The organism is Polynucleobacter hirudinilacicola (assembly GCF_002192535.1).
Classification (GTDB): Bacteria; Pseudomonadota; Gammaproteobacteria; order Burkholderiales; family Burkholderiaceae; genus Polynucleobacter; species Polynucleobacter hirudinilacicola.
In genome coordinates this window covers 114,846-172,516 of sequence record NZ_NAIA01000001.1, presented here as the reverse complement: position 1 = coordinate 172,516, position 57,671 = coordinate 114,846, and the positions used below count along the sequence as shown (strand labels likewise).

The following is a 57,671-nucleotide window of genomic DNA, read 5'->3' as shown; positions in this document are numbered from 1 at the left end:
GTAGCAATTCGGCCACGTGAGGTTCTTTGTAGGTATCCCTGCTGAATCAAGTAAGGCTCAAGAACATCTTCAATCGTGTCGCGTTCTTCACCGATAGCTGCAGCTAAGTTGTCAATTCCAACAGGCCCCCCATCAAATTTATGCAAGATGGCTTCGAGTAGTTTTCGGTCCATCACATCAAAGCCGCTAGGATCGACATCCAGCATTTTCAGAGCTGCGTCAGCCATGGCTTTGGTGATAGTGCCAGTACCTTTAACTTCTGCGTAGTCACGAACTCTTCTGAGTAAGCGGTTGGCAATACGCGGAGTACCGCGCGCACGCTTTGCAATTTCTACTGAACCTTCTGGATCAATATCTGCCTTGAGTAAGCTGGCCGAGCGGTTAATGATTTTGGTGAGCTCTTCTGTGGTGTAGAACTCAAGTCTTGCCACGATACCAAAGCGATCGCGCAACGGGTTAGTGAGCATGCCAGCACGTGTCGTTGCGCCGATCAAAGTAAAGGGTTTGAGATCAATCTTGACGCTACGAGCTGCAGGCCCTTCACCAATCATGATGTCTAGACTGTAGTCTTCTAATGCGGGGTAAAGAATCTCTTCAACAACTGGAGAGAGGCGATGAATCTCATCAATGAAGAGCACATCATTTGCCTCTAAGTTGGTGAGTAAGGCAGCAAGGTCGCCGGGTCTATCGAGAACTGGTCCGCTAGTTTGACGTAGATTTACCCCAAGCTCTCTAGCAATGATATGCGCTAGAGTAGTTTTACCAAGCCCTGGAGGTCCAAAAAGTAGCACATGATCTAGCGCCTCTTGACGTGCTCGAGTCGCGCTAATAAAGATTTCTAATTGGGCACGAGCTTTAGTTTGACCAACGTACTCATCCAACTGTTTAGGGCGAAGCGCTCTCTCAAAGACTGCCTCAGAATTACCTACAGATCCGCTCACGATGCGATCATTACCCTCCGGTAGATCTTCAGGAATAGCGCTTAGGTCGTCAGTGTGAATTGCCATACTGCAAGTGTAGTGGTGTTTATCTCATTAGGGCTTAGATAGATACTTCAAGCCCATCCGAATGCCGTCAGAAACCGAGGTATCAGGAGGGATTTGTTTGAGGGCCAAGAGAGCCTCCTTTTCTGAGTAGCCTAAAGCTAAGAGTGCTTGCAATACTTCGCTGCTAGCTTCTATTGCTTGCGGTTGGCCGGCGGTAATTCCCAAGTCTGGAGCCAGCTTTCCTTTGAGCTCTAGACAAAGGCGCTCAGCAGTTTTCTTACCAATGCCAGGTACTTGGGTTAAGCGCCCGGCTTCTTGCAAGGCAATCGCCTGCGCTAATTCGTTGACACTCATACCAGATAAAACGGCTAATGCGGTTCTCGACCCAACACCGCTGATCTTAATGAGCTGTCTAAATGCCTCGCGCTCAGTTTCGGTGGCAAAACCAAAAAGCTGCTGCGCATCCTCGCGTACTTGGAAGTGTGTGAGAAGGGTAATCTTTTGACCGGCTTGAGGTAACTGATACAAAGTGCTCATTGGTACATCGACCTCATAGCCGATGCCTTGGCAATCTACCAAGAGCCGGGGAGGGTGAACTGAAACGAGGGTTCCTTGAATGCGACCAATCATATAAAGATCTTAACCTGTAATGTGCTTAGACATTTTTATTTACTACGTTTTTTAGGAGCCAGAGCGGCAGTAATTGCTTGCGGAATTTGTGCATGATGAGCGGCGCAGATAGCAACCCCTAAAGCATCTGAGGCATCTGGTCCTGGGGCGCGACTTAATCTGAGTAAACGCTTCACCATTTCTTGTACTTGAGGCTTAGCAGCACGACCCGTGCCCACAATAGCTTGTTTTACTCTGAGGGCGCTGTATTCAGCAACGGGAAGTTTTTCAGAGACTAATGCAGCGATGACTGCGCCCCTAGCCTGACCAAGCATGAGTGTCGAGCGTGGATTGACGTTTAGAAAGACTTCTTCAATCGCAGCAGACTCTGGACGGTATGTCTCCAGAACTTCTTTAACACCGGCATAGAGAGCGCCTAAACGTTCTGGCAGACCTTTGGCTGGATCGCCACTTTCGATTGTTCCCGAAGCAACGTAAGTGAGTTTTTGGCCATCAACATCGATAACACCGAAGCCGGTGGTACGTAAACCTGGGTCGATTCCAATCCAACGCATAGGTACTCGAATTATTTTTAGCTTAATGACGGAAGTGACGTGTGCCAGTAAAGATCATGGCGATACCATGCTCATTGGCTGCTGCAATAATCTCATCATCACGCATACTGCCTCCCGGCTGAATTGCGCAACTTGCACCACCGTTCACAACAACATCAAGTCCATCACGAAACGGGAAGAAAGCATCACTCGCTACTGCTGAGCCCTTCAGGCTCAAGCCTGCATTTTCAGCTTTAATACTTGCCATCCGCGCAGAGTCCACGCGACTCATTTGGCCCGCTCCAATTCCGAGAGTCATGCCATTGGCACAGTACACAATCGCATTGGATTTAACAAATTTGGCAACGCGCCAAGCAAACATCATGTCATTCATCTCGCTTGGAGTCGGCTGTCTTTGGCTTACAACGCGCATTTCGCTTTGCAGAACATTCTTAGAATCAGGTGATTGCACTAGCAATCCACCACCAACACGCTTGAAATCAAAATTATTAAATGCACTACCCAAAGGAATCTCTAGGAGACGCACATTTTGTTTGATGGAAAAAATCGCTTTTGCTTCGTCGCTAAAACTAGGGGCAATCAGCACTTCCACAAATTGCTTAGAGATAACTTGGGCTGCGGCACCATCGCATGGAACGTTGAAAGCAATAATTCCACCAAAGGCTGAGCTCGGATCAGTTTTGAAAGCTTTTTCGTAGGCCTCTAATGCCGTTGCGCCAACAGCTACACCACATGGGTTGGCATGCTTGATGATGACGCAGGCAGCAGCGCCACCAGCATTGCCTGTAAAGCTCTTAACGCATTCCCAAGCGGAGTCCGCATCAGCAATATTGTTATAAGACAGCTCTTTACCTTGCAATTGTTTGTAGTTGGCAAGTGCACCATCTACAGGGTAAATATCTTTATAAAAGGCAGCTGATTGATGTGGGTTCTCACCGTAGCGCATCTCTTGAACTTTTTCAAAAGCAAGGTGCAAAGTTTCTGGATAAGAGGATCTAGCTTTATGATCTAAGTCATCACCTAATGCAGAAAGATAGTTAGCAATTGCACCGTCATACTGTGCAGTATGTGCAAATACTTTCTTAGCGAGAGCTAAGTTGGTCTTATAAGAAACTACATTCTGATTGGCTTTCAATTCGGCTAGGACAGGTGCGTAATCTTCAGGAGAAATGAGTACGGTGACATCCTGATGATTTTTAGCTGCGGCACGCAACATAGCTGGCCCGCCAATATCAATATTCTCAACTGCATCTTCAAATGAACACGATTCTTTGGCAACAGTTTCATTGAAGGGGTAAAGGTTGATGACCAGCATATCGATGGTGTCGATACCATGCTCTTTAAGGGCTGCCATATGCTCAGGGAAGTCTCTGCGTGCCAATAGGCCGCCATGCACCATGGGGTGAAGAGTTTTGACGCGCCCATCCAGCATTTCTGGAAACTTCGTTAAAGAAGAAACCTCTACTACCGGTAGATTATTTTCAGCTAAAAGCTTGGCTGTTCCGCCAGTCGAAATCAGTTTGATGCCCTGCTCATGAAGAGCTTTAGCAAAAGGCACGATGCCATTTTTATCAGAGACGGAAAGGAGGGCTGTACGGATCATATTTTCGGAAGGGTCTTATTGGTAAATGGTGTATCGATGACTTACTTATTTCAGTATTTGATGCTCGACCAATTTTTTATGCAGAGTATTGCGATTGATCCCAAGATATTGGGCTGCAAGTGATTGGTTTTGTTTGGCATGCTGCATGACGAGCTCTAGCACTGGTTTCTCAACTACGGCCAATACCATTTGATAGATATCAGAGGGAGGTGTGCCTTTGAGATCATTTAAATAACTTTGTAACTGGGTTTCAATACACTCGGTAATAGGATGTTTATTGGTCATAATTTATATAAATGCTAAAAACGTAAAGAACTAAGGTACAACTAAGCTGCTTCTAAAAAAAGTAAACGGTCTGAATGGGATTTCATCTCATCAAAATAATCATTCACCATTTGTAATTGAGTTTTGCAATCATCGGCAGTATTCATGCGCTGACGAAATGCATGTGAATCACGTAAACCTTTGCAATACCAGCCAATATGTTTGCGGGCGGTACGTAGGCCAATATGCTCACCATAAAACTCGTAATGATCAAGGAGGTGGGCGTTCATAATCGCTTGAATCTCGATAATTTCTGGGGTTGGTAGCTTGCCACCAGTCTCAAGGTAATGATTGATTTCACGGAATATCCATGGACGACCTTGGGCGGCGCGTCCAATCATGATGGCATCAGCGCCTGTGATCTTCAAAACAGCTTCTGCCTTTTCTGGGCTACTGATATCACCATTAGCAACCACCGGAATGCGCACATGATTTTTTACGGCGGTAATTGTTTCGTATTCTGCTTCACCGTGATACAGATCTGCTCTAGTGCGCCCGTGAACGGTAAGCATCGAGATACCAGATCGTTCTGCAAGGCGTGCAATCTCAATGGCATTTTTATGTTCGCGATCCCAGCCCGTCCGAATTTTTAATGTCACTGGTACTGCATTGGGGCCAACACCAACTGCATTAACAACGGCTTCCAGAATTTGCTGTACTAGCGGTTCATCTCGCAATAGGGCTGAACCTGCGGCCACATTGCAAACCTTTTTGGCGGGGCAGCCCATATTGATGTCGATAATTTGTGCGCCGTGATCCACATTTATTTTTGCAGCAGCAGCCATCATTGCTGGATCTGCGCCGGCAATTTGTACGGCGATGGGTTTGAATTCTCCAACGTGATTAGCGCGACGTTGGGTCTTTTCGCTTTTCCAAAGCAAGGCATTGGAGGCCACCATTTCGGATACGGCATATCCTGCACCCAATTTCTTACAAAGCTGTCTGAATGGGCGGTCAGTCACCCCAGCCATAGGGGCCACAAATAGTCTATTTGCGAGGAGGTGGGGACCGATCTTCATCTATTGGGCTTAGTGTGGGAAGTGTCTTGCGGAAAGCATGACACTTTAGCACAAAGAGACCTAAATCTGCCTAATTTTTAGGCAGATTCTTTGAATCTAGTTAAACGAAGAATGCTTAGATTCTGAGAGCTTTTTAAGCCCTTTAGCGCCTGCCAAACATCATCTGGCGAGCTAGAGCTGTTTTGACTGGTGGAAGCCACTGCAGGGCGGATAAAGCTAATCCACGAGCTATCACGACTGGGGCAAGATTAGAAGTAAATACTCGAGCCATGAAGTCTGTCAGGCCAATAGTGGTTGTTCTGTCTACTTTGCGACTTTGCGCATAGCTTTCTAATGCATGTTGAATATCTCCCGGGGTTTGGTTTTCTGCTGCCCCTGAAAATACCCCGACTAATTTTTCAGCAAGTAAAAAGGCATCACGTAATCCTAAATTTAATCCTTGTCCTGCAACTGGGTGCAAAGTTTGTGCGGCGTTACCAATCCAAACTTCATTGTCTTTAGTAATTTCTTTGCGGTAGTTCAGTCCTAACTCATACAAGCGACGATCTTGAATTTTTAGAAAGCGGCCGATACGTGAACCAAATTCTTTTTGTAGTGACTCCAGAAAATCAGTGTCACTTAATTGCAGGCGTTGCTGCGATGACTCTGGCGATCCACACCAAACTAGATTCAAAATATGAGGACCATAATGACTTGGAAGCACTGCTAATGGACCTTCCGAGGTAAAGCGTTCCCAAGCCTGATAGGGTGCTGCGTTTTCTACTTCAACTAATCCCACCAGGGCTGACTGACCATAGTCTCGACCAGACTCAACCCAATCCTGCGTTTTAAATAAGCCACCTTCTGCGTGCACTATGCATTTGGCATTGGTGCTGACAGGGTTGTCTTCTTTACCAATGTGTAGCCATTTGAAATGAGTGCTCTTGTCTTGAATGCTTCTTAAAGTTTGGCGCAGTGTCATGTGAATATCGCGATAGCGAATGATGTGGCCTAAAGCTTCTTGATTGAGTTCTTCGCGTGTCATCAGGGCACGACCAAATCGACCCGCCTGTGAAACGTGCACGCGATGAATATCAGCGCATTCAGTGGGCCAGGCATGAATCGTGTCGAGTAGAAGCTTGCTGCCATGAGACAGGGCAATACCCCCTCTATGCACACTCAAACCGTTCCGTAGGTGATGATCTATCGATAAGGCCTTCATAACACCACGGTTGGCTAAGGCCTCTACAAATGGATAGGTGGCGTTGGTTAATGCAAAAGTGGAGGTTCTTGCAACTGCACCAGGCATATTGGCAACGCAATAGTGCAATACATCATCTACTAAGAAAGTGGGGTCAGCATGTGTAGTAGGTCTAGAAGTTTCAAAGCAACCTCCCTGATCAATTGCCACATCCACCACTACCGAGCCTGGCTTCATTTTTTTCACCATCTCATGCGTAACCAACTTTGGCGCTGCGCCACCGGGCAGCAGCACTGCACCAATCACAACATCTGCCTCACAAACTTCTTGCTCTATTAGTAAGTTATCGGAATAAAAGGTTCTTACGCGATTGCCGTAATGCATATCAATCTGACGTAAGCGATCTATGTCACGATCAAAGATGCAAATATCAGCGCCCATACCGACAGCCATTTGCAAAGCATTACGCCCCACTACCCCGCAACCCAAAATCACGATCTTCGCTGGAGATACACCCGGCACACCTGCCATCAGGACGCCCAGGCCGCCATGCGTTTTTTCTAAATGAGAGGCCGCAGCCTGAATCGACATGCGACCAGCGACTTCGCTCATCGGCGCCAATAGTGGTAGAGCCCCATTCACAGCGGTTACTGTTTCATAGGCAATACAAGTGGCGCCAGAATCTAGCAAAGCCTTGGTCTGCTTTGGATCTGGCGCTAAATGCAAATAAGTAAACAGAATCTGATCTTCGCGGAGCATTGCACACTCTTGTGCTTGAGGCTCCTTGACCTTCACAATCATCTCGGCCTTATGAAACACTTCTGCCGCACTATCAATCAGCGAAGCTCCAGCAATTCGATAAGACTCATCTGTGAGACCAATCTGCTCGCCCGCACCCCGCTGAACCAAAACGGTATGTCCTTGTTTACATAGCCCACTGACATTTCCCGGAGTTAATCCAACTCGGAACTCATTATTTTTAACTTCTTGCGGTACACCAATAATCATTGTTATCTCCCCTTATTTAAATTCACGATTACTTTTTGTTTTATGGTGTAAGCCAACGATATAAAACATCGCTAGATACACCGCTAATAGACACGGCCCTAATAACAAAGCAATCCGTGCATCCTCATGAAAACCCATCAGCGTCACTACCAAGAAAATGAATGCCAGAGCAAACCATGAGGAATACGGATACCAAGGAGTGCGATACGCAAGTTCAGCGATCTGGGCCTTAGTTAATGAGCGGCGGAATTGGAGTTGCGTAAATAAGATTGCAATCCAGACCATCAAACCAACAAAGGTCACTGCAGCCATGATGTATTGGAATGCCTTATCAGGCACAAAGTAGTTCAAGACAACGCCTGTCATACAGACCGCAACGGTGACGATCACTGCTCGATGAGGAACGCCGTACTTTGATAGCTTTGCAAACGGGGCAGGTGCGTAACCATTGCTCGATAGCGAGTACAAGAGTCGGCCACCACTGAAGATCCCGGCATTGCATGATGACAGCGCAGCAGTAATGACAACAAAGTTGATCAAGCCAGCAGCTTCCCGCAGACCAATACGCTCAAACATCACCACAAAGGGGCTGCCCTGCTGACCTACTTCGTTCCAAGGGAAAATCGCCAGAATGACCAAAATGGCTCCCATGTAGAAAATCAAGATGCGCCACGCCAGTGAGTCAATTGCCATGGGGATTGTTTTGCGTGGGTTCTCTGCCTCACCAGCAGATAAGCCAATCATCTCAATACCAACATAGGCGAATAGGACCATCTGTAGTGAGAGCAACATTCCGCTAATACCATTCGGGAAGAAGCCACCGTGTTGCCACAGATTACTCAAACCAATCGGCTGCCAATCATTGGTAAAACCAAATAAGATCACTGATCCACCGAGAGCAATCATGGCAATAATTGCTACTACCTTAATTAAGGCAAACCAGAATTCAAATTCGCCAAATACTTTGACAGCGATGAGATTGATTAAGCCCATCATCACAATCGAAGATAGTGCCCAAACCCACTGTGGCGTTTCTGGGAACCAAATGCCCATGTAAATACCCACCGCAGTGACCTCAGCAATGCCAACCACAACCCAATACGTCCAATAGCCCCAGCCGACCATATAGCCTGCCAATGGGCCCACATAGTTGTTGGCATAAGCTGCAAAGGATCCCGCGACAGGCTCATGCACCGCCATTTCACCAAGTGCGCGTAATACGATAAAGGCAACGATTCCTGCTAGTAAATAGCCCAAGAGAATCGATGGCCCAGCAATTTTGATTGCACTTGCTGATCCTAGAAATAAACCAACGCCAATCGTTGACCCTAATGCCATCAAGCGAATGTGTCTTACTTTGAGATGGCGTTTTAAGCCAGTGTGTTCAGTCTGCAAAAGAGACCTCCTTTCGATTTGTCATTGGCTGATTTACCAACGAAGCAAAGTCTAGGGAGTGCTTGGCAGATGTACTAGGGGATAAAAATACCTAAAGTGATTAAAGATATAAAAAGGAAACTGCTTAAATAAGAAATGTCTTTTAAATCAACACTAATGAAAGTCAGAAATAATTTCTGATTGCAAAAGAATCAGTAATTTCCTACAGGGAATCCCCCTAAGGAATTAGCACAAATAAAGTTGTAGTTAAGCTTGGGCGGCTATAAGATTCAAAATCTCAGCAGCAGCAGCCAAGCCGCAGGCTGCTGTCACCATCACGGTAGAACCATAGCCCGAGCACGCTAAGCCACCATTCGCAGCGCCAGCCCTAGGCTCATGCGAGTAAATCGCACGAATCCCAATTTTTTTCTTTAGGTTTCTGGAGAAGCCGTGATCTTGTCTGAGTCCTTGTCTTACTTTTGCTAATAAGGCATCTTGCTCGGTTCGAGAGAGATCATCACTACGCACCGAGGTTGGATCAGTCTTACCGCCGGCAGCTCCACACATGACTAATGCACGATTATTTTTATTTGCCCATACCGATAAAGCAATTTTGGTTTGCACTGAATCCGTAGCATCTAATACCAATGCATCATTTGGTATGAGTACATCTAAATTTTCTGGAGTTAAAAATTCATCGCAAGGAGATAATGTGATCTCTGGATTAATTTGCAAAATACGCTGCGTCATCGCCTCGACTTTGGCCTTGCCGTACTGACCTTCGAGAGCATGTAATTGGCGGTTGGTATTACTCTCCGCAATGTGATCAAAGTCAACCAAGACAAGATGCCCAATTCCGGTTCGAGCTAATGCCTCAGCCGCCCAGGAGCCAACCCCACCCAGACCAGCCACCACCACCGTAGCATTCCGAAAACGCTCACGCAGCTCTGGGCCATAGAGTCTAGAGACTCCGCCAAAACGACGATCTTCGGTACTTTCTTCTATCTTGTCTTCTGCCATAGCTTCTTTATACTGAAAAAATGGACTCCATTGCTCAACTTCGCAAAAACTATACCTTTGGCCAGCTTTCGGAAACTGACGTTCCGGGTAATCCAATTCCGCTTTTTCAACTTTGGTTTGACCAAGCTGTAAGAGCGGAGTGCCCTGAACCCAATTCCATGACTTTAGCTACAGCCGATAAAGCTGGTAATCCATCAGCTCGTATTGTCTTACTAAAAGGTGCGGACGAAAACGGTTTCACCTTTTTTACTAACTATGAGAGCCAAAAAGGTAAAGAATTAGCGATCCGACCTCAAGCCGCACTCCTTTTTCATTGGCATGAACTAGAGCGTCAAGTGCGAATTCAAGGTGTCGTTGAGCGAGTGAGCGCTGCAGAAAGTGATGAATACTTCCACTCTCGCCCCGCAGCATCACGGATAGGGGCTTGGGCTTCTCCACAAAGTTCAGCCATTCCAAATCGTGAGTTTTTAGAAGAAGCTGAGAAACGCTTCACCGCAGAGTTTGGAGATGCCCCACCACGGCCCGGGCATTGGGGCGGGTATCGCTTACGACCAACTGAAATTGAATTCTGGCAAGGCCGCCCTTCTAGATTGCACGATCGCATTCATTACAAGCTAAATGGATCAACTTGGCAGGTAAACCGCCTAGCTCCTTAGGAGTAATGCGGTGCTATTAGTGCTTTAAATTTCGCTCTGAACTTTGCTAATTTAGGCGCAACCACTGCCATGCAATAGCCTTGATTAGGGTGTTGCACGAAGTAATTCTGGTGATAGTCCTCAGCAGGGAAAATCGTAGGTGCCACATCAATTTGCGTCACTACTGCCCTAGAGTAAATTTTAGAATCGTCAAGCTCTTTAACTACCTCGTGCGCAATGTTGGATTGCTCATCGCTGTGCGTAAAGATGACCGATCGATATTGAGTGCCATGATCGTTACCCTGGTAGTTCAATGTCGTGGGATCATGAATCACAAAGAAGATCTCCAATAGATCTCGAAAGGAAATGACTTGGGGATCAAAGAGGATGTCCACAATTTCTGCGTGCCCTGTAACGCCAGTGCAAATCGCTTCATATGTGGGATTAGGTCTCGCACCTCCAGCATATCCAGAAACGACTGATTTAACCCCAGAAACTTGCTGATAAACAGCCTCAAGGCACCAAAAACAGCCGCCGCCCAAGGTCGCACGCTCTAAAGTGGTTTGGTTTTTATCAAGGGTTTCGTTCATGGCTTTATCCTAATGCCTTATTTCAATATCTGCCAACTATTAAAAACTATGAATCGCTTCACCATTCAACTTGATGAAATTAAAGCAGCCTATGCTGCTGAGCCAAATCCCAGCCTTGAGGTCAGATTGGAGCGTATTGGCCGAATCGAGAAAATGATTGAAGCCAATGAAGAAAAGATCTGCAAAGTGCTGACGGCAGACTTTGGAGTTCGCCACCCTATTGAAACGCGTCTTGCTGAATTTCAGATGGTGTATCAGGCCTGCAAGTACACCCGCAAACATCTCAAAGAATGGATGAAGCCTGTGCAAATGGAGATTCCCTCCTATATGGGCTCCACGGAAGCATGGATTCAAAGCCAATCGATTGGGGTTGTCGGGATCATGAGCCCCTGGAATTACCCCATTCAATTGGCCCTAGTTCCTGCCATTACTGCACTTGCTGCTGGAAATCGGGTTTGGCTCAAACCCTCTGATCGTAGCTCTCGCACCTCCGGATTTTTAGCGGGATTGATTCAAGAATATTTTCACCCCAGTGAATTTTGCGTTAGCACTGGTGGCGTTGACGTAGCAGAACAATTCGCTGCGCTAGCATTTGACCATCTCCTGTTTACCGGCTCTGAAGCCATTGGCAAAAAGGTAATGCGTGCTGCTGCCGAAAATCTCACTCCGGTGACCTTAGAGCTCGGTGGCAAAACGCCAGCCATCATTGATCCAAGCGCCAAACTTCAAGATGCAGCCGCCGCTATTATTTATGGCAAGCTACTCAACAGCGGTCAAACTTGTATTGCCCCTGATTACATTCTGATTGAGCAAAGTAATCAAACAGCATTTATTGAAGCGCTACAGACTGAAGCCCAAACTCAATTTAGTAATCCTGAAGAGCTCACAGGCCCTATTGATGATGATCAGTTGCAACACTGGCAACACTTAGTCAGTGATGCGCTAGATCGTGGTGCGAAAGCCATTCCACTACTCAAAAATCCAGCCGCTGGAGCTAGAAGGTTCGAGCCTGTTCTACTGACTAATTTACCGCCTCAAGCTCGCGTTCTGCACGAAGAAATTTTTGGCCCAATTCTGCCAATAGTAACTATTGCAGACACTGCTGCAGCCATTACTTATGTTAACAACAGACCGCACCCTTTAGCCCTCTACTGGTTTGGCAAAGACAAGAAGAATATGCAGCGCGTTCTAGATGAAACTCGCTCTGGTGGCGTAACAATTAATGACACCTTATTGCACGCCGCTGTAGAGTCTTTACCATTTGGTGGAATTGGTGCTAGCGGCATGGGTTCCTATAACGGTAAAACGGGCTTTGACACTTTCAGCCATGCAAAACCCATTTTGGAAGTACGTGGCTTCTTGGGTAGCAATCTTCTCAAGGGCACTCAACCTGCTCGACCACCCTATGGAAAGAAGGCTGAGCGCCTCTTAAAGCATCTTAAGTAATCAAGCAATTACTAGGCGTAGAGCAAATCCAATAAATAACAGCCCCGCCAACACCCAGAGGCTAGCGCCCCAGCGCGGATGGCTCTCAAAAAACCTTGAGAAGAATTGGCCTATGCAAATTAAAGCCGCCAGATAGGTCATGCTCATCAGCTGCAAAACAGTTGCTAGATATAAAAAGGTATATGTAGGATTATCAAAATCGGGACTAATGAACTGTGAAAAAAAAGCAATGAAGAAAAAAATTGCCTTAGGATTGGTCAGTGACAAAAGAAGTGCCGCTATTAATGGATGCAATTGCATAAGACGCGCTTGGATTTCATAAACTTCTGAAGGTCTGCCTAATACCCAGCGCTGTTGGCCACTCCGCAGCAAGCCAATCCCCATCCAGGCTAGATAGGCCGCACCCAGAGCTCGGATGATCGCAAAAAGTACTGGTGATGACATTAGCAATGAACTAGCACCTAAAGCAACTGCAAGCATCAAAACTAAATCACCGATAAAAATACCCAGCGCTGCCCAAGCCCCAGAGTTCCATCCTCTTTGCGTTGCAGTAGTTAAGACATAAAGTGAGTTGGGGCCCGGCAATAAAATAATGAAAAGGGTGCCCAGTAAATAGCTCGTGAAATCAACAATTCCTGCATTTGAAGGGTTGAAGAGGTCTAAAGAGAAAAATTCCATCTCTCCATCATAATTAATTCGGGAAAACCCTTGTAATCACCCCCTCAAACTGTCATAATAAGAGGCTTTTTTAAGCAATTTGATTCATCGCCCCCCAGCTATATTTCAGCGTACCGTTTAGAAGTCATAAACACCGAAGTTCATAAAACGCGCTGCCGCCTGTCTGATGGTCGATGCCTTTGACCATCGCATCCCATAAAACCATGGATGCAACATACGGAGACATCCCTTTGAGGGGATGTGTAATAGCATGACTTTTTCTAAAGAAACTAAACACGAGTCGAAAGACTCAAAAAGCGCTGGAAATGAATTCCAGAATTTCGCCCTAGCGGCGTCACTCCTAAAAAACGTTGCTGAACTAGGTTTTACCCAAGCCACTTCCGTGCAAGCTCAGGTTATTCCTGCTGCTTTAGCTGGTGGTGACTTATTGGTCAGCAGCCAAACTGGTAGCGGTAAAACCGCAGCCTTTTTATTACCTTTGATTAATCAGCTCATCGAAGATAACCCGAACAATTCGCCTGTACCAGGTCGCGCACAACCTAAAGTATTGGTGCTCTGCCCTACTCGCGAATTAGCTCAACAGGTTACTGCTGATGCAGTGAACTTAGTTCGTGGCATGAAGGGAATTCGCATTGCAACCGTCATGGGCGGTATGCCTTACGGTAAACAAATCCAAGCTCTGAAAGGTGCCTTGTTAGTTGTTGCAACCCCAGGTCGTTTACTCGACTTGTGCGATAGCAAAGCAATTCGCTTAGATGATGTAAAGCAACTTGTCATTGATGAAGCTGATCGCATGCTTGACATGGGATTTGCTGACGATCTCGAGGCAATTGATAAGCGTTGTGCGGGTCGCAAGCAAACTTTGATGTTCTCTGCAACCTTTGCGCCAAAGATTATGTCGTTAGCAAATGCATTGACTACAGATGCTAAGCGGATTGAACTTGCTCATGCAGGCGAAAAGCACGCCAACATCGAACAGAAGCTGCATTGGGCCGACAGCATGTCACATAAACATAAATTACTTGAGCATATTTTGGCTGATGCCAGCTTGGATCAAGCAGTTGTGTTCGCAAGTACCCAAGTTGAAAGCGAAAAAATCGCTGACACATTGCGTGCCAATGGCTACGAAGCAACTGCCCTACACGGTGCAATGCCTCAAGCTGTGCGTATGCGTCGCCTAGAGTCTTTACGTAAAGGTCATACCAAGATTTTGGTAGCAACTGATGTAGCAGCTCGCGGTATTGATGTGCCACGTATTAGTCACGTGATTAACTTTGGCTTGCCAATGAAACCAGAAGATTACACACACCGCATTGGTCGTACTGGTCGTGCTGGTCGCAATGGCGTAGCAATCACCTTGGTTGAACATCGTGATCGCGCGAAGATTCGCAATATCGAGCGTTTTACACAGCAAGATATCGTGGCTTCAGTCATCGCTGGTCTTGAGCCACAAGCCAAGCCAAGCTTTGGTGGAGGCGGTGGTCGTCCCGGCGGCCGCTCTGGTGGTGGTCGTTCTGGTGGTGGCGGTGGTGGTCGTTATGGCTCAGGCGCTCGCTCTGAATCGCGTTTTGGTGGTGGCTCTGGCGGTGGTAATCGCTCAGGTAATCATTTCGAAGCCCGTTCGAATGGCTCTGCTGACTCACGTCCTGCTCGTTCAGCTGACTCACGTCCGGCACGTCCTGCAGGCCCACGTTTTGCTAAACCAAAGTCTGGCGGTCAACGTCGGAACTTTAGCGGCAGCTAAATATGATTCACCGTAATCGTCTCCGTTCTTCATGGAATCGAGTCGGTTCCGGTGGAATTCATCGGGCGCCACGAAAGTGGCAGCCCTGGCTTAGCGATACTGGGTCACTCACCCAAAAAATTGAGAAGGCTATTGGTCAAAAACTCGAAGTTCAAGTTTTACGAGACTGCCCTCAATCACTGAATAGCGACGAAAGTCGCTATTTCCACTTCAAGATTAGACGCTGTAGAGTACGTGAAGTGCTTTTATGCGCAAACAATATTCCTTTGGTGATGGCGCATAGCGTTATTCCTACCTTGAGCTCTAGTGGCAGCAATCATGCGGTGCTGCGGCTTGGAAGCAAGCCTTTGGGAGCGGTGCTCTTTGCTAAAACACGCAAACACTCCAAAGCAAAACCGCCGCGAGATATTGCACGCTTAGATAAGAGTAGTGCCTTGTGGAAGCGGTGCTCTAAGAATTATCCTGAATTGAGTTCGCCCTTATGGGCTCGTCGCACCCTTTATAAACTCAAGGGGCATCCAATACTGGTGAATGAGATTTTCTTGCCTGCTTTACTTCACTTCTCAAAAGCTTAGATCATTAGCCAGGCTAAGCTGGCTTTAATGAGAGCCTCATCACCAGGGTCGGTAGTAAATACTTCTCCAAATCCAATCTGCTCAGCCGCATCCGCAATATTGTGGTGCGAGCATAAGGCGCTTGCACTTTGTAGACCCTGAGGAAATTGATCCTGAAGCACTTGACCTAAATAACGTACAGCTTCAGATGATGTGAGTAACCAAAGTGATTTTGAGAAATCCATTTCATGAATTGCGTGCCAAGCAGGATTATCAAGATCTAACGGTACGCGAGTATATGTAGAAATCGCCTCAACTATTGCGCCTGCTTTTACTAGGGTGTCGGCTAACCACTCACGACCACCCTCGCCTTTAAAGATAATGACCTTCTTGTGATTCCAGTCCCAGCCAAGAGCTTGCAACTCATGCCATAAACCCTCTGAATCCCATTGTTCATTATTCTGAGGAATGATGACAGGCGTGGGATTTTTTTCTTGGCCAATGCCATGATTTTGTAGTGCCAATTTGCTACTACCACCCATTACACCGACTGGAATAATCTTCTTAGAAAATTCTTGCCAATCACGTTCCAATAAACGCATCACACATTCAATAGCATTGGGGCTAACAAAGATTGCAAGATCTGTATCTGTTAAAGCGGTAGCAATGTGATCTGCCAGTTGATCATCTGTCTTAGGCACAATCGTTAGCAATGGCAATGAGACTATTTCTGGGAGGCTACGCTTAGCAAGGCCACTTTGCTCGATGCTATTCGTGAGGACCTCTATCAGCTGCCGAGCTTGTCCGCTAGGTCTAGTGACGATGATAGTTTTAGTACTCATCGCTGCCATAATTTTATTTAGTAATCTTCGGAATCAAATCCGCCGCACCTTGCGCTAGTAAATCTTGAGCCACAGCTAAGCCTAGTGCTTCTGCATCGGCAAGTGATTGCACTACTCCTTTGCCATTAGCCAGGCAAATGGCCTTGCCATCGGTACTAGCGACAAAAGAGCGGATTTGCAGTTGGTTTTGATCCCAAGTAGCGTGCGCTGCTAGGGGCACTTCACAAGAGCCTCCTAATTGACGAGAGACCATGCGCTCAGCAGATACTGCCAAGAGCGTGGGCATATCATTTAAGGGGGCTAACCAGTCTTTGATATGCGGGTGGGCACTCAAGGTCTCAATACCCAAGGCTCCTTGCCCAGCAGCCGGGGTATAGGGATCGTACGGCAAGAAGGCTCGAATACGACTCTCGAGTCCTAAACGCTTTAAACCAGCCGCCGCCAAAATAATAGCTTGGTACTCACCACGATCTAGCTTACCCATGCGGGTATCTAAATTACCGCGTAGTGGCTCAATCACTAGGTGAGGAAAACGGGCTCGTAGTACCGACTCACGGCGAAGGCTTGATGTGCCCACAATGGCACCCTTTGGCAAATCTTCCAAACTAGCATAGTCATTGGAGACAAAGGCATCCCTGGCATCTTCTCTAGCCATCACGCAAGTGAGATCAAAACCGTCTGGCATGACCATCGGGACATCTTTGAGCGAGTGGACTGCCAAATCTGCTCTGCCATCTTCTAGGGCCGTTTCGAGCTCTTTGACAAATAGCCCCTTACCGCCCACTTTAGATAAGGCCTTATCCAAAATCTGATCCCCCCGGGTGGTCATCCCCAGAATCTGGACATCACAGCCCGGATAGAGCTTTTGTAGGCAGGCTTGCAAGTGCTGGGCCTGCCACATGGCTAGGCGAGATTCGCGGGAGGCAATCACCAGGCGCTTAGGGGCCACAGGGGTAGTGCCAGAGGAGGAATTTAGGGATTGGGACATAGCATTTAAAATAATCAAAGACCTACACCAATATACTGTGTTTATGAGCTCATCTAAAAATTCCTTAGCTAACAAAGCCCAAGCTTGGTCGGCCCGTTTTGACGAACCAGTCGACCAACTTGTCCAGCGTTATACAGCTTCTATTGGCTTTGATCAACGCTTTGCCATGGTCGATATTGCCGGTTCCCTGGCTCACGCCCAAATGTTGGCGGCTCAAAAGATTATTAGCACTCAAGATTTGGCTGATATTCAAAAGGGTATGGCTCAAATTAAAAGTGAGATTGAATCTGGCCAGTTTAATTGGCAGCTAGCACTAGAAGATGTGCACCTCAATATTGAAGCACGCTTGACTGAATTGGTTGGCGATGCAGGAAAGCGTTTACATACTGGTCGTTCACGCAATGACCAAGTCGCTACCGATTTACGGTTATGGTTACGTGGCAGCGTTGATGAAATTTCCGCTACCCTCAAAACCTTACGCACCGCTCTCTTAGATTTAGCAGAGAAACATGCTGGCACCATCATGCCTGGCCATACTCATCTACAAGTTGCACAACCTATTACTTTTGGCCATCACCTCATGGCCTATTACGAAATGTTCAGTCGTGATGCCAGTCGCTTAGCTGATCTACGTGCCCGCTTTAATCGCCTGCCTTTAGGTGCAGCTGCTTTGGCCGGCACTACTTACCCGATTGATCGGGAACAAGTTGCCAAGACGCTAGGCTTTGATGGCATTTGCAATAACTCATTGGATGCAGTATCCGATCGGGACTTTGCGATTGAGTTCTGTGCCTTTGCATCCATTTTGATGATGCATGTGTCACGACTCTCTGAAGAGCTCGTGCTCTGGCTCAGCCCACGTTTTGGTTTTATTGATCTGCCAGATCGCTTCTGCACTGGTAGTTCGATCATGCCGCAGAAAAAGAATCCTGATGTTCCTGAACTAGCACGTGGCAAGACTGGTCGCGTCTACGGCGACCTCATGTCCCTATTAACACTCATGAAGAGTCAGCCGCTCGCCTACAACAAAGATAATCAAGAAGATAAAGAGCCTTTATTTGATGCGGTGGATACCGTGCAAGATACCTTACGTATTTTTGCTGATATGGTTCCACATATTGAAGTGAAAGCGGATGTCATGAAAGCTGCTGCTGAAGAAGGTTTTGCAACAGCAACTGACTTAGCCGATTACTTAGTTAAAAAAGGTCTCGCCTTCCGTGATGCGCATGAAGCCGTTGCTCATGCAGTGAAGGCCTGTGTTGGCAGAAACTGCATGCTTACTGACTTGAGCCTGTCAGAGTTACGCTTTGCTTGTGGCCTTGATAATCGCCCTGAACTCATCAGCGATGACGTCTTTGCCTTACTCACTGTTGATGGTTCTGTGCAATCACGCCAGCATGCTGGAGGCACCGCCCCTTCTCAAGTACTGGCCGCCATCAAACGGGGTCGTGCAGACCTCTAGATCGTATGGGGTTATGGTCCAAGCTATCTGCGGGTATTGATCGCGTAAACCAACTGCTGGGCAAAGCCGCCAGCATCATGATTTTGCTCTCTTGCGTAGTATCAGCTGCTAATGCCCTGCTGCGCTATGGCTTAGATATCAGCAATAACTGGCCTCTTGAGCTGCAATGGTATTTATTTAGCGCAGCAGTCATGTTGGGCGCAGCCTACACACTCAAGCGTAATGAGCATGTGCGAGTTGATTTAATTTACTTACGCCTTTCGGATCGCGGTCGTATTTGGGTGGATTTATTTGGCTTAGTTCTATTCTTAATGCCAGCTTGCATGCTGTTTACTTGGCTCTCATGGACAACCCTCTTTTATCCATCATGGTTAGTCATGGAGCATTCTTCTAATTCTGGTGGCTTAGCGCGTTACCCTATTAAATTTTTTGTGCCATTTGGTTTCTGCATGCTGAGTTTGCAGGGCCTTTCAGAAATCATCAAACGGATTGGTGCACTCAAGGGCGAAACTACTTTACCCACTGAAGACCTTCGTTACGAAAAGCCAATGCAATGATTCCATTAGAGTGGATGCCTCCCCTGATGTTTGCTGGCCTGATCGTCTTTATGCTAATTGGCTTTCCTGTGGCGTTCTCCCTGATGGCTGCCGCCTTATTCTTTTCAGTAATAGCTATCAGCGAAGGCTTTTTTGGCATGCCATTTTTGCAAGCCATCCCGCAACGTATCTTTGGTAGCGTGCTGGCGAATGATCTACTTCTAGCGATTCCATTCTTTACCTTTATGGGTGCGATTCTTGAACGCTGCGGCCTGGCTGAAGAGATGCTCGATTCTATGGGCCAACTGTTTGGCAGAGTTCGAGGTGGCTTGGGCTACTCAGTCATCATCGTAGGATTTATTCTCGGCGCTATTACTGGCACTGTAGCTGCTCAGGTCATTGCTATGGCAATGATTGCCCTCCCAGTCATGATGCGTTATGGCTATAACATGCGCTATGCCACAGGTGTTCTGGCAGCGTCTGGAACGATCACCCAATTGGTACCCCCATCCCTAGTTCTGATTGTGTTGGCAGATCAACTCAAGACTCAAAGTGGTAGCGCTGATGTTGGCAGCATGTATCTTGGCGCTTGGGGACCTTCACTACTGCAGATTGCCCTATTTGCGCTCTATACATTTTTCTTAAGTCGTATTCGTCCAGATTATTTACCAGTAGCCCCAGAGAGCGATCTCACCCTCAAGGGCTGGGTGCTCTGGAAAAAATGTCTTCTGGGAATCATTCCATCGGCAGTGCTGATCTTTTTAGTTCTGGGTACCATCATGACTGGTATTGCTACCCCAACAGAGTCTGGAGCCATGGGTGCGATGGGTGCATTACTTTTAGCTTGGCTGCGTAGAGCCAGCATTTCGAACCTCAGAGGGTTAATTCAGGAGGCTTATCAAAACACCATGCGCATTACTGCGATGGTGGTCTTTATTTTGATTGGCTCAACTTGTTTCTCTGTAGTGTTTCAGGGAGTAGATGGCGGGCAATGGGTTGAGGCGCTCTTTGCGGATTTGCCTGGTGGCTGGGTTGGTTTTTTAATTATTGTTAACCTCTTTGTCTTTTTCTTGGCATTCTTCCTAGACTTCTTTGAAATCGCATTCATCATAGTGCCAATGCTTGCCCCAGTAGCCGTGAAATTACTGTCACCTGTACTGCTGGACTCTATGAATGGCAATCCACAAGCTGCAGCTAGTGCAGCACTTGTCTGGTTTGGAGTAATGCTGTGCGTCAATATGCAAACCTCATTCATGCATCCCCCATTTGGCTTTGCTCTTTTCTATCTCAGAGGTGTAGCTCCCAAAGAAGTAAAGAGTAGCGATATCTATTGGGGTGCTTTACCTTGGGTGGGATTGCAGCTCATTATGGTTGCAGTAGTGATTGCCTTTCCTGCGCTAGTGACAACGCTACTGGAAAAACCAGCAGCCGTTATTCAAAGTCAGGACTTTAACTTTACAAATGATGATGAATCCAAATCAGAGTCACCTAGCAAAGTGGATGAAGATGCGCCGGTGACGTTTCAGCTGGATAAGCCAGTTAAATAAAAATGCCCCGCTTCTGCAGGGCATTTTTCATTCGAGCCTCAAGAAACTTTAAAGCGTAATATCGCGCTCTTGTCTGACACAATCAACGTAGTATTCACTACGTCCATCGACATCCATCTTCACTAGACCATGAATATCCGTTTCGAAGCCTGGGAACTTCTCATTGAAGTCTCTAGCGAAGTAGAGATAGTCAACGATGCGCTTGTTAAAACGCTCACCTGGAATCAAGAGTGGAATACCTGGTGGGTATGGCGTTACCAACATAGCCGTTACGCGCCCCTCTAATTGATCAAGCGGCACACGATCAACTTCCTTGTGCGCCATCTTAGCCCAAGCCTCGGAAGGCATCATGGCCGGAACCATGTCGGAGGTATACATCTCAGTAGTCATGCGGGCTACATCGCGACCCTTATAGAACTCATGGATCTGCTGGCAAATATCCTTCAAGCCGACGCGTTCATAGCGTGGGTGCTTCGCAACAAATTCAGGAAGTACTTTCCATAAAGGCGCATTCTTATCAAAGTGATCCTTAAACTGTTGCAGTTCCGTTACGAGCGTATTCCAGCGACCTTTAGTGATACCAATCGTAAACATAATGAAGAAAGAATACAGACCGCACTTCTCAACAATCACTCCATGTTCAGCAAGATACTTCGTCACAATACTTGCAGGGATACCCATTGAGCCAAAGTGACCTTCGATATCCAATCCCGGTGTGACTACTGTGGCCTTAATCGGATCCAGCATATTGAAGTCTTTAGCCAACTTACCGAAGTCATGCCAAGACGCATTGGGCTCTAAAATCCAGTCTGAACGCTCGCCAATACCCTCTTCCGCTAGGTGATCTGGGCCCCAGACCTTAAACCACCAATCAGCGCCAAACTTATCATCTACCTCACGCATCGCGCGACGGAAGTCCATTGCTTCAGCAATCGACTCTTCCACCAATGTAGTGCCACCAGGCGACTCCATCATGGCAGCAGAAACATCACAGGAAGCAATGATGGCGTACTGCGGACTAGTAGAGGTGTGCATTAGATAGGCTTCATTGAAGCAATCGCGGTCCAACTTAGTCTCTTCAGCATCTTGAACTAATACTTGCGAAGCCTGTGACAATCCAGCGAGCAACTTATGGGTCGACTGAGTCGCAAACATCAAACTCTTTTTGGTGCGCTTACGATCAGAGCCAATCGCATGCATATCCTTATAGAAAGGATGGAATGCAGCATGCGGTAACCACGCTTCATCAAAGTGCAAAGAATCGACTTTTCCATCAAGCATATCTTTGATCATCTCAACGTTGTAAACAATACCGTCATAGGTACTCTGAGTCAGCGTCATCACACGTGGTACTACGTTTTTATTCTTAATAAATGGGTTAGCGTCAATCTTCTTCTTGATGTTGGCCCACTCAAACTCTTCTTTAGGAATTGGGCCAATAATGCCAAGGTGATTGCGAGTTGGCATCAAGAAAATCGGAATCGCACCCATCATCGTGATTGAATGAATCACGGATTTATGACAATTTCGGTCTACCAGTACTACGTCTCCAGGAGCAACTGTAGAGTGCCAAACAATTTTGTTGGATGTAGATGTGCCGTTAGTAACAAAGAACAAATGGTCGGCATTAAAGATGCGAGCGGCATTGCGCTCGCTCTGTAGCACTGGTCCAGTATGGTCTAGCAGCTGACCTAGCTCTTCTACGGCGTTACAAACGTCAGCGCGTAGCATATTCTCACCAAAGAACTGATGGAACATTCGGCCAACTGGACTCTTTAAAAAGGCAACGCCACCTGAGTGACCAGGACAATGCCAAGAGTAAGAGCCCTCGGAAGCGTAATTCGTTAATGCGCGGAAGAATGGTGGCGCCAAAGAATCAAGATATACCTTTGCTTCGCGAATAATGTGACGCGCTACAAATTCTGGGGTGTCTTCATTCATATGAATGAAACCATGTAATTCACGCAAGATATCGTTGGGCATATGACGTGAGGTACGTGTCTCGCCATACAAGAAGATGGGAATGTCTTCATTACGTTTACGCACTTCAGTAATAAAGGCGCGCAAATTATTTAATGCGGGAAGGTCATGATCTTCAGAATCGGAATCAAACTCTTCATCATCAATTGAAACGATGAAAGAAGATGCACGGGAAGCTTGTTGTGCAAAAGAGGTTAAGTCACCGTAGCTTGTTAAGCCGATCACTTCCATACCTTCTTGCTCGATAGCTTCAGCTAGGTCGCGGATACCCGAACCCGAAATATTTTCGGAACGAAAGTCCTCATCAATAATGATGATTGGGAAACGAAATTTCATAAAAACTCCCCTGCTGTTCGGTCCGATGTGTTCGGAACCCACTTCTCAAAATTACTAAGATCAATCACCCGACCTCCGTCTGGCGAAACCGTGACTATATCGATAAATGTCGCATTTTGCTGGACATCTCTAGGTAAGTAAACATGGCGGGCATAAACCTGGTTTGAAAGGCTCTCATGGTAGCCAGTGAAGGTAATCAACAGGTGCCAACTACTATTGTGGGCGCTATTACCCAAATAGTCATTTAAAGCGCTTGTCTCATCAATGCTATGCATTGCCATCCAGGTCAGGGAGAAGACTGGACTCTCAGAGCGATGTAAAGGTAGCTCGACAGATCGACGATAGCGCTCCCCTTCTGAGGTCCTGCTTTCAGCAATAAGCCACAGTCGCAGCTGAGCTTCGACAATATGGGAGCTACGATCATTGGCAACTCTGAACTTTAAGGTCTTGATGCCATCATGATTGCCTACTACCGCTACCTTAGAAAAGCGCACTCCGGCAGTAGGTCTTGTAAAGCGTGCGAAGGCCAAGCCCGTTGTTAGAGCAGAATAGACGATGCCAAAAAATGCCTCGAAGGTCACAATCGCATTAGGCCAGGAACCAACAGGTGTCATGCGACCATAACCAATTGTTGCCATAGTTTGCACACTAAAGAAAAAAACATCTAGGAGTGAACCAGGTTGCGCATGAGTAATTGCGCCATCACCACAAGCAAGGTAAGCAAATGCAAATAGAAGATTGGCGCCCAAATATACCGCGATCACGAGCAGTAAAAAGCTGACCCAACTTGTACCTAAGAGCCAGTGGTAGAAATTATTTTCTGGACGCGCTACTTCAGAGCGTGTAAGAGTTGCGCGGTACTCATCTAAGTCAATGCGCGCAGGGTTACGATTGATAGGAAATTTATGCACTACCGGGAATAACTTAGGTCTTGGGCAGGGTTACGCCCCGCTGACCTTGATACTTACCACCGCGATCTTTATATGATGTACCGCAGACCTCATCGCTCTCAAAGAAGAGAACTTGCGCGCACCCCTCACCTGCATAAATCTTTGCAGGCAATGGCGTGGTGTTAGAAAATTCTAGAGTGACATACCCCTCCCACTCTGGCTCGAATGGAGTAACGTTCACAATAATGCCGCAACGGGCATATGTACTTTTACCAACGCAAACAGTTAATACACTGCGTGGAATCTTGAAATACTCGACCGTTCTGGCTAAAGCAAATGAATTTGGCGGAATGATACAAACATCACCCTTGAAATCAACAAAGGACTGTTCGTCGAAATTCTTCGGATCAACAATGGTGCTATTGATGTTCGTAAAAATCTTGAATTCATCTGCGCAACGAATGTCATAGCCATAGCTTGATGTGCCATAGCTCACAATTTTATTGCCAGCGGCGTCTTGGCGAATTTGTCCAGGCTCGAACGGGCTGATCATGCCTTGCTCGCCCATGCGGCGGATCCAGTGGTCAGATTTAATAGTCATAGACGAATTGTAAAACCTTCGCCAACCCAACCCATCATTTATCAGGGTCTGAGACCTAAAAAATTAGGTATTTTGGGTAAAAATCACGCGCTCAGGGGCGTTGTAGATCTCAAAGTGTTTTCCGGAGCAGCGAGACAGAATGGTGAGGTTAGTTTTACGAGCCAATTCTAAGCCCATCAAAGTGACTCCTGAGCGGGTTAGGAGGAAGGGGACGCCCATTTGGGCCCCTTTAATAACCATCTCTGAAGTTAGGCGGCCGGTAGTAAAAAAGATCAAATCTTTACCGGCCTTATTGGCTAGCCACATCAGACCGGAAATTGAATCAACCGCATTGTGGCGACCCACATCCTCAATAAAGTGAAGGAGTCGAACTCCATCGTCGCCCTCTCTCTCAAATACCGCACAAGCATGGACGGATCCAGACTTTTTATAGATCGAATCATGAACCCGAATTGCGTCAATCAAGGCGACAATTGCCTCTTGGGACAACTTAGGTCCATCTGGCAAGCGAATCTCTGACATCTCTTCCATCAGGCCACCAAACATCGTGCCCTGGCCGCAACCGGTAGTGACAACCCTCTTGCTGGTGAGGGCCTCAATATCAACAGTGCTACGGCGAGTCTTTACTGCTGCAGAGTCCGTCTCCCAGTCCACCTGAATACTTTCGATATCGTCTGGGGATTCCACCAAACGCTGATTGCGCAAATACCCAAGTACCAGAGCCTCAGGAGCGCTTCCCAGGGTCATCAAAGTAACAACCTCTCGCTTATCTAAATAAATGGTCAATGAGCGCTCCCCAGGGATATGGCTTAGCTTTTTCCTGCCTGCCTCATCCAATATCTCCACCTCATGTACCAAAGGTACCGAGGCACTAGACATCTGAATATTGGGTCTTACGGCCATGAAACGCTTTCTGATTCAAGTAGAAATGGGAGTTTATCGGGATTTATGCAGACTTCGCGGTGTTTACTTTAACCGCAGACTAAAATCACTGCACAAGCTTGCATAATTACCTCTACCCCTAATTTAACCTTCTTATTTAAGTCCGCATTACATGAGCAGCCCCCAGCGTCGCCTTCTTGTCACCTCAGCCTTGCCTTATGCCAATGGTCAAATCCATATCGGCCATTTGGTGGAGTATGTGCAAACCGATATTTGGGTGCGCTTTCAACGGATGCGTGGGCATGAGGTTCACTACGTTGGTGCAGATGACACTCACGGCACTCCAATTATGTTGCGTGCGGAGAAAGAAGGTATCACTCCCAAGGAGTTGATCGCCAATGTTTGGAAAGAACATAAGCGTGACTTTGACAACTTCCTAATTTCTTTTGATAACTACTACACCACCGATAGTCCTGAGAATGAAAAACTGGCTCAGAGCATTTATCTCAAGTTACGTGATGCAGGATTGATTGAAAAGCGCGCGATTGAACAAGCTTATGATCCCGTTAAGGAAATGTTCCTACCGGATCGCTTCATTAAAGGTGAATGCCCTAAGTGTGGTGCCAAAGATCAATATGGTGATAACTGTGAGAAATGTGGTGCTACCTACTCCCCTACTGATCTGAAAAATCCATTTTCTGTAGTCAGCGGTGCGACACCCATCAAAAAGATTTCTGATCACTATTTCTTTAAATTATCCGATCCGCGCTGCGAAGAATTCTTGCGCGAATGGACTCAAGAAAAAACACCGTTACAACCCGAAGCTCGCAATAAGATGAAAGAGTGGGTTGGCCAGCCAGGCGAAAGCAAGTTAGGCGATTGGGATATCTCCCGCGATGCCCCCTATTTCGGCTTTGAGATCCCCGACGCCCCAGGCAAGTACTTCTATGTCTGGCTTGATGCGCCGATTGGTTATTACGCTAGCTTTCTCAATTACTGCCAGGCTAAAGGCCTCAATTTTGATGAGTGGGTTAAGCCTGATACAAGTACTGAGCAATACCATTTCATTGGTAAAGATATTCTGTATTTCCATACTTTATTCTGGCCTGCGACGTTAAAGTTTTCTGGCTACCGCACGCCTACCAATGTATTTGCGCATGGCTTCTTAACCGTTGATGGCGAGAAAATGAGTAAGTCGCGCGGTACATTAATCTCTGCCAATAGCGTGATTGAGTGCGGCTTTAACCCTGAGTGGTTCCGCTATTACTTCGCTACCAAGCTCAATGACAGCATGGAAGATTTGGATTTAAATCTGCAAGACTTTGTTGCACGAGTGAATAGTGATTTATTAGGTAAGTACATCAACATCGCTAGTCGTAGTGCTGGCTTCTTGGTAAAACGTTTTGGTGGTGTTGTATCGGACGCAGCGATGAATACACCCCTACTCCAAGAAATTGCAGCGTCCAGTGAAAAAATTGCTGAGCTTTATGAGGGGCGTGAATATGCCAAAGCATTACGCACCGTCATGGAACTTGCTGACAAAGTCAATGGTTTCGTAGATGAAAATAAGCCTTGGGAAATTGCCAAAGATCCAGAGCGTGAGGCGGACTTGCAACGCGTTTGTAGCGTTACCTTGGAAGCCTTCCGAATGCTCAGCCTTTATCTCAAGCCAGTGATTCCGCAAGTTGCGAATGGCGTTGAAGAATTCCTCTCGCTGCCACCGCAATCCTGGAGCGACATCAATATGCCGCTTTCGAGCAAAAACCCAATCCAGGCATATCAGCACCTCATGACTCGGGTAGAGGCCCCTCAAATTGAGGCTTTACTCGCTGCAAACTTGTAAAAATAGCCCTAAAAAGCACCTATAATGGTGGTCGTAGTCCCTAGATGACTTTTGGTATTAATCCCATAAGTTATTGAATTTATTGAGTATTTTAGGAAATACCATGGCAAGATATCAATCTGAATTCACCCAGTTCTTAAATGAACTCAAATCCGAGAAGCCCAATCTTGAGGCGGAGCAACAAGCTGGTCGCGCCCTCTTGTGGGACAAAGAGCCATTAAGTATTGAAGATCAGCGCCGCGCTAAAGCCGCCAAATTGAAACAACGCGCCTACGTTTATTCGAATGACTGAGCCAAGCACTCAGCCAATATCCGATTTGCTTGATAGTACCCCGTCAGTAACTGATGGGATGTCAGAAGCATTTGCCAAACTCTATGGCGAGCCATTATTTAAATTACCTACTGATCTTTATATCCCACCAGATGCGCTAGAAGTTTTCTTAGAAGCATTTGAAGGTCCCTTAGATCTTTTGCTGTATCTGATTCGTAAACAGAATTTCAACGTACTTGATATTCCGATGGCGCAGGTTACTCAACAGTACTTGACCTATATTGACCAGATTCGCCATTCCAATCTTGAACTTGCCGCCGAGTATTTATTAATGGCGGCAATGTTGATTGAAATTAAATCTCGCATGCTACTGCCAATGAAAAAGGCGGATAGCGAAGAGGAAGTAGAAGATCCACGCGCAGAATTAGTACGCCGTCTCTTAGAGTACGAGCGCATGAAGTTGGCCGCTCAAGAGCTTGATCAAATTCCACAACAAGGTCGTGACTTCCAAGTAGCACATGGCTTTGTAGATACTACTGTTGCCATCACTTGGCCTGAAGTCAACTTAGATGACCTACAAATGGCTTGGCGTGATGTCCTTCACCGTGCCAAACTCAATCAGCATCACACCATTACACGTGAAGAACTTTCTGTCCGTGACTTTATGACCCGTATTCTGCGTCGCCTACAAAGCACACGCTTCATTGAATTCGGTGAATTGTTCGAAGAAGCTATTAAGTCTGGCAATGGCATTCCGGTAGTGATTGTGAACTTTATTGCTATGCTTGAACTCTCGCGTGAAGCTTTAATTGAGATCACTCAAGCCGAGCCCTATGCGCCAATTTACGTCCGACTTGCCTACACACCTGTTGCATGAAAATCATTAGCGACATTCAGGAGTTGCGTGACCATTTGCGCGGTCAAAACCGTGCTTCATTTGTGCCGACAATGGGAAACTTGCATGAGGGTCACTTATCACTAATGCGCTTAGCAAGACAGCATGGCGACCCAGTCGTTGCCAGCATCTTTGTAAATCGCATGCAATTTGGTCCAAATGAAGACTTTGATAGCTATCCACGCACCATGCAGGCCGATATCGAGAAGCTTGAAAAAGAAGGGGTTTACATTCTGTTTGCGCCAACTGAGCGCGACCTTTACCCTCAACCACAGGAATATCGTGTTGATCCACCTCAGCAATTAGGCGATATCCTTGAAGGTGAATTCCGCCCAGGATTCTTCAAAGGGGTTTGCACAGTGGTACTCAAACTATTCTCTTGCGTACAGCCTAAGGTTGCCGTGTTTGGCAAAAAAGATTATCAACAACTGATGATTATTCGGAGAATGGCAAAACAGTTTGCTTTACCAGTAGAGATTATTCCTGGAGAAACAATACGGGCAGAAGACGGTCTCGCCCTCTCTTCACGCAATGGCTACCTCTCCACAGAAGAGCGTGCCGAAGCGCCAGAATTACAAAAGGTATTGAAAGAGGTTCGTGAGCGCGTTCTGCAATTAAAAGATCGCACCAGCCAATCCATTTCAGAAATTGAAAAGGTGGCTGTTGCTTCTCTTGCTGGACGAGGCTGGCAACCCGATTACATCGCCATTCGTCAGCAAAGCGATTTAGCACCTGCTTCTAACGAACAATTGCAGGCTGGTGAGCCGCTTGTTATTCTGACAGCCGCCAAGCTTGGTAAAACTCGTTTAATTGATAACTTAGAGATTTAATATTTTCTCAAGACCCTCAGCGGTCGCCCAGGAAAATAAAAAGACCTGCCGCAGCAGGCCAACTTAAACAGATCAAAAATATTTATGTCTTAGGATTCATGCGGTAAAGCAAATCTAAGTCATTGCGATGAACTGGCTCAGCTAAATCTTCAGCAACATCAGCCATAAATTTTGCAAAATCTTGGGTATCTTCTAATGCGGCGGCATGAGCTGCATTTTCCCAAATACCAAATCCTTCAATCGTATTTTGAGCTTGGTTGCCAACAATAATGACATCGTGAAGGTCAGCATTATGAGCCATTACTTCGGTAGCAAATTGATGAAAACGATCGCATACCTTCTTATAACTTCCTGGTTTAGTTTTTAACCAGCTATGTCCAACATGTGCCATTTCATATTCCTTCTTTTAGATGACTCATTACAGGATTGCAATAAGCGATGTCGATTCTACAGAAAATTAATGTGCATTGAATGACAAAAGCTATCTAAATTGGTGCTAAGGGTGTACCCTTAAACCAGCCTTATTCATCTAAAGATGCACCAGAATGAGCATCAGCCTTACCAGTCCACCTCAATACCTTTCTGATGTGATCGCGTATGGTGTACAAGCGATGATAAAAGGCAAGCGGCATATCGAAATGTCCAAGCAGAGCGTTGGCCTTCTCATCTAATTGCGTTAACTTTTCATTAAAAATGGACTGATCAATTTTGCCGAGAAATAGTTCACGCTCTAGTGCATGTAGCTTTTTATATAGCCTATCTATTTGTCGGTTAATCATCCATTGGTAAGCTGGATAAATACTTAATAACGGGTAGGCAATAGCCGCCGTTGAAACTAATAAAAATATCATTTTCTCGACAAAACTTGCCAGCCAAAATGGGAGGTAATGCTGTAAAAAGGGCTTGCCATTTTTGTAATAAGCCTCGGCAGTAGGGCTTAATGGTAGGTCCACATCCTTATCAGCTGGAAACTCATTTTCATTACTAATGAGCGATGGTGACTCATGAATTCTATCCATAACTCCCATCATGAGATAAATAAGGGCAGGATGAACATCAATGCGAGTAGCAATGGTAACAGTCGTTGCCATCACTTTCATATTAGTAGCAGGCTTAGATGTAGATAAGTCCACTGTAGCAAAGGGTAATGAAATCACAGTAAAGGATCTTAAATTGCGATGAATGCCCTCAGATTGGGACATATTCATTACTCTCAAAGACGGATTATTAAAGATCTCCTTCAGCACCAAATCCTCTGGCGGAGCAAGGAAAACCAGTGCGTCCAAATTACTATCGAGTAAGCCCTTCACGGCAGACTGCACGTCTTTGTCTTCAAAGGTAACGTTCGATGAATCAAGGCTTGCAGACTTAAAAAGTTTTTTTGCAATTAGCTGGCTAGAGTCTTGCTTTGTACCAATAGCTATTCGCTTGCCCTTAAGTTGGTTAAGTTGATCAATCTCTCCTAAGCCGGCGCGATAAACAATCCAAATGGGGTCATAAAAAATACTACCCAATGAAAAAAGATCGGGGGAGTCTTTTGGATTAGCAATCCCGCCTTGCAAGATTCCGAAATCAATATTTTTCGATGCATCATTTAATAATGCTAAGTTTTCAAGAACTCCCGAAGTTTCAATGATTTCCGCCTTCACACCACCCTTCTTCTGCAACTCATCGGCATAAGACTGGGCAAGATCATACAAATAACTGCCTTTGGGTCCAGCTGCTATGACGATATTGGTCTTGGGGAATAAGTAATAAGTCGACACCCCAATTAAGCATGTCAATAAAAGAAATATCGATGCTATGACAACCGCAACGTTACGTCGCCCAATTCGAGTGTGCAGGGAAAGTTGAAAATCAATCATTTATCGACTTATTTAAATGGCTTTGAAATAGGGATCGGAGGAAGCCTGTCAACATCAAATACGATCTCTCAATATCAATTGATCAATCTCAAAATGTTAACTCCAGCCCAATTGCAGTAACAAGTCATATTGGACTGGAGTATTTTTAAAATATTACGAGCGCTCTAAAAGAGCTTTCTTTTCTTTAGTCAGATTGTTAAGAATATTGAGCACATTCAGCAAATTACCATAGGAGTCTTTTGCGCCCTTAGGAACCCAAGCCTTCAGAATCACCTCATTTATTTCATCTACTTTTTTTATGCACGCATTTATTTCAGCTAAGGACTTCGCGTTATCACACTCTCGATTTAAATCAAAGAGCTCTGTATATAAATGGCTTGCATGCATTTCAAAAATGGTTTTTCGATAGCCAGGTATCAATTGAACTAACGGATAGATGATTGCAAACATAGCCACTAAGGTAAACCAGGCAATATCCAAGAAGCTTGCTAGCCAATGTGGTAGTTGATGTTTCAGCGATGGTGGACCTTTCTCGTAAAACTTCTCAGCAACATCGCTACGAGGAATGCCTTTTTCAGTAAATGCGGGAAATCCGCCTGGATAATCAAAAACTACTTCATTGAGCTGATTCATCTCTCGGCTAGCTTCTAATAATAGGTATTGGATATCAGGATGCAGTGTTTTTTCCGCAATGATTGTGGTAGCAACAGCTACCATCTTTGTATTTTTCTTAGGAACCAAAGGGCTGAGGGAAAAAGCACCCATTGGCAGCGTAACAATATCGACACCCTTTAATTGCAGATTGAGAGCATCGGCAATTGGGAAACTTAATATGTTGATGTTTGAATCCGCCAATAGGGCTTTGATATTTAAAGAATCATAGCCAGCAATCAGAAATAGACCGTCTACTTGCTTTGCCTTTAAAGCGTCAACTGCCGCCTTAGGACTTAAATTTTCTACCATCGTAAATTGTGGTTTATCTAAGTGACCAGAAATCTTGAGTAAGCTATCAACCATGAAACGAGTTCCGCTTCCTGGCTGATTTACGTAGATTCGCTTGTCCTTGAGCAACTGAAAAATATCAGTGCCATGAAATTCAGGTCCAGTATAAAAGTACCAAAAAGACTGATATCCAACGCTACCCAAGGACACCAAACCCTCTGAACCTGAAATGGGAAGGCCAGACTGCGTTAATGCAACATCTACCTTCTTTTGTCTCAATAATTCAAGGCTGTCGAGGGTACCCTTAGATGGAACGAGCTCAACCTTAACCCCTTCTTTCTCAAGAAACTTTTGGAAATTGAGAGCCTCAACCTCTAGTGATGAGTTGGGCTGCCCTCTTGAAATACGTATTTCGCTCGGAGGCAATGGCTTCATAAAATGGAGTAGCAGAAAGATTCCAAGGACAACTGCAAGAGCCACGTACCACTGGTAGCGGAAAAACATCGATAGCGCATGAACCTCATCTTTTGCGCTTTGGAGGAAATACCCTTCTACATTAGGGTAGTCATGGTGGGGTTTCTTGGTCATTCACAAACTTTCTTCAATAAAACAATATTTTTCTAAGAGATACTGTACATTATCAGTAAGAGCGATTTTGGCAATTCTTGCACTTAATAGGTATTCAGTAGAAATTAGCCCCATCATTTAGATCAATTATGAATTTTTCGGCCATTGGGCTTCAATAAAACTATCATGGCCAACTCAAACGCAGCACCCTCAAATATTCCTGGAGTCAAGGCAGTGGCTTTACCCTCCAACCCAACCCTGGAGGGGTGCGAGGTCATTTCTAGATCTGATGGCAAGTCTCATCAATGTAGTATTAATGTACTAAATATTAACGATATCGATGCAGTTTTGAACGTTCAAGACGAAACGGTTCGGCACATTAAAGACTCATCAATCTACTATCCCGACACCCGCGAGGTCTTTGAATCATCCTTATCGAATGACGGCTTAATTATTGGCTGCCACGTGAATAGTCGTCTAGTTGGATTTAGATCCATCTGGTTTCCCCGCGCACGCCCAGAAAACCTAGGACTTGATATCGGCATGCAAGATCCTAGTCAGCTATCTCAAGTTGCCCATCTTGAACGCGCCTGTGTTATTCCGGAATTCACCGGCAATCGTCTGCAAATGCGGATGACACGGCATGCAATTAATCTAGCAAGGCAAGATAATAGTTTTCGCTATCTTTTTTCAACTGTAGCGCCGATGAATTACGCTAGCATGCAGGATAAATTTTCCGCTGATATGCTGATATTAAAACTGGTAAAAAAATATGAGGATTACTACCGTTATATATTTTTCCAAAATGTGATGAAGCCTATTCAAGTAAATTTAGAAAATCCTTCCTCTATCATTTTCGCTAATGGGGATGATATTGATACACAAGTAAATCTTCTGCAAAAAAATAAGTTGATGGCTGGTTGCTTGCAGCAACGAAATAAAGATGTTATGCAAGTGGGGTATACAAAAATTGAATGCACATTGTTTTAAATTTCTCTTAAGGGCGTCAGCCCTGAGCTTCTTTATATGGCTTGGATTGATTCAGGGGCCACTCATCTCTCAATCCCATGCTCAGACAACATCCAACTCTTCCCCACTAAGCCCCACCACCACTGCAACAGGTGCTCCTTGGCGCATTTCCTATATCGAATCCAGACCTTTTGCTAACTATGCCGCTACCTTGGCCAACTTAGTTACAGCACTCCATCGCATGGGTTGGATTAAATCCATTGAAGGGCTTCCTTACACAAAAGGGCAGGTAGATTCAAAAATTATTTGGGAGTGGCTGGCTCAGAAACAAGATGAGCCCTACTTAAAATTTGGTGAAAATGATTTTTACACTTTCGACAAACTCAAGGGCGCTGAATATGGGGTGCACGCGGAAAAAATTACTCAAAAAATTAACCAATCTAAAAATACTGATCTTGTACTGATTATGGGTACAGAATCAGCCAAAGAAATCTTAAAGTACGGACTAAATGTACCAGCAGTCTCTATGTCCACGAGTAATGCCTTGCAAGCAGGAATTGTGAATGGCGCTGAATTTTCAGGAAATGATTTGGTTTGGGCTCACATGGATCCCTATCGCTACAAACGACAAGTAGATATTTTTTACGACATTTTTAAATTCAAAACCTTAGGAATTGTTGTCGATGATGATGTTGCAGGTCGAAGCTTTGCTGCAATTGATGATGTACTCGAAGTAGCGAAGCAGCGTAATTTTCAAGTTGTGATTGAAAATGTAGATCAACCTGAGAAATACGGTAAAAACAAAAAACAATTTGCCATTGATATGGAGGCAGCTAACGCACGCTTAGCCTCCAAAGTAGACGCAGTCTATGTTGGACTTTTTATTGGTAGCGATCCCAAGCAGCTCTCTACAGTTCTAGCCCCACTTGTGAATAAAAAAATTCCGGTATTTGCTCAACAAGCAAATGATGTCAATAATGGCGCGCTGATGAGCCTAGCCCGCCAAAACTTTGCAGGCGTAGGGAACTTTGGCGCCAAAACGATAGTTCGGATTTTAAAGGGTGAGCTGCCGAGTCAAATTTCTCAAATATATGAAAACAGCCCTAACATCATCATCAATTTAGATGTTGCAAAGGCCATTAGTTATCGCCCTCGTTTTGAATTGTTGCTTGGTGCGGATCAAATAGTAAAGGGCGCCAAATGAAGCAGACCTTCTCAAAATGGACTGGAACCCATCAGGGTATGCGGTTTTATGTAGCAGCATTAGCCTCGCTCCTGATAGTCATGGTGCTTTCGCTCACAGGCTTCCTGAATATTGGCTCCTTTCAAAAGAGTTATATCGACTCCTTGGTATCTTCATATGGCGTAACCGGTAGCGAAGCACGTCGCACCATTGAATACTCAGTGAAGTATCACAAGCCCCTGAATAATTTTGCCGGCATGGGCGAAATCTTATCGGATATTAAGAAACAGGCGCCGACAGTAGAGAATGTTTTTGTAATGCTTCCGAATGGCGATACTCTGTACGATATTTCAGGGCCTACTGATGTTGAAGCATTGCCTGAAAACCTGCTGACGAAGATTAATTTTTCTGACGCAAAGAAGAAAAATAATTTGTCATGGCTGTTATCGGGTGATGAATATCATGCGTTAATCCCTTTAAGGGATGCCAACCAAGATTGGATCGGAACAATCGATATTGTTTTTAATGAAAATGCTGTCTCCGAAAAAATGACAGCCTATCTAAGTGACACTCTCAAGATCATGGTGTCCATTGCGCTTGCTACTATTTTATGCATCGTTTTAGTAGTATATCGAATCCATCTTTTTCTCAAGAATGGTCAATTGAATAAGCGTGGGCTCCTCATTGCTATGACGCTCATCCTGGCAACTGCCCAAGCCTCCTTTGGAGTGCTTAACGTTGTTACATTTCGCTCCGCTTACCTTGAGGTAGTTAATAACAATTTAAATATTGCTGCCGATATGATTAGCAAGCGTATCAATCGCGTGGTGGGCTTTGGATTTACCTATGAAGAACTAGATGGTGTGGATGATTGGCTAAAGAACTTGGCAGGGCCAGTCAAAGAAATTAACTACGTTAATCTGAACAACCCCAATGGGGACACCTTATTTTCTTCGTCGATTGATGCAAAGCAATCCACAAGCAATCAAGCGCAAAAACCAGAAGCTCAGCAAGACTCTAATGACGTACCGCAAGTTTCACGTTTGCTTGGCAAAGATAGTAACGGGCTAGATGCCTCACTAGTCATCGCAGCATCGAAAAGTTATATCGACCAAAAGGTATTTTCATTGGCGCTTGATGCCGTAACCATGTTTGTGACATCTATCTTCTTCTTAGTTGAGATGCTAGTTTTTATTATTATTGTGCTCTCCAATAAGGTAACTCTCACCAATCTCCATGAAGCAGAAAAGACTGATCCATCCCATACCCATGGGATGACTGCAAAACAAGAAACTGCCTTGGTGATCACGCAGCACGAAAATTGCGTCAGAGTCCTGGCATTCTTGCTACTCCTATGTAGTTACATGTCCATATCTTTCATCCCACTTCTGATGAAAGATATCTACAGACCACTTTGGGGCCTATCATTTAACGTTATTGTGGGCCTGCCCATTGCCTCTGAAATGTTTGGCGCATTCCTATCATCGCTGCTTGCTGGCTACTTCATTGATCGCTACGGCTGGAGGCCAGTATTTGTGTGCGGTTTCATACTGCTATCTATTGCCACCGTGATATCGGCCTTATCAAGTGATGCAGTTAACTTTATTGCGATTCGCTGCTTTGTTGGTATTGGCTATGGCGCAGCCTGGATGGGTCTCCGCGGCCTAGTGGCTACTGGAAAATCAAATCACGAACGAACCCATGGATTCTCTATTTTGAATGCAGGAATATTTGCAGGGATGAATTGTGGGGCAGTAATTGGGGCTCTCTTAGCCCAGCGGATTGGCTTTCCAGCAGTAATGATATTGGCCTCAATGATGATTGCCGTTGCCTTGCCATTTACTTTCTCCCTCACAGTAAATTCAAAGCCAGCCATCACCGGCAATAACAAGCTGACTTTAGCAGGTCTGCGCACCTTCTTTCTACACAAAGACACCTTCTTTTTCTTTTTATTGATTACGATTCCTTCTGCAATTACCTCATCATTTCTGACCTATTTTTTCCCGATCTTTGCGAACTCTGTTGATGTCAGCCAAGGTGATATTGGCCGCGGATTCTTGCTCTACGGAATTTGCATGGTTTTCATTGGACCTCTTTTGGTAAAGTTCCTCGCTGGCAGAAAAGTAAACACCAAACATTTAATGCTGGGATCCTGTCTGATTGGCGTGCTATCGCTCAGTACGTTTTGGTCAGCCCCCACCTTTATAGGTGCACTAATCGCGATAGTCATTTTAGGGATTTCTGATTCAGTGGGCTTGGTCTCACAAAACAGCTATTTCATGTCGATTCCCGCTGCTGAAAAAATCGGGCATGGCAAGGCTCTGAGTTTTTATAGCGCCATGAAAAAGGTTGGTCAATTTTCTGGACCAGCTGTTTTTGGAGTTGCGGTCTCGCTGGGAACTCTGCTGGGTGTAGGTTTAATTGCTAGCGCCTACCTCATCACAACCATAAGCTTTGGGCTTGCGTCACGTGAGTCGCACTCGGATATTAATCTACCGCATAGCGTAGATTAGAGAGCAATTTAAATCGCGAAAGACTGTCCTACTTCTAGTTGCAATTCCTTAGCCAACTCTGCGCCAGAAACCTTACCAGCAGCGCCTTTGGCTTTGAGCACTTCGATTTGTCCGCCATGGCAGGCAACGAATAATGAATCGAGCGTGATTTGAGTTACTTCACCAGGCTTACCTCTAACGGCGCCAAAAGTTGCAGCCACATGCTTGTGGCAATCGTAGATCTGTACTTTTTGCTCACCAAATTTTGTCCAAGCGCCAGGCGCAGGATTGCAAGCCCGAATGAGGTTGTAGATTTGACTGATGTGCGTCGCCCAGTGAATTTGTGCAGCGTTTACATCAAACCAGCCTTCATAGTTTGCTTTGGATTCATCTTGAACAATTTCTTGATGTTTACCAGCAACCACTAAATCAGCAGCCTCTAGCAATGCTTTTACGCCAATCGGAAAAAGATGATCAAAGTAGATTTTTCCTAATGTATCGTTCGATCCAATAGCAACCTCTTTTTGCAAAATCACTTCGCCTTCATCTAAACCATCGGATGGACGGAAGATCGTTAAACCGGTTTTTTCTTCACCTAGAGCGATCGCCCAATTGATTGCACTAGGTCCTCGATATTTTGGCAAGAGTGATGGGTGATACTGAATTGTGCCGTGCTTTGGAATTTTGCAAAGCTCTTGGGGTACAAACTGCAATACATAAGCCATGACACAGATATCAGCACCGCTATCAATCATGGCTTGTGCAGCCTCAGAACCTTTCAAAGAAGGGAATTGCAGAGGGGTTAAGCCCTTTGCTAGCGCAGCCTCTTTAAGCACCTCAGGTTTACTTGATTTGGGGTTATCTGGCGGACAGAAAACAGCAACAATCTCGTCACCACGCTCTAAAAAAGCCTCTAATGCGGCCTTACCAAAATCGGCACTCCCAATCAACGCAACCCGCATCTTAGATAACCTTATCGTGACGAAGAGAAATTAATTCATCAGTGGAATAGCCTAGTTCACTCAGAATCTCATCAGTATGCTCACCGAGCAATGGCGAACGAGTGACATCAGTTGGGCTATCAGACATCTTAATTGGGTTGCCAACAGTGAGGTATTTACCACGAATTGGATGATCCACTTCAACCACAGTTCCAGTAGCGCGCAATGCTGGTTCTTCAGCGATTTCTTTCATCGACAGAATTGGGCCACATGGAATGTCGTATTTATTTAATACGTCCATCACTTCAAACTTGGTCATAGTCATGGTCCACTTTTCGATCTCACCGAAAATTTCCATCAAGTGTGGCAAGCGCGCCATTGGTGATGCAAAACGCACATCAGTAATCCAATCTTCACGGCCAATCACTTTGCAAATTGCTTCCCAAACTGGAGCCTGAACGATCACATACATATAGGCATTTGGATCGGTTTCCCAGCCCTTACATTTGACGATCCAGCCAGGCTGACCACCACCAGATGCATTGCCTGCACGGGGCACAGAGTCACCGAACTCACCGTTCGGGAACTGGGGATACTCTTGCATGAGACCAACCCGCTCTAAACGCTGTTGATCACGCAGCTTCACGCGGCATAAGTTCAATACCGCATCTTGCATCGCTGCCAACACTTTCTGACCACGGCCAGAATGGGTACGCTGATAAAGTGCAGTCACAATACCTAAAGCTAAATGCAAGCCAGTTCCGCTGTCACCAATTTGTGCGCCAGTAACCATCGGAGGGCCATCATCAAAGCCAGTTGTGGATGCAGAACCGCCGGCACATTGCGCAACGTTCTCATACACTTTGCAATCTTCGTATGGACCAGGACCAAAACCTTTTACGGACGCCATGATCATCATGGGGTTGAGCTCTTGAATACGCTCCCAAGAAAATCCCATACGATCTAATGCGCCCGGCGCAAAGTTTTCAACCAATACGTCACACTCTTTAATAAGGCGCTCGAGAATTTCTTTGCCTTTTTGAGTCTTAGTATTAACAGTAATGGAACGCTTGTTGTGATTCAGCATCGTGAAATACAAGCTATCTGCATCTGGAATGTCGCGCAGTTGTCCGCGGGTCGCATCCCCTTCGCCAGATTTTTCTACTTTAATAACGTCCGCACCAAACCAGGCAAGTAACTGAGTACAGGTTGGTCCAGATTGAACGTGCGTAAAGTCGAGGATTTTGACTCCTTCAAGTGCTTTTGCCATGGTTTAAGTCCTAATAAGAATGAAATATTGAATTGGAATAATTTTACCAGTGGGGAATTGGGGTAAACGGCGTATGCCTAATTTTTGGGCACCAACTGCATTACAGCTTGTTCAAAGGCCATAAGAGGCTAAGAATGGGGGCTTTCAAGTTCCAGGAGGCGCTTTTTCAGGGCCCTTTCTTCAGCAAAACGCGCCGTTTCATCCCGAATTACCGCAACGATCCCATTGACCTTCTGATGCTCATCAAAGAGCATCCCCACCGTAAACGCTATGGAGAGCATGCCGCCATTCTGATGAAGCGCTGGTACTTTTAATAGCGATGTGCCATAACGCGTAATCCCCGTTTCCATCGACTTGCGACAGCCCTCATTATGTCGATGACGTTGGCGCTCAGGAACAATCAAATCTAAAGTGTTGCCCAAGGCCTCTGCTTCGGAATATCCAAAGATACGAGTAGCGGCGGGATTCCACATCACAATTTTTTCATGAGCATCGACAACAATGATGGCATCACCAACGCATTCTACTAATTGGTTTAAGTCAATATTCGTATTCATAGACGCATTCTAAAGATAAAAAAGGCGCTCACAAGGAGCGCCTTAAAGATATTACTGATTAATTATCGTTCTTAAACTGCTTTAGCTGTATGCAGCTTAGCGATGTCATCAGCGCTATAGCCAAGGTCAGCCAACACTTCATCAGTGTGCTCACCCAATACAGGAGATGGCTTCACTTCGATTTCCAAATCAGAGAACTTGATTGGGCTACCGATAGTCAAATACTTACCGCGCACCTTGTGATCCACTTCAACGATTGAGCCGCTCTTACGCAGGTCAGGTGAAGCAGCCAATTCTTTCATCGAGAGAACTGGGGCACATGGAATATCGAACTTGCGGAGAATATCCACAGCTTCGTACTTGGTCTTGTCTTTAAGCCAATCTTCAATTGTTGCGAAGATATCAAAAATCTTGTCTTGACGAGCTTCAGCAGTCATATAGGCCGGATCTGTTGCCCACTCTGGTTTGCCCAAAGCTTTAGTAATTGGCTCCCAAGCGTGACCTTGAATAGTGAAGTAGATGTAAGCATTTGGATCGGTTTCCCAACCTTTACACTTCAATACCCAACCTGGTTGGCCACCACCACCAGCGTTACCGCCACGTGGAACTACATCAGTGAATGATCCGTGTGGGTACTGTGGATACTCTTCCAAGTAACCCACTTTGTCCAAACGTTGTTGATCGCGCAATTTCACGCGGCACAAGTTCAATACAGCATCTTGCATAGAGCAAGAAACTTTTTGACCCTTACCAGTCTTTTGACGTTGCATCAAAGCAGTCAAAATACCGATTGCCAAGTGCATACCAGTATTAGAGTCACCCAACGCTGCAGCAGAAACTGTAGGAGGACCATCCCAGAAACCAGTAGTAGAAGCTGCACCACCAGCACACTGAGCAACGTTCTCATAAACTTTTAAGTCTTCATATGAGTGGCCATCGCTAAAACCTTTAACAGAAGCCAAGATCATTTTTGGGTTCAATTCCTGAATACGCTGCCAAGAAAAGCCCATCCGATCCAATGCGCCTGGACCAAAGTTCTCGACCATAACATCAGAAACCTTGATCATCTTCTCCAACACTTCTTTACCTTCTGGAGTTTTAGTATCGAGGGTTAATGAGCGCTTGTTGCCGTTGAGCATGGTGAAATACAAAGCATCCGCACCTGGAACGTCACGCAACTGACTACGGGTTACGTCGCCTGAACCTGGACGCTCAACCTTGATAACGTCAGCGCCATAAAAGCCCAATAACTGAGTACAGGCAGGACCTGCTTGTACGTGGGTGAAGTCAATAATGCGAATACCATCTAATGGTTTAGTCATGTTTGTTTCTCCTTAAGTGTTTCTTATTTGCTTCTAAATTAATCTGTAATTACTTCTTAGCAGCTGCTGTGGATGGGTTTAAGTTTGTTAAACGTCCACTTTCAGTACCTGCAGTTTCATCAATAACAGCATTGATGAGAGCTGGTTTACCGGCAGCAATAGCTTCTGTTAACGCTGCTTCCAATTCTGCTGGAGTGGTTACGTAGTAACCAACACCACCAAACGCTTCAATCATCTTGTCGTAACGCGCATCCTTAACAAAAACAGTCGGAGCAACATCAGCGCCGCCAGTTGGATTGACATCGGTACCACGGTATACGCCATTGTTGTTAAACACAACAGTTGTGATTGGCAAGTTGTAACGGCAAACAGTTTCGAGTTCCATGCCGCTAAAACCAAACGCACTATCGCCTTCAACCGCAACTGTTGGTAGGCCGCTAGTCACAGCAGCACCAATGGCATAGCCCATACCAATACCCATGATTCCCCAAGTACCAGAGTCAAAGCGCTTACGTGGCTTATACATATCCACAATCGCACGGCAGTAATCCAAGGTGTTTGCACCTTCGTTTACCAAATTGACATCTGGATTCTTCTTAATGACATCGCGAATCACACGCAACGCGCCATGGAAGTTCATTGGGTTAGCTTCTTTTGCCAATGTCTCAGCCATCTTGGCAGTGTTCTTGTCTTTCTTGTCGGTGATTGCAGCAATCCACTCCGCACTTGGCTTAGGAACAGCAGAAATCCCTTTCAAGAGTTCACTAACGCATGAACCAATATCACCAATTAATGGGGCAGCGATTTGCACGTTGCTATCGACCTCGTTTGCTTGAATATCGATCTGAATAAATTTCTTAGGATCTTTGCCCCAAGTCTTACCCTTACCGTGAGCAAGCAACCAGTTCAAACGTGCGCCAACCAACATTACTGCATCAGCTTCAGCCAATACAAATGAGCGCGCCGCAGAAGCAGATTGTGGATGGTTATCTGGCAATAAACCTTTAGCCATTGACATCGGCAAGTAAGGAATTCCAGATTTTTCGATCAAATCACGAATCTCTTTATCAGCTTGTGCATAAGCAGCACCTTTGCCCAAGAGAATTAATGGACGCTTAGCGCCTTTCAATACGTCTAAGGCACGCGCCACTGCATCAGCAGCTGGAATTTGACGAGGAACTGGATCGATTACTTTGAAAATAGATTTCTTAGCTTCATCAGCAGGCATTGTTTGAGCCAGCAACTGTGCTGGCAAGTCTAAGTACACGCCGCCTGGACGACCAGATACTGCTGCACGAATCGCGCGAGCAAAACCAATGCCGATATCTTCAATGTGATTAATACGGTATGCAGCTTTGCAATATGGCTTAGCAGCGTTGAGTTGATCCATCTCTTCGTAGTCACCCTGCTGTAAGTCAACGATCTCACGCTCGCTTGAGCCAGAAATCAAAATCATCGGGAAACAGTTCACCGTAGCATTTGCTAGCGCTGTTAAACCATTCAAGAAACCCGGCGCAGAAACAGTCATGCAAATACCAGGCTTTTGTGTCATGTAGCCAGCGATCGCCGCAGCGTTACCAGCATGTTGCTCGTGACGGAAACCGATAAAGCGCAAACCTTCGGCTTGTGCCAAACGACAGAGGTCAGTAATTGGAATACCAACTAGTCCGAAAATCGTATCGAGGTCATTCGCCTTTAAAGCGTCAATGACGAGATGGAAGCCATCAGTTAGTTGTGTGTTTTGGTTATCTGTTGTCATAGAATTTTTATATGAATTGCGAGTCATCACAAAGTGATGGGTCCATGCAATTTAGCTTTCGCTAGCGTCTCCAATGAAGTTATTAATCGCACTGCGGGTATTAGTCCCCGCTTAGGCAGAAATGAATATTAGGCTCGGGGTGGAGGTTCATCATTGACTTCGGTCAATTTCCCCTTAATTCAAGCCACCCAAAGGGGCGCAAACCCTTAAAACTTAGATAAATAGCTCTTTATGCTTAGTTTTAAGGCGACTCAAGGTCTCAGGGGAGAGATTGAGATAGGCGGCCAACTCCTTTTTGGGGAGTAGCTCAAATAAGTCTTCATATTTGCGCAGAAAACGCTCTACTCGACCTGGAGCATCAAGCATATGCAATGTAATCGTGTGGGCCATGATCTCACTCATCAGACGCATCACTTCGAACTCAAAGCTTTCTTTAAGGGGCTTATGCTGATCCAAGAATTCTGCCCATTTCTTGAGCGGCATTCGAGCCACTCGTGCCTTGGTTACAGAGGCAATACTGTAGGGAGCAGCAGTCTTCAGGCGCCAAGCGGCATAGCTAGTCTCAATGTCTTTTTCGATAGCGAAACGCAAAATCATCTCTTTAGCATCGGCACTAGAAACAATGCGCTTCAAAATGCCATCTAAAACAAAGTATTGTTCCATTTGATGGTCGCCCTGATGCAGCAAAATCTCTGATTTTTTGAGGTCAGAGATCTCTAAATGCCGCTCTAAGTCCGCCATCGCATCTTGATCCAAGCTTTTTAAGACTGAGTTTTGGCTCAATTGCAGGCGAATTAGGTTTTTTTCGGGGTGTTTATCTAATGCTGTCATGAATCCTTAGTCCAAGCCCATCATTGTAGGCTTTTTTAAACTACAAATTAGATAAAAACCCTAATCCCCACTGGAGTTGGGCTAGAATTGAACAGTCGTGGTGCTCTATTGCAGTGCAATAGAGTTAAACGGGAAACACTAAACGTGTGCTGCCCCCGCAACGGTAGGTAAATACGCCTTTTGCTCATTTTTTAGGCGTCAGGAATCTGACAAAGCCACTGTGCGCGTCAATCGCATGGGAAGGCCAGATTCTGATATTTACTAGCCCGGATACCGGCCAAGACAGGTGGAATTTCGAGGACGGGGACCTTCGCGCGCCGATGACAGCGCCTGGTCCTGAGATCTTGCGCCAAATTGACGTCTGAACCCCTGCACGTGAAATTCTGTTCGACCCAGCTTACGGGGAAGTGAGCTAGGCATTCGATAACAGAAAGCATTTCATGAAACAGCAGTTCAAACCAAAGCAAATCGCTCAGATTTGTGCCGCCCTTGCTTTACTCAACCCCGCTCTTTTTACATTTGCACAAAATTCTCCAACGACCGTCATCGTTACTGGCTCGCGATTTGAGGAGAATCTGAATCAAGTACCAGCAAACGTTAATATCATCACTCGCGAAGAAATAGAAAACTCTAGCTCCAACACCATTCCTCAAGTCCTGTCGCAAATTGGGGGTTTAAGAGTTAGCGGATTAAATTCTAGCTCTCTCAATCTTGATGCATCTGTTGATATGGGAGGCTTTGGACCGACGGGTAATAGCACGACTGCGGTATTAGTTGATGGCATCAGAATTAATCCGATTGATTCTGGAAATGTTGACTGGTCAACCATCCCCATAGATTCAATTGAGCGCATTGAAATACTACAAGGGGGTGCAAGCGTCCAGTATGGCAATGGCGCTGTTGGCGGAGTAATAAATATCATCACCAACGGCGGTAAAAAGAATATCAACCAAGTATCAGCTAGCTATGGAACTTGGGGTACATCCATTAATAATGCGATTTTCAGAAATACAGTTGAAAAAACCACCTTTCAAATCAGCGCAAATACTTCCAATACTAATGGTTGGAGGCCAAATACCGCAGCGAATGCCTACTCCATCGATGCGAAAATTTTCCAAGATTTAGGGGGCGGAGATCGGGCATATATTGATGTTTACTATGGATACACTAATTCAAAATTAGCCAGCCCAGTTCTCGGTCTGGTCGGTTCTGGCAATCCATTATCTGTAAGCCCAGAAGATGCGGGAAATAACTACACCACAAATAATCTAGGCTTTCGCCAGGGCCTTACTAAGAGCATGGGTGAAAACTACATATTCGAGGTCGATACTTCTTATAACAATAAAACCTCCTTCTATTACACACCTCAGGCTGATTATTTCGTCTCTTTAGACCCAAGCGATATCTATTCATATGGTTATGCTGGCAGCCCCATGAATAATAAGTTGCAAGGCTGGCAATTGGCTATTTCTCCTCGCGTTAAAGCAAATTTTGCAGGGATTGGAACAACTATTATTGGGTATGACTTTTCCAAAGCCAATCAAGCTGGAAGCAGTACTTATAGCCCGCTATCACAAAGCATCATCCTTGCCAATCAAAAAGACTATTACTACTACAACAATCTGACCCATGATTCACAAAATGCCACCCAAATTAATAATTCGGTCTATGTCATCCAAAAAATTCCATTAAGTAAAGTATTTGAAGCAAGCGGAGGATTTCGTCGTCAGGTACAGCAAGCATCGACTACAAGCACCTCAGTCTACGCAGCCAATGGAACAGTAAATAATTCTCAACAATTTGCCGCTAATGCGGGCGATATTGCCTTAAATGCAAATTACCTGCCTGGACAACATGTATATATAAAGTGGAATCAATCATTTAGATTCCCCAACGTCGATGAATATTGGGCATTTGGGACAAATCCCGATGGCGCTTATGAATTGGTTTTTAATGGGATACTGCAACCCCAAACCACGCAAACCTATGAAATAGGTGGTAACTGGTCGATCTGGAAATCAAAAATTACTTCATCTATTTTTAAATCGATGACACAAAATGAGATTAGCTACAACCCTAGTACTGGAGCTAACTACAACTCTATTTACCAAACCAATCGGGGTGGAATTTTGCTTGATGTTGCAACCAATATCACCTCCTCATTTAATGTTGGAATAGGCGGCAAATACCAAAAGTCCTATTATGCAAACGGGCCTTACTCTGGAAATCCTATTCCTATTGTTCCAGATACCTTGCTCAACGCGAGAGCAAATTACCTCATTACTAGCCGCTGGTCGGTCGGCGGCGTAGTGAACTACGTCAGTAATCAGTACTATGACTCTGCCCCAAATTACTATAGCGCTACGCCAGTAATGCCCTCCTATGTAGTTGGTGATATTTTCACCTCCTACAAGTTTATGGGCATAGAAGGTCGACTAACTATTAAAAACGTTGGAAATGCGCAGTACTCAACATATGGAACAGGGATGGGACGATTTTCAACATACTCATACTACCCAAGTGAACCGAGATCGGTTTTTGCATCCGTCAAGTACAACTTTAACTAGCCCTAATTAGGGTTTGCTCGCCGAGTTTAGATCCATTTATCCCTTGTGCGGAGATCTAAACCAGCAGTCTAGCGCCAACGCTGAGCCTGAGGCTACAATGCCAATATGAGTGAGCTTACCTCCCACCCTCAGGAATCCGAAGTCCCAGGCTTAAATGGCCTGAGGGTTTCAATTGCGCGCGTTTCTGAAAAAATTACCTTAATTCAAGATGCAGTGAAAAATCTTGCTCAAGATCGTGCGCTACAAGAAAACAAAATTGAAGATGCACAAAAACGGATTCAGCATATCCTGAGCCGTTTGCCAGAGCAGAGTGATGGTCGTCAGCTCAATCTACTTGGCGAAGTTGCCACACCAAACAATCCAGAGGATGACAATGAGCCAACAACGCATTGAAGTAAGTCTTGCTGGTCAAAAAATTACTTTAGCAACCAGTGCCGAACATGAGCCTTTGCTTCGCGCCGCTTGCGTCTTGGTGGATGAGCAAATTCAACTCGCCATTAGCGGCGGTAATCGTAGTATCGAGCGGGCCAGCATGATGGCTGCACTCAAAATTGCTGGTGACTTAATTACATTACAGAAAAATCAATCACAACAAAGTGCCTCTTCAAATGTCAGCACCGATGAAGTAGCGAGACTTCAAGCTGAAATCCATACCCTTGAAGATCAAGTAGATGCTTTGCTGCAAACCCTTTCCCTGCCTGGTTCGCCAAGGCCAATAGTTCCTTGAACCGATGCGCAAGCATCCGGAACGATCTTTACCTTGTGGGCGTGAGCGTTTTGCTGGTTCACAGTGCCAACTTAGACTTGGTCACTCCCTGAATCACTTAATGCACCCGAAACAGAGTAGCCGTTCCACCTTGAACCTTAGGGTTCAGGATGACGGCCTAGCGGCTAAGGCGGGGAATTCATGTTACTAACTGATATTGCAATGCTGATGTTATGCGGTAGCATCGCAGGTTTTCTGGCGGGGCTTCTTGGCATAGGGGGCGGCATGATTCTTGTGCCCTTCATGATCTTAGTATTCAACCATCTGAATTTTGATCAAAGCGTTATCGTGCACATGGCAATTGCAACCGGTATGGCTACCATTCTATTTACAACAACCTCTGCAATTTGGGCGCATCACAAACATGGCTCGATTGATTGGAAGCTGGTTGCTGCATTTAGCCCTGGATTGGTTGCGGGGAGTCTTATTGGTGGAAGTGAAATTTTTGAGGCACTCAATACTTCATGGCTATCGCTCTTTTTTGCCATCTTCATTGTTTACACCTCTATTCAGATGATTCTCAATAAAAAACCGGGGGTAGGCCGTGAGTTACCGGGCAAACTAGGATTATTTTCATTCGGAGCCTTTGCAGGCTGCCTATCCAGCTTAGTTGGCGCAGGCGGCGCATTTATTACAGTGCCATTTATGCTCTGGTGCAACGTTAAACCCCACGTCGCAATGGCAAGCTCTTCTGGCCTAGGATTTCCAATTGCAGCAGCAGCAACCATAGGTTATATGTATGGTAGCTGGGACTACCCCAACCTTCCTGCTGGATCATTAGGTTTTGTGTACGTGCCAGCCGTTGCTTGCATTGTGGCAGTCAGTATCTTCACTGCTCCACTAGGAGCCAAGATGGCGCGCAAGCTTAATGTTGCTCAGCTCAAACGCATCTTCGGCGTCATGTTGTTTTTCCTTGCAGCGTTCATGTTCAATGAAAGCCGCAAGGCATTTGGCTTCTAATTACTGCGTGTACTGCTGACGCAGGATATTCTTTTGCACCTTACCCATCGCATTACGCGGTAAGTCAGTAACAATTTCCAAGCGCTTTGGTATCTTAAAATTAGCAATCTGCGTTTTGAGTGTTGCAATCATTGCCTCTGCATTTAACTTCGCGCCAGCTTTAGGCACCACTATCGCCATCACAGCCTCGCCAAAGTCCGGATGCGGAATGCCAATCACGGCACTCTCATCTACGCCATCCATATCGTCAATAAAGCCTTCGATTTCTTTTGGATATACGTTGTAACCACCAGAAATAATGAGATCTTTACTGCGACCAACGATGCATAAGTAGTCTTTTGGCGCTTTGCCGCCATTGGCATCACCACCCCAACGCCCAACATCACCAGTCTTAAACCAACCATCTTTCGTAAATTCTTCTGCAGTCTTCTCGGGCATGCGCCAGTAGCCCTTAAATATATTTGGGCCTTTGACTTGGATGCTACCAATTTCATCTACACCACATGGCTTATTGTTTTCATTTACAACCCTCACCTTGACACCAGGCAATGGCAAGCCAACAGAACCGCCGACACGAGCACCCTTATAGGGATTAGAAACCAACATGACTGTTTCACTCATACCATAACGCTCCAAGATTGGCTGACCAATTACTTGCTTAAAGGTATTAAATGTTTCTGTCAATAATGGTGCTGAACCAGAAATAAACAAGCGCATATTACGCGCCACCTTCTTGTCAAAACCTTTGTCAGCCAACAAACGTACATAGAAAGTAGGTACGCCCATCATTACTGTGGATGCAGGCATATGCTTAATCAGTTGAGCAGTATCTAAACGCGGCAACCAAATCATCTTACTACCGTTAATCAATGCGCCATGAGCTGCGACAAATAATCCATGAACGTGGAAAATGGGCAATGCGTGCAGTAGCACATCCCCTTTTTTCCAACCCCAGAATTTTTGCAACACTTGGGCATTGCTACCTAAGTTTTTATGCGTCAGCATCGCGCCCTTGCTGCGGCCAGTAGTGCCTGAGGTATACAGAATAGCTGCGAGGTCATCGTCTTTAGCGGGAAGAGTTGTGAACTTATCACTCAAACTACCTGCACGCTCTAGCAATGTGCCTGTGCGATTTTCGTCGAGGGTCAGGACATGCTTGGTACCTGCTTTGGCGGCTACCTTAGATACCCAAGAATAATTCTTACTACTGCACACCACTACTGCCGGCTCAGCATTCTCTAGAAAGTATTGAATTTCAGCAGACTGGTAGGCGGTATTGAGCGGCAGATATACATAACCAGCACGAATCGTAGCTAAATATAAAAAGAGAGCCTCAGGAGATTTCTCAACCTGGACAGCAACCCGAGAACCAGCAGGAAGCTTCAGACTCTTGAGCAGGTTTGCCATCTTGGCGGTAGCACCCTCAAGGTCAGCCCAGGAGTAATACAAGCCATCATGCGTTTCTAACGCGCAGGCTTTCTTATCTTTTGGAAATCCCTTTTCCAATAAAGAATATAAATTCATGAGACTCTCAAATCCAACTATTAATAATGATTAGCAATGCAGGTATTAATCCAATTTGGCGCCAGAAGCTTTCGCTACTGCAGCCCAGCGCTTGATATCGGCACTTACAAACTTGCCGAACGCATCACCAGATAAATTGGGAGTTTCAGAACCATTATTAGTCCAAATTGTTTTCAACTCTGGGGTATTAAGCGCTTTTTGAACCTCAGTAATCATTTTGTCGATGATTGGCTGAGGAGTTCCTTTAGGAGCAAAGAGACCATACCAAGTGGAAACTTCATAACCAACTAAACCTGCTTCTGCAGCTGTCGGAACATCCGGAAAGCCTGGGGCACGTTTTTGCGAAGCTACCGCTAGAGCAACAATGGCACCATTTTTAATTTGTGGTGAGGATGAGCCCAGACCGTCAAACTCAATATCAACTTGTCCGGCAATTAAATCCTGCATGGCTGGGCCAGCACCACGGTACGGAATATGAGTGATAAAGGTTTTGGTCAACATCTTGAATTGCTCACCAGCTAAGTGGTGTGTAGAGCCGTTACCAGCACTGGCGTAGTTAAATTTGCCAGGATTCTTTTTCAGAAGCTCAATAAATTCTTTGAGGTTCTTAACTTGAACATTCTTAGGATTCACTACGATGACCTGAGGTGGGCTTGCAATCATCGCCACCGGTATAAAGCTCTTTTCAATGTCGTAATCCAGATTTGGATACATTGATGGTGCAATAGCGTGATGGGCAGCGCCAACAAAAAAGTTGTACCCGTCTGGAGAAGCCTTAGAGGCAATGGAAGCGCCCAATGTTCCACCAGCGCCACCACGATTATCGATCACAATTTGCTTACCGAGTTGTTTAGTCAGCTGAGTAGCCAAGGGTCTTGCAAATGCATCTGTACCACCACCCGCAGGAAATGGAACGATAAAGGTAATAGGCTTATTGGGCCACTCTTGTGCCATTACCGCGAGCGGTGCTGCACAAATCAAAAATAGTGCTTTCTTTAAAAAAGCGGTAACTCTAGATTGCTTCATCATTATTTGTCTCCTCCACTTGCCATTTTTATTGGCTATATATTCAACACTTAAACATCAATAACACTTTGATTATTGATACCTTAGCTGCCAAGCTTACTCCATCTAGCCCCAAGACGAATACTCTACGGACTCTGCCTTGGTAAGTCTCCTCCAAAACTCTTCATCAGGGGGTCATTAAACGGCCCACCGCCCTTGAATAATCAATCTCCCCCAGGGTAAACCGCTCGTGGTTTTCCTCTACGGAAGAAAGATCGTATAAATAGTTCACCATTAATGCTGCTGATTGGCGCAAACCCTTGCGAGAAAGGTCTCCTGCCCAATTAATTTGATGCAATCTTGCGCCATTGCCCAGGTGAAACTTAGCCACCGGATTGCCATTGCGGCCAGCAGAACCAAGACCTAAATAAATACTCGCCAGACACATTAATGCAGATTTTTCTTTTTCAGTCGCATTATCAGGATGCCATCCAGAACTTAAGCGCTCAGTCCAAGACCGCTTTTCTAGGCCGATAATTTCTAATGCTTGCTCACGTGCAGTTCTAATGGCAGGCTTGAGTTGCACGCTAGCTTTTTCACCACCAATATCAGCACCACTCGCTACCCAATCAATAAATCCAGGAATCGGTGACAAGGTCACAAAAGTTTTTAGACTGGGGAACTCTGCATGCAATTGCTCAGCAACCCGCTTAATTAAGAAGTTACCCATAGAGACACCGCGTAACCCAGGTTCGCAGTTACTGATGGAGTAAAAGGCTGCTACTTTGTAATTAGAGGTTTGATGAACTGTTTCCGCTTTTTTTATCCACAAGCGGTGTAATCACAGCAGGGATCTCAGGCAGCAATGCCACCTCAACGAAGATCAATGGTTCATTAGGTAACTGAGGATGAAAGAAGGCAAAACATCTACGATCAGGCTGCAGACGCCGGCGCAGGTCATCCCAGCCATCAATCGCATGCACCGCTTCATGCTGAATGAGTTTTTCCAAGACTTCTGCAGGCGATTTCCAATCAACCCGATGCATCTTCAAAAAGCCAGGATTAAACCAAGAAGAAAGCAGATGACGTAAGTCAAAATCTACTGCGGTTAACTCAGGCTGTTTATCTAGTAGCTGCAAAAGATCGCGGCGCATTGCCACTAATGCAGCAGTACCATCTGTTGCGCGATTTAGGCGACGAAATAATTCTTGTCGTGGTGGCTCAGTAACCCGCTGCAATTTAATATAGTTGCGAGCATTACCTTCCACAGAAAAATTTTGCGCTGCAGCCATTACTGCTGCAGGATCTGGATTAAGCTTTTGAAATAAGAAAGTAAAAAACTTTGCGTGTTGATCTTTGGATAACTTGCGATAGTTATGAATGACCTCATCAGCCATACTGACGGCATTTGACTCGCCGCGCTCAGAAATGAGGCGATTGACCGCGCCGGTAACGCGCGAAAAATATCGGGCTTTTGCTAACTTTTCAAGCATGAGATCTTTTCAGAAATACTGATGAGGGAAAGCTCAGATTTAATGTATTCCTGTAGGGATATGAAATCAATTAAGTTAAATGCAGAATCATTAACCTAAAGTTAACAGAATTACCCAGAACATGCAGAGAATTAATTATTTTTGCGATGCAACATACGGGCTTCAGCCGCTAAAGCCAAAATATTGGGGTTCGATTCATTAGCCTGCAGGTATAAAAGGCCAATACGCTGAATCACTCGGTATTTAGGCATAAGAGGGGTAAATTCAATGGTATTTCCCATCAAGGCTTTGACCCTGCCAGGCAACAAAGATCTGCCCAGGTCTCCAGAGACCATATTCATCAACGAAAAGATATCCCCCACCTTCATCACAACTTTGGGCTTAAACCCGGCAAGCTGGAAAGCATCAAAAAAGCCTGAGGTGGTTGCAAAACCATCTTGCAGTGTCAAAAATTTCTCTTCCCGATACTGAGATAAATCAATGCTGGCTTCGCTTGGTTTATTTTTCTTCGAGGAGGCCAAAAATAAATCGTCTTCAAACAGAGGAACAACCTGAACCCCATCTGGCAGATTGGTTGAGGGGACTGCAATCACAACTGCATCCACAGTTCCCTCGGATAACTTATTCATCAGATCTTCATTGGAGCCAAGATATAAATCAATATCCAAATCTGGTCTTCGAATCTTAGTCCCCATAATGATTCTCGGAATAATGTTCGCAGTCAAAGAGTACATCGAACCCAAGCGAATTTGACCAATCTCAACACCCGCCTTCGATCTTGTCTTTTTCAGAATTCGATCAATGTCTCCAAGTAAGTCTATGCTTGCCTCAGCAAGATAGACGGCAGCAGGCAGGGCCTTTAATTGACGTCCTTCTTTAACAAATAGAGGACAAGCTATGCCGGTCTCTAAAGAGTGAAGTGCCTTGTGAATACTGACAGAGCTTAGGCGTAATTCCTCGGCAGTTTTAACCAGACTCCCCGTCCTTACAAAGGAACATAGAATTTCTAACTTACGAAGGGTGACTTCTTCGTTCAACATGGTTAATTAGGCTGACTTTGATTTAAATGCTGTCATGAGGTAGAGACCGAAGAGAATCATCGGCAAACATAACCATTGCCCCATTGATAAGCCCAAGCCCAGTAGCCCGAGGAAGGTGTCTGGTTCACGCGCATATTCCGCCAAGAAGCGACAGACACCATAACCTAATAAGAAAAGTCCTGAGACCTGCCCTACACGATGCTGCTTGCTAGAGTAAATCCATAGCACTACTCCCAACAAAATACCTTCGCCTAGAAATTGGTAGATTTGAGATGGGTGACGCGGGATATTATCGACCATTGGAAACACCATGGCCCAAGGCAGATCTGCAGGACGCCCCCACAACTCGCCATTAATAAAGTTGCCTAAGCGACCAAAGGCCAAACCAAAGGGCACTAGGGGCGCTACCAAATCACTCACTACAAAAAAAGTAGTGTTCCGTTTTTTCGCAAACCAATACAAGGCAGCCAGGACACCCAATAAACCGCCGTGGAAAGACATACCACCTTCCCATATTTTCAGAATATCTAAAGGATTAGCAAGATAATGGCCGGGCATATAAAACAGGACATAACCTAGACGACCGCCGAGAACAACGCCTAAGACGCCTGCGAATAATAGATCTTCCAAATCCTTATAGCCCCAAGCTAATGCTTGATAGCGTGGCGCACGGATCCGTAAACGACCTAATAGTAAAAACTGTGCAAAGGCCATGAGATACATCAGACCATACCAATGAATCGCAAATGATCCAATGCGAATTGCGGCTGGATCAAACTGAGGATGAATCAACATACCTTAACTCTTTGATTGGTCAAAATTATGCAGCTCGTGACCAAGGTCGCGATACGCCTTATAACGCTCGCGCCCTGCTAGGCGTTCTGCCTCATCAACTGTAACCACTTCAACAATGCGAGGGAAGCGGGCAACTAAAGCGGCTACATCTTGGGGCATTCGCATTCCTAGATGAATCATGATATCGGCATGAGGCACGCCCGCTAGGTCTGGAGAGGCAAAATCATCGGTCAAGACTATTGGAGTATCAGTCGCAGCTTCATCATCGATAAAGCAATGCGGTAAAAAATCAGCATTACTGAAAGTCCAGAGTAGCTCATCTAATTTTTTGAGGTCAGCCTTCTCGCCAACCATGACGATATTGCGCACAGGTTGGCCTACAGCAGTAGCGCTCCAAATTTTACGCGTTAGACGACAGGCGTATTCCAGCTTATCAGCTACATTGCTATGAAAGTCGATGCGAGCCATATCAGGAGAGAGGCTTACTTCTGCTCAAGCAAGAAGTTCACCAGCAAAGGTACTGGACGTCCAGTAGAACCTTTGGCCGCACCACTCTTCCAGGCAGTACCAGCAATATCTAAGTGAGCCCACTTGTACTTCTCGGTAAAACGCGATAAGAAGCAAGCTGCTGTAACGCTACCTGCGGGACGCCCGCCAATATTAGCCACGTCAGCAAAATTAGACTTGAGCTGCTCATGATAAGCAGCATCTAGAGGTAAACGCCAGACGGTATCTAAGGAAGCTTTTCCTGCCTTAGTCAGAGCGTTCACTAAATCTTCATCCTCTGAAAACAGGCCGCTATGTACATGACCCAAAGCGATGATGCATGCGCCGGTTAATGTGGCGATATCAATCACCGCCTTCGGTTTAAAGCGCTCAACATAAGTGAGTGCGTCACACAAAATCAAACGACCTTCGGCATCAGTGTTCAAAATCTCGATGGTTTGACCAGACATACTCTTCACAATATCGCCAGGGCGAGTTGCTTGACCTGATGGCATGTTCTCGCAGGTTGGGATCACGCCGATCACGTTCTTATTGAGCTTCATCAAGCCAGCTGCATACAAGGTGCCAATGACTGAAGCAGCGCCACACATGTCGTACTTCATTTCATCCATGGCTTCGCCCGGTTTCAATGAAATTCCACCAGTATCAAATGTAATACCTTTGCCCACCAAGACAATCGGCGCATCACCAGCCTTACCACCTTGATGACGCATCACAATAAATTGAGGGGGCGTTGCAGAGCCCTGGGCAACTGATAAGAAGGAACCCATACCCAAAGCCTCTATTTGCTTTTTGCCAAGCACTTCGACCTTCAATCCAACTTTTTTACTGAGGCCTTGAGCAGTCTTTGCTAAATAAGTAGGAGTGCAAACATTTGGAGGAAGATTGCCCAAATCTTTTGCGAGGTGCATGCCTTCGACCATCGCGAGACCTTGCTCTACAGCAGACTTGAGCTCTTTAGCGCACGCGTTATTACCTGCAAACACTAAATGCTTAAAAGTATCGGCTTTGTCTTTGGCTTTAAATTTCATGGCAGGTTGACGTACGCCAAAACGATAAGCTTGATCACCAGCATACTGAATAGTTAAACGCACTTCTTCTGCAATCAATTCTGCTTTTTGCCCAAAGCTCGGCACAAACCAGAGTGCATTTTCAATCGAGCCGCCACTTAAGGCTTTTAATCCTGCACGCACCACTTTTGAAAAACTACTCAAACTACGTACACTTTCAAGATGTAAGTCGCCGGTGCTTAGCAGGAGAACACGTTTTACCTTAACGCCATTTGTAGTCCAAGATTTTTCAGCACGCAAAAGACACACGGAAGATTGCTTGTCATCAAGATCGCCTAGTAAATTGGCATGGGCTACCGAGCCACCTAGTAAATGATCTAATTCGGCCACAAATCCAGCCTTATTTTTCGCAGCTTTTGTACCGCAAAAAGCATCTAAGTCCGCTTTGGAGTAGCCCAAAACCAAACAGTCAGAACTTTGTGCCAAGAGGCTTTTTAGACTGGAATTTAAGGCTTTTGGGCTTTGGAGGTCAGCTTGAGGGAAAATCTTGGTGCTAAATTGAATTGTCATAATCTATTGCGGTATGTTTAGGTCGATTCAAGAGGGTAGGAAATTACTAAAACGGCACTGTTATCCATTATCCTCCGACATGAGATGAACTTCTTTTCTCTGCACCAATATAAGCCATATAGACCCCACCAATAACCCCAGAATCCAGATAAACAGTTTTAGATGATTTTTAACCAAGCCCTTCGCCGCGAACTCAGTTTTACGACTGGCGGGGTCTTTTTGGTCTTAGTCACCATCATGGTTACCACCTTGGTGATTCGAATTCTGGGTTACGCAGCTAATGGGGCAGTTAATCCAGAAGATGCGCTGGTCTTAATTTCGCTGGCAACTTTGGGCTACTTAGCAGTCCTGTTAACCGTATCGCTGTTTGTGGCTACGCTGATCGTTTTAGTGCGCTGGTACAAAGACTCAGAAATGATTGTGTGGTTTGCAAGCGGTCTCAGCATTACTAGCCTAATTCGTCCCATTCTGCAATTTGCGACACCCCTCATTATCATCATCGCCCTCTTAGCGTTATTTGTATGGCCTTGGGCGAATCGTGAATCCACACTCATCAGCCAGCGTTTCCAGCAACGTGACGATGTTTCTATGGTGAGCGCAGGACAGTTCAGAGAATCAGCGAAAGCAGAGCGTGTATTTTTTATTGAAGAATTAGATATCGATAAAAGTGAAGTAAAGAATATTTTTGTCGCCGACTCCAAGGGTGGTAAGTTAAGCATTGCCGTATCCTCAACCGGCTATATTCAAAACTCCGAAGGCGGGGAGAAATCCATTGTGCTCCACAACGGACGGCGCTATGAGGGCCAACCCACTCAGCCGGATTTCAGAATCCTAGAATTTAATGAGTACAGCACCAAAATTCGCAGTAAAGAAGCTCTAGCCCCGGCGCCACGTGATCGAGAAAAAACGATATCCGAACTTCTCAATGACGAAAGCCCAACCGTCATCAATCCCAACCGTGCAGAATTACTGTGGCGTATTGGTCTACCTCTAATGGCGCTTGGATTAGTTTTGATTGCGATCCCACTAGCTTATGTCAATCCAAGGCTGGGGAACTATACCGCCATGTTTTATGCCGTCTTAATTTATTTGATGTATAGCAACCTATTAAACCTGACGCAAAACTTTGTGTCGCAAGGAAAATTAAGTATGTTTGTTGGAATCTGGCCAATCCATGTTCTTGCATTTCTCATTGCATTTATCTTAATCCGCAATCGCATCAACCCCTCCTTAAAGTGGTGGCGCCGTCAATTACCTGCTGGGTTTGCAAATAAATGAAGCTGCTCTTTCCCTTTACCTATGAGCGCTACTTAGCTAAGCAAATTTATGCGGCCTTTGGTTTTATTTTATTTGCGCTAGTTGCCTTATTTTTGTTCTTCGATATTTTGAGTGAGCTCGGCTCTGTACAAGGCGGCTACACCCTACCCTTAGCGCTCTTGCATGTTCTACTAAAAGCGCCTAGCCGCATCTCTGAAATTATTCCTATCG

54 protein-coding genes, 1 other RNA gene, 1 pseudogene and 1 riboswitch (2 of these 57 cut by a window edge) are annotated in these 57,671 nt (G+C 45.5%); of the genes and pseudogenes, 21 read left to right on the top strand and 35 right to left on the bottom strand.

What is annotated here, in order from left to right; genetic code table 11:
• From ruvB to B6A14_RS00800, 9 genes are all read right to left on the bottom strand, one after another.
• Positions 1-977 carry the 5' portion of a Holliday junction branch migration DNA helicase RuvB gene (ruvB, locus tag B6A14_RS00840; RefSeq protein ID WP_407947027.1) on the bottom strand. It extends 64 nt beyond the left edge of the window, so 977 of the gene's 1,041 nt are visible here — the first part of the coding sequence; it begins with the start codon at positions 975-977; the stop codon falls past the left edge of the window.
• A 57-nt stretch (positions 978-1,034) separates the two neighbouring features.
• Positions 1,035-1,616 (bottom strand): Holliday junction branch migration protein RuvA, encoded by a 582-nt coding sequence (gene ruvA / locus B6A14_RS00835; RefSeq protein ID WP_087908588.1) that lies wholly within the window; start codon positions 1,614-1,616, stop codon positions 1,035-1,037.
• A gap of 35 nt (positions 1,617-1,651) precedes the next feature.
• A complete protein-coding gene (ruvC, locus tag B6A14_RS00830; protein WP_087908587.1) occupies positions 1,652-2,170 on the bottom strand; it encodes a crossover junction endodeoxyribonuclease RuvC in 519 nt (172 codons plus the stop codon).
• Positions 2,171-2,192: 22 nt separating this feature from the next.
• Entirely contained in the window at positions 2,193-3,773 is a 1,581-nt protein-coding gene (purH, locus tag B6A14_RS00825) for a bifunctional phosphoribosylaminoimidazolecarboxamide formyltransferase/IMP cyclohydrolase (RefSeq protein WP_087908586.1), read from the bottom strand.
• Positions 3,774-3,818: 45 nt separating this feature from the next.
• Positions 3,819-4,058: a helix-turn-helix domain-containing protein gene (locus B6A14_RS00820; RefSeq protein ID WP_087908585.1), complete on the bottom strand. Its 240-nt coding sequence runs from the start codon at positions 4,056-4,058 to the stop codon at positions 3,819-3,821.
• 41 nt (positions 4,059-4,099) lie between these two features.
• Complete coding sequence (dusB, locus tag B6A14_RS00815) at positions 4,100-5,116, bottom strand: tRNA dihydrouridine synthase DusB (RefSeq protein ID WP_087908584.1); 1,017 nt, start codon at positions 5,114-5,116, stop codon at positions 4,100-4,102.
• A gap of 142 nt (positions 5,117-5,258) precedes the next feature.
• Positions 5,259-7,304 (bottom strand): alanine dehydrogenase, encoded by a 2,046-nt coding sequence (gene ald / locus B6A14_RS10450; protein WP_087908583.1) that lies wholly within the window; start codon positions 7,302-7,304, stop codon positions 5,259-5,261.
• A 12-nt stretch (positions 7,305-7,316) separates the two neighbouring features.
• The gene (locus B6A14_RS00805; protein WP_087908582.1) at positions 7,317-8,699 is read right to left on the bottom strand and encodes an amino acid permease; all 1,383 of its coding nucleotides are present in this window, start codon (positions 8,697-8,699) and stop codon (positions 7,317-7,319) included.
• Between the two features lie 246 nt (positions 8,700-8,945).
• Positions 8,946-9,698: a tRNA threonylcarbamoyladenosine dehydratase gene (locus B6A14_RS00800; protein ID WP_087908581.1), complete on the bottom strand. Its 753-nt coding sequence runs from the start codon at positions 9,696-9,698 to the stop codon at positions 8,946-8,948.
• 20 nt (positions 9,699-9,718) lie between these two features.
• Between B6A14_RS00800 and pdxH the strand changes: the two genes are divergently transcribed.
• The gene (gene pdxH, locus B6A14_RS00795; protein WP_087908580.1) at positions 9,719-10,354 is read left to right on the top strand and encodes a pyridoxamine 5'-phosphate oxidase; all 636 of its coding nucleotides are present in this window, start codon (positions 9,719-9,721) and stop codon (positions 10,352-10,354) included.
• Here the strand turns inward: pdxH and msrA are convergent.
• The gene (msrA, locus tag B6A14_RS00790) at positions 10,351-10,923 is read right to left on the bottom strand and encodes a peptide-methionine (S)-S-oxide reductase MsrA (RefSeq protein WP_087908579.1); all 573 of its coding nucleotides are present in this window, start codon (positions 10,921-10,923) and stop codon (positions 10,351-10,353) included. The genes pdxH and msrA overlap by 4 nt on opposite strands.
• A gap of 48 nt (positions 10,924-10,971) precedes the next feature.
• Between msrA and B6A14_RS00785 the strand changes: the two genes are divergently transcribed.
• Complete coding sequence (locus tag B6A14_RS00785; RefSeq protein ID WP_087908886.1) at positions 10,972-12,369, top strand: coniferyl aldehyde dehydrogenase; 1,398 nt, start codon at positions 10,972-10,974, stop codon at positions 12,367-12,369.
• On the opposite strand, the gene leuE is transcribed toward B6A14_RS00785, so the two are convergent.
• Positions 12,370-13,047, bottom strand: coding sequence for a leucine efflux protein LeuE (gene leuE / locus B6A14_RS00780; protein ID WP_087908578.1), 678 nt, complete (start codon positions 13,045-13,047; stop codon positions 12,370-12,372). It lies immediately after the preceding gene.
• A 117-nt stretch (positions 13,048-13,164) separates the two neighbouring features.
• Positions 13,165-13,299, bottom strand: coding sequence for a hypothetical protein (locus tag B6A14_RS10445; RefSeq protein WP_269088034.1), 135 nt, complete (start codon positions 13,297-13,299; stop codon positions 13,165-13,167).
• On the opposite strand from B6A14_RS10445, the gene B6A14_RS00775 reads away from it, so the two are divergent.
• Together B6A14_RS00775 and B6A14_RS00770 are read left to right on the top strand one after the other, a co-directional pair.
• On the top strand, positions 13,298-14,791 hold the full coding sequence (locus tag B6A14_RS00775) for a DEAD/DEAH box helicase (protein WP_087908577.1): 1,494 nt from the start codon (positions 13,298-13,300) through the stop codon (positions 14,789-14,791). The genes B6A14_RS10445 and B6A14_RS00775 overlap by 2 nt on opposite strands.
• A gap of 2 nt (positions 14,792-14,793) precedes the next feature.
• Positions 14,794-15,366 carry a chorismate--pyruvate lyase family protein gene (locus B6A14_RS00770; RefSeq protein ID WP_087908576.1) on the top strand — a complete coding sequence of 191 codons (573 nt, stop codon included), beginning with the start codon at positions 14,794-14,796 and terminating at the stop codon, positions 15,364-15,366.
• Here the strand turns inward: B6A14_RS00770 and B6A14_RS00765 are convergent.
• Together B6A14_RS00765 and hemC are read right to left on the bottom strand one after the other, a co-directional pair.
• Complete coding sequence (locus tag B6A14_RS00765; protein ID WP_087908885.1) at positions 15,363-16,187, bottom strand: uroporphyrinogen-III synthase; 825 nt, start codon at positions 16,185-16,187, stop codon at positions 15,363-15,365. The genes B6A14_RS00770 and B6A14_RS00765 overlap by 4 nt on opposite strands.
• A gap of 13 nt (positions 16,188-16,200) precedes the next feature.
• The gene (hemC, locus tag B6A14_RS00760) at positions 16,201-17,175 is read right to left on the bottom strand and encodes a hydroxymethylbilane synthase (RefSeq protein ID WP_087908575.1); all 975 of its coding nucleotides are present in this window, start codon (positions 17,173-17,175) and stop codon (positions 16,201-16,203) included.
• Positions 17,176-17,218: 43 nt separating this feature from the next.
• Here hemC and argH point away from each other — a divergent pair, with 43 nt between their 5' ends.
• The 3 genes from argH to B6A14_RS00745 are packed head-to-tail and all read left to right on the top strand — an operon-like array spanning position 17,219 to position 20,720.
• Complete coding sequence (gene argH, locus B6A14_RS00755; RefSeq protein WP_087908574.1) at positions 17,219-18,637, top strand: argininosuccinate lyase; 1,419 nt, start codon at positions 17,219-17,221, stop codon at positions 18,635-18,637.
• Positions 18,638-18,642: 5 nt separating this feature from the next.
• Positions 18,643-19,194 (top strand): TRAP transporter small permease subunit, encoded by a 552-nt coding sequence (locus tag B6A14_RS00750; RefSeq protein ID WP_087908573.1) that lies wholly within the window; start codon positions 18,643-18,645, stop codon positions 19,192-19,194.
• Positions 19,191-20,720, top strand: coding sequence for a TRAP transporter large permease (locus B6A14_RS00745; protein ID WP_087908572.1), 1,530 nt, complete (start codon positions 19,191-19,193; stop codon positions 20,718-20,720). Before B6A14_RS00750 ends, B6A14_RS00745 begins: the two co-directional genes overlap by 4 nt.
• A gap of 48 nt (positions 20,721-20,768) precedes the next feature.
• Here the strand turns inward: B6A14_RS00745 and B6A14_RS00740 are convergent, their stop codons facing one another.
• From B6A14_RS00740 to B6A14_RS00725, 4 genes are all read right to left on the bottom strand, one after another.
• Positions 20,769-23,036: an arginine/lysine/ornithine decarboxylase gene (locus B6A14_RS00740; protein ID WP_087908571.1), complete on the bottom strand. Its 2,268-nt coding sequence runs from the start codon at positions 23,034-23,036 to the stop codon at positions 20,769-20,771.
• A complete protein-coding gene (locus B6A14_RS00735) occupies positions 23,033-23,947 on the bottom strand; it encodes an ion channel (protein ID WP_087908570.1) in 915 nt (304 codons plus the stop codon). Before B6A14_RS00735 ends, B6A14_RS00740 begins: the two co-directional genes overlap by 4 nt.
• Positions 23,948-23,960: 13 nt before the next feature.
• Entirely contained in the window at positions 23,961-24,527 is a 567-nt protein-coding gene (gene dcd / locus B6A14_RS00730) for a dCTP deaminase (RefSeq protein WP_068948880.1), read from the bottom strand.
• Between the two features lie 63 nt (positions 24,528-24,590).
• A complete protein-coding gene (locus tag B6A14_RS00725) occupies positions 24,591-25,430 on the bottom strand; it encodes a formate dehydrogenase accessory sulfurtransferase FdhD (protein WP_087908569.1) in 840 nt (279 codons plus the stop codon).
• Positions 25,431-25,581: 151 nt separating this feature from the next.
• Between B6A14_RS00725 and metG the strand changes: the two genes are divergently transcribed.
• The 4 genes from metG to panC all read left to right on the top strand — a co-directional run bounded on the left by metG (position 25,582) and on the right by panC (position 29,248).
• Complete coding sequence (gene metG / locus B6A14_RS00720) at positions 25,582-27,252, top strand: methionine--tRNA ligase (RefSeq protein WP_087908568.1); 1,671 nt, start codon at positions 25,582-25,584, stop codon at positions 27,250-27,252.
• 103 nt (positions 27,253-27,355) lie between these two features.
• Positions 27,356-27,544 carry a DUF3460 family protein gene (locus B6A14_RS00715; RefSeq protein ID WP_087908567.1) on the top strand — a complete coding sequence of 63 codons (189 nt, stop codon included), beginning with the start codon at positions 27,356-27,358 and terminating at the stop codon, positions 27,542-27,544.
• Positions 27,537-28,400: a segregation and condensation protein A gene (locus tag B6A14_RS00710; protein ID WP_087908566.1), complete on the top strand. Its 864-nt coding sequence runs from the start codon at positions 27,537-27,539 to the stop codon at positions 28,398-28,400. The genes B6A14_RS00715 and B6A14_RS00710 overlap by 8 nt, the downstream gene beginning before the upstream one ends.
• Complete coding sequence (panC, locus tag B6A14_RS00705) at positions 28,397-29,248, top strand: pantoate--beta-alanine ligase (protein WP_087908565.1); 852 nt, start codon at positions 28,397-28,399, stop codon at positions 29,246-29,248. The genes B6A14_RS00710 and panC overlap by 4 nt, the downstream gene beginning before the upstream one ends.
• Before the next feature lie 82 nt (positions 29,249-29,330).
• Here panC and B6A14_RS00700 read toward each other — a convergent pair whose 3' ends face one another.
• The 3 genes from B6A14_RS00700 to B6A14_RS00690 all read right to left on the bottom strand — a co-directional run bounded on the left by B6A14_RS00700 (position 29,331) and on the right by B6A14_RS00690 (position 32,643).
• Positions 29,331-29,639, bottom strand: coding sequence for a hypothetical protein (locus tag B6A14_RS00700; protein ID WP_087908564.1), 309 nt, complete (start codon positions 29,637-29,639; stop codon positions 29,331-29,333).
• A gap of 130 nt (positions 29,640-29,769) precedes the next feature.
• Complete coding sequence (locus B6A14_RS00695) at positions 29,770-31,113, bottom strand: TAXI family TRAP transporter solute-binding subunit (RefSeq protein WP_087908563.1); 1,344 nt, start codon at positions 31,111-31,113, stop codon at positions 29,770-29,772.
• A 153-nt stretch (positions 31,114-31,266) separates the two neighbouring features.
• Entirely contained in the window at positions 31,267-32,643 is a 1,377-nt protein-coding gene (locus tag B6A14_RS00690) for a TAXI family TRAP transporter solute-binding subunit (RefSeq protein WP_087908562.1), read from the bottom strand.
• Between the two features lie 165 nt (positions 32,644-32,808).
• Here B6A14_RS00690 and B6A14_RS00685 point away from each other — a divergent pair, with 165 nt between their 5' ends.
• From B6A14_RS00685 to B6A14_RS00675, 3 genes are read left to right on the top strand one after another with little or no spacing between them, the layout of a single operon-like run.
• Positions 32,809-33,612, top strand: coding sequence for a hypothetical protein (locus tag B6A14_RS00685; RefSeq protein WP_145954948.1), 804 nt, complete (start codon positions 32,809-32,811; stop codon positions 33,610-33,612).
• Positions 33,566-34,795: an ABC transporter substrate binding protein gene (locus B6A14_RS00680; RefSeq protein ID WP_087908560.1), complete on the top strand. Its 1,230-nt coding sequence runs from the start codon at positions 33,566-33,568 to the stop codon at positions 34,793-34,795. Before B6A14_RS00685 ends, B6A14_RS00680 begins: the two co-directional genes overlap by 47 nt.
• The gene (locus B6A14_RS00675) at positions 34,792-37,287 is read left to right on the top strand and encodes an MFS transporter (RefSeq protein ID WP_087908559.1); all 2,496 of its coding nucleotides are present in this window, start codon (positions 34,792-34,794) and stop codon (positions 37,285-37,287) included. Before B6A14_RS00680 ends, B6A14_RS00675 begins: the two co-directional genes overlap by 4 nt.
• Positions 37,288-37,295: 8 nt before the next feature.
• On the opposite strand, the gene B6A14_RS00670 is transcribed toward B6A14_RS00675, so the two are convergent.
• From B6A14_RS00670 to B6A14_RS00645, 6 genes are all read right to left on the bottom strand, one after another.
• Positions 37,296-38,228, bottom strand: a complete 933-nt coding sequence (locus B6A14_RS00670) for a methionyl-tRNA formyltransferase (RefSeq protein ID WP_087908558.1) — start codon at positions 38,226-38,228, stop codon at positions 37,296-37,298.
• Position 38,229: 1 nt separating this feature from the next.
• A complete protein-coding gene (frc, locus tag B6A14_RS00665; RefSeq protein WP_087908557.1) occupies positions 38,230-39,477 on the bottom strand; it encodes a formyl-CoA transferase in 1,248 nt (415 codons plus the stop codon).
• Positions 39,478-39,605: 128 nt separating this feature from the next.
• Positions 39,606-40,034 (bottom strand): PAS domain-containing protein, encoded by a 429-nt coding sequence (locus B6A14_RS00660; RefSeq protein ID WP_087908556.1) that lies wholly within the window; start codon positions 40,032-40,034, stop codon positions 39,606-39,608.
• A 71-nt stretch (positions 40,035-40,105) separates the two neighbouring features.
• Positions 40,106-41,356, bottom strand: coding sequence for a formyl-CoA transferase (frc, locus tag B6A14_RS00655; protein WP_087908555.1), 1,251 nt, complete (start codon positions 41,354-41,356; stop codon positions 40,106-40,108).
• A gap of 49 nt (positions 41,357-41,405) precedes the next feature.
• Complete coding sequence (oxc, locus tag B6A14_RS00650; RefSeq protein WP_201721441.1) at positions 41,406-43,115, bottom strand: oxalyl-CoA decarboxylase; 1,710 nt, start codon at positions 43,113-43,115, stop codon at positions 41,406-41,408.
• A gap of 213 nt (positions 43,116-43,328) precedes the next feature.
• On the bottom strand, positions 43,329-43,946 hold the full coding sequence (locus tag B6A14_RS00645) for a Crp/Fnr family transcriptional regulator (protein WP_087908553.1): 618 nt from the start codon (positions 43,944-43,946) through the stop codon (positions 43,329-43,331).
• A gap of 81 nt (positions 43,947-44,027) precedes the next feature.
• A riboswitch (cobalamin riboswitch) is annotated at positions 44,028-44,242 on the top strand.
• Between the two features lie 144 nt (positions 44,243-44,386).
• On the opposite strand from B6A14_RS00645, the gene B6A14_RS00640 reads away from it, so the two are divergent.
• The 5 genes and pseudogenes from B6A14_RS00640 (at position 44,387) to B6A14_RS00620 (ending at position 48,239) form a co-directional block, all read left to right on the top strand.
• The gene (locus B6A14_RS00640) at positions 44,387-46,513 is read left to right on the top strand and encodes a TonB-dependent receptor (protein WP_087908552.1); all 2,127 of its coding nucleotides are present in this window, start codon (positions 44,387-44,389) and stop codon (positions 46,511-46,513) included.
• Positions 46,514-46,618: 105 nt separating this feature from the next.
• Positions 46,619-46,906: a hypothetical protein gene (locus tag B6A14_RS00635; protein WP_087908551.1), complete on the top strand. Its 288-nt coding sequence runs from the start codon at positions 46,619-46,621 to the stop codon at positions 46,904-46,906.
• Positions 46,827-47,102: pseudogene (locus tag B6A14_RS10560) on the top strand (cell division protein ZapA); the annotation flags it as partial. The gene B6A14_RS00635 and the pseudogene B6A14_RS10560, both read left to right, overlap by 80 nt.
• Before the next feature lie 99 nt (positions 47,103-47,201).
• Positions 47,202-47,420, top strand: a non-coding RNA gene (ssrS, locus tag B6A14_RS00625) — 6S RNA.
• The gene (locus B6A14_RS00620; RefSeq protein ID WP_087908550.1) at positions 47,421-48,239 is read left to right on the top strand and encodes a sulfite exporter TauE/SafE family protein; all 819 of its coding nucleotides are present in this window, start codon (positions 47,421-47,423) and stop codon (positions 48,237-48,239) included.
• Here the strand turns inward: B6A14_RS00620 and B6A14_RS00615 are convergent, their stop codons facing one another.
• From B6A14_RS00615 to B6A14_RS00585, 8 genes are all read right to left on the bottom strand, one after another.
• The gene (locus B6A14_RS00615) at positions 48,240-49,763 is read right to left on the bottom strand and encodes a malonate--CoA ligase (protein WP_087908549.1); all 1,524 of its coding nucleotides are present in this window, start codon (positions 49,761-49,763) and stop codon (positions 48,240-48,242) included.
• 45 nt (positions 49,764-49,808) lie between these two features.
• Positions 49,809-50,789: a Bug family tripartite tricarboxylate transporter substrate binding protein gene (locus tag B6A14_RS00610; protein ID WP_201721448.1), complete on the bottom strand. Its 981-nt coding sequence runs from the start codon at positions 50,787-50,789 to the stop codon at positions 49,809-49,811.
• Positions 50,790-50,955: 166 nt separating this feature from the next.
• Entirely contained in the window at positions 50,956-51,600 is a 645-nt protein-coding gene (locus B6A14_RS10440) for a malonyl-CoA decarboxylase domain-containing protein (RefSeq protein WP_269088033.1), read from the bottom strand.
• Positions 51,560-52,261, bottom strand: coding sequence for a malonyl-CoA decarboxylase domain-containing protein (locus B6A14_RS10435; RefSeq protein WP_269088032.1), 702 nt, complete (start codon positions 52,259-52,261; stop codon positions 51,560-51,562). Before B6A14_RS10435 ends, B6A14_RS10440 begins: the two co-directional genes overlap by 41 nt.
• A gap of 131 nt (positions 52,262-52,392) precedes the next feature.
• Positions 52,393-53,301, bottom strand: coding sequence for a LysR family transcriptional regulator (locus tag B6A14_RS00600; RefSeq protein ID WP_087908547.1), 909 nt, complete (start codon positions 53,299-53,301; stop codon positions 52,393-52,395).
• Between the two features lie 6 nt (positions 53,302-53,307).
• Positions 53,308-54,096, bottom strand: a complete 789-nt coding sequence (gene lgt / locus B6A14_RS00595) for a prolipoprotein diacylglyceryl transferase (RefSeq protein WP_087908546.1) — start codon at positions 54,094-54,096, stop codon at positions 53,308-53,310.
• Positions 54,097-54,099: 3 nt separating this feature from the next.
• Positions 54,100-54,564 (bottom strand): DNA polymerase III subunit chi, encoded by a 465-nt coding sequence (locus B6A14_RS00590; protein WP_087908545.1) that lies wholly within the window; start codon positions 54,562-54,564, stop codon positions 54,100-54,102.
• Positions 54,565-54,578: 14 nt separating this feature from the next.
• Positions 54,579-56,183, bottom strand: coding sequence for a leucyl aminopeptidase (locus B6A14_RS00585; protein WP_087908544.1), 1,605 nt, complete (start codon positions 56,181-56,183; stop codon positions 54,579-54,581).
• A 162-nt stretch (positions 56,184-56,345) separates the two neighbouring features.
• On the opposite strand from B6A14_RS00585, the gene lptF reads away from it, so the two are divergent.
• Positions 56,346-57,461, top strand: coding sequence for an LPS export ABC transporter permease LptF (gene lptF / locus B6A14_RS00580; protein WP_087908543.1), 1,116 nt, complete (start codon positions 56,346-56,348; stop codon positions 57,459-57,461).
• On the top strand, positions 57,458-57,671 hold the start of the coding sequence (lptG, locus tag B6A14_RS00575) for an LPS export ABC transporter permease LptG (RefSeq protein WP_087908542.1). 941 nt of this gene lie beyond the right edge of the window; only the first 214 of its 1,155 coding nucleotides appear in the window; it begins with the start codon at positions 57,458-57,460; its stop codon lies beyond the right edge, outside the window. Before lptF ends, lptG begins: the two co-directional genes overlap by 4 nt.

Coding starts and splice junctions, on each gene's coding strand:
- B6A14_RS00590 (WP_087908545.1), bottom strand. CDS start 54,564: ATGGCTCGCATCGACTTTCATAGCAATGTAGCTGATAAGCTGGAATAC.
- B6A14_RS10435 (WP_269088032.1), bottom strand. CDS start 52,261: ATGCTTGAAAAGTTAGCAAAAGCCCGATATTTTTCGCGCGTTACCGGC.
- dcd (WP_068948880.1), bottom strand. CDS start 24,527: ATGACTATTAAATCTGACCACTGGATCCGCCGCATGGGCGAGCAAGGC.
- B6A14_RS00800 (WP_087908581.1), bottom strand. CDS start 9,698: ATGGCAGAAGACAAGATAGAAGAAAGTACCGAAGATCGTCGTTTTGGC.
- B6A14_RS00700 (WP_087908564.1), bottom strand. CDS start 29,639: ATGGCACATGTTGGACATAGCTGGTTAAAAACTAAACCAGGAAGTTAT.
- argH (WP_087908574.1), top strand. CDS start 17,219: ATGAGCTCATCTAAAAATTCCTTAGCTAACAAAGCCCAAGCTTGGTCG.
- B6A14_RS00645 (WP_087908553.1), bottom strand. CDS start 43,946: ATGACAGCATTAGATAAACACCCCGAAAAAAACCTAATTCGCCTGCAA.
- frc (WP_087908555.1), bottom strand. CDS start 41,356: ATGACTAAACCATTAGATGGTATTCGCATTATTGACTTCACCCACGTA.
- frc (WP_087908557.1), bottom strand. CDS start 39,477: ATGGCAAAAGCACTTGAAGGAGTCAAAATCCTCGACTTTACGCACGTT.
- B6A14_RS00680 (WP_087908560.1), top strand. CDS start 33,566: ATGTTATGCAAGTGGGGTATACAAAAATTGAATGCACATTGTTTTAAA.
- B6A14_RS00710 (WP_087908566.1), top strand. CDS start 27,537: ATGACTGAGCCAAGCACTCAGCCAATATCCGATTTGCTTGATAGTACC.
- B6A14_RS00820 (WP_087908585.1), bottom strand. CDS start 4,058: ATGACCAATAAACATCCTATTACCGAGTGTATTGAAACCCAGTTACAA.
- dusB (WP_087908584.1), bottom strand. CDS start 5,116: ATGAAGATCGGTCCCCACCTCCTCGCAAATAGACTATTTGTGGCCCCT.
- ruvC (WP_087908587.1), bottom strand. CDS start 2,170: ATGCGTTGGATTGGAATCGACCCAGGTTTACGTACCACCGGCTTCGGT.
- leuE (WP_087908578.1), bottom strand. CDS start 13,047: ATGGAATTTTTCTCTTTAGACCTCTTCAACCCTTCAAATGCAGGAATT.
- lptF (WP_087908543.1), top strand. CDS start 56,346: ATGATTTTTAACCAAGCCCTTCGCCGCGAACTCAGTTTTACGACTGGC.
- B6A14_RS00675 (WP_087908559.1), top strand. CDS start 34,792: ATGAAGCAGACCTTCTCAAAATGGACTGGAACCCATCAGGGTATGCGG.
- B6A14_RS00620 (WP_087908550.1), top strand. CDS start 47,421: ATGTTACTAACTGATATTGCAATGCTGATGTTATGCGGTAGCATCGCA.
- B6A14_RS00775 (WP_087908577.1), top strand. CDS start 13,298: ATGACTTTTTCTAAAGAAACTAAACACGAGTCGAAAGACTCAAAAAGC.
- B6A14_RS00660 (WP_087908556.1), bottom strand. CDS start 40,034: ATGAATACGAATATTGACTTAAACCAATTAGTAGAATGCGTTGGTGAT.
- B6A14_RS00585 (WP_087908544.1), bottom strand. CDS start 56,183: ATGACAATTCAATTTAGCACCAAGATTTTCCCTCAAGCTGACCTCCAA.
- B6A14_RS00685 (WP_145954948.1), top strand. CDS start 32,809: ATGGCCAACTCAAACGCAGCACCCTCAAATATTCCTGGAGTCAAGGCA.
- B6A14_RS00640 (WP_087908552.1), top strand. CDS start 44,387: ATGAAACAGCAGTTCAAACCAAAGCAAATCGCTCAGATTTGTGCCGCC.
- B6A14_RS00750 (WP_087908573.1), top strand. CDS start 18,643: ATGGGGTTATGGTCCAAGCTATCTGCGGGTATTGATCGCGTAAACCAA.
- B6A14_RS00715 (WP_087908567.1), top strand. CDS start 27,356: ATGGCAAGATATCAATCTGAATTCACCCAGTTCTTAAATGAACTCAAA.
- B6A14_RS00770 (WP_087908576.1), top strand. CDS start 14,794: ATGATTCACCGTAATCGTCTCCGTTCTTCATGGAATCGAGTCGGTTCC.
- hemC (WP_087908575.1), bottom strand. CDS start 17,175: ATGTCCCAATCCCTAAATTCCTCCTCTGGCACTACCCCTGTGGCCCCT.
- panC (WP_087908565.1), top strand. CDS start 28,397: ATGAAAATCATTAGCGACATTCAGGAGTTGCGTGACCATTTGCGCGGT.
- pdxH (WP_087908580.1), top strand. CDS start 9,719: ATGGACTCCATTGCTCAACTTCGCAAAAACTATACCTTTGGCCAGCTT.
- B6A14_RS00725 (WP_087908569.1), bottom strand. CDS start 25,430: ATGGCCGTAAGACCCAATATTCAGATGTCTAGTGCCTCGGTACCTTTG.
- msrA (WP_087908579.1), bottom strand. CDS start 10,923: ATGAACGAAACCCTTGATAAAAACCAAACCACTTTAGAGCGTGCGACC.
- B6A14_RS00740 (WP_087908571.1), bottom strand. CDS start 23,036: ATGAAATTTCGTTTCCCAATCATCATTATTGATGAGGACTTTCGTTCC.
- B6A14_RS00670 (WP_087908558.1), bottom strand. CDS start 38,228: ATGCGGGTTGCGTTGATTGGGAGTGCCGATTTTGGTAAGGCCGCATTA.
- B6A14_RS00600 (WP_087908547.1), bottom strand. CDS start 53,301: ATGTTGAACGAAGAAGTCACCCTTCGTAAGTTAGAAATTCTATGTTCC.
- lgt (WP_087908546.1), bottom strand. CDS start 54,096: ATGTTGATTCATCCTCAGTTTGATCCAGCCGCAATTCGCATTGGATCA.
- B6A14_RS00615 (WP_087908549.1), bottom strand. CDS start 49,763: ATGAATTTATATTCTTTATTGGAAAAGGGATTTCCAAAAGATAAGAAA.
- ald (WP_087908583.1), bottom strand. CDS start 7,304: ATGATTATTGGTGTACCGCAAGAAGTTAAAAATAATGAGTTCCGAGTT.
- B6A14_RS00690 (WP_087908562.1), bottom strand. CDS start 32,643: ATGACCAAGAAACCCCACCATGACTACCCTAATGTAGAAGGGTATTTC.
- B6A14_RS00785 (WP_087908886.1), top strand. CDS start 10,972: ATGAATCGCTTCACCATTCAACTTGATGAAATTAAAGCAGCCTATGCT.
- B6A14_RS00765 (WP_087908885.1), bottom strand. CDS start 16,187: ATGAGTACTAAAACTATCATCGTCACTAGACCTAGCGGACAAGCTCGG.
- B6A14_RS00695 (WP_087908563.1), bottom strand. CDS start 31,113: ATGATTGATTTTCAACTTTCCCTGCACACTCGAATTGGGCGACGTAAC.
- B6A14_RS00635 (WP_087908551.1), top strand. CDS start 46,619: ATGAGTGAGCTTACCTCCCACCCTCAGGAATCCGAAGTCCCAGGCTTA.
- oxc (WP_201721441.1), bottom strand. CDS start 43,115: ATGACAACAGATAACCAAAACACACAACTAACTGATGGCTTCCATCTC.
- B6A14_RS00610 (WP_201721448.1), bottom strand. CDS start 50,789: ATGAAGCAATCTAGAGTTACCGCTTTTTTAAAGAAAGCACTATTTTTG.
- metG (WP_087908568.1), top strand. CDS start 25,582: ATGAGCAGCCCCCAGCGTCGCCTTCTTGTCACCTCAGCCTTGCCTTAT.
- purH (WP_087908586.1), bottom strand. CDS start 3,773: ATGATCCGTACAGCCCTCCTTTCCGTCTCTGATAAAAATGGCATCGTG.
- ruvA (WP_087908588.1), bottom strand. CDS start 1,616: ATGATTGGTCGCATTCAAGGAACCCTCGTTTCAGTTCACCCTCCCCGG.
- B6A14_RS00745 (WP_087908572.1), top strand. CDS start 19,191: ATGATTCCATTAGAGTGGATGCCTCCCCTGATGTTTGCTGGCCTGATC.
- B6A14_RS10445 (WP_269088034.1), bottom strand. CDS start 13,299: ATGCTATTACACATCCCCTCAAAGGGATGTCTCCGTATGTTGCATCCA.